The organism is Lysinibacillus sp. NPDC056959 (genome assembly GCF_042674095.1).
Classification (GTDB): Bacteria; Bacillota; Bacilli; order Bacillales_A; family Planococcaceae; genus Lysinibacillus; species Lysinibacillus zambalensis.
Genome location: NZ_JBHURE010000024.1, coordinates 1 through 57,671, shown reverse-complemented (window position 1 = coordinate 57,671; position 57,671 = coordinate 1). Strand labels below are relative to the sequence as shown.

Below are 57,671 nucleotides of genomic sequence, written 5' to 3'. Positions count from 1 at the left end.
TGAAAGATGAAATGGTGATGATTGGCGATAATTACGACACAGATATTATGTGTGGGATTCGTTTTGGCTGTGACACAATCCATGTAAATACAGGTGTTACACCTTCAAAGGTTGTACTTGAGAAGGAACAGCAACCTACTTATGTGGTAGAAGCATTAATTTAACTTCTTTCATTCGAAGTCTCACATTTTCTATAGGTGTGAGATGAATTCGGGTTTATAGTTACTTTTCAATTGCTGTCCAAATATCCGTATAAAAAGTTCAAACATAAAAAAAGGATGCTTATGTCGATTTTTTTGGCATAACATCCTTTTTATATGTTCAAATTGAATAGTAAGCGTTTCAACATTATATGAATGAGGTATTAAGCCTTCATTACCATAATGGATTTTCTTCGATAAATTGATAAATGGCATTCGTCAACTCTTCAGGAGAACCAGCTTCAACTAATTCACCATTAACGATTGCATAAAATGATTCTGAACATTTTGTACAGTAACTAAGGCAGCCATATTCCAAAACGTCGATGTTCGGATCGCGTTCTAGTATTTCATATGTTTTTTGAGAGCCATTCGCTAAATTACTTATACAAAATTCAACCATTGGATTCATACGTGTCACCTCACCAAGGTAATGCTACTCGCTTTTAAAACATTCGTCAATAATTTGAGTTGGCCGTGAGATAAAAGCCGATATTCAGTGTTAAAGCTGGATGCATACAAAATGATGACTCGCTACAGTGTTAAACTATCTTTGCAAAAGGGATGAAAGGGATGTAATCATTCAAAAGCTGTTCGAAAAAGGCAAGTTATCATTTATTTTGTGAAATCTTTCACAAAATTGCATTATGATATTGTGAAACTTCTCACAATCGGTTATACTCATTTGTGGATACTTTGTGAACAATTAATATAAGAGATATAAAAGGAGACTATTATGGGAAAATTAGTACTTTTAGGTGGCGGCTACGGCAATATGCGTGTCATGCTTCGACTATTACCAAACCTTCCATTAGATAAAGAAGTTGTAATAGTAGACAGAGCCCCTTTCCATAGTTTAAAAACAGAATTTTACGCATTAGCAGCAGGGACTGCAACAGATAAAGAAGTTCGTGTATGCTTCCCGGAGCATGAACGTTTAACAGCTGTATACGGAGAAGTTGTTGAAATTAATCGTGCGGAAAAAGTAGTCATTTTAGAAGATGGACAACGTATTGAATATGATGATTTAGTAGTTGGTCTTGGCTGTGAGGATAAATATCATGGTGTACCAGGTGCAGAGGAGTACACATATAGCATTCAGACAATGGCGAAATCACGTTCAACATTCCAAGCACTTTGTGGTTTACCAGCAGGCTCTTCAGTCGGAATTGTAGGAGCGGGTTTAAGTGGTATTGAGCTTGCAAGTGAGCTACGTGAAAGCCGTTCAGATTTAAAAATAAAGCTATTCGACCGCGGTCCACGTATTTTAAAGGACTTCCCAGAAAAGCTAAGTAAATATGTAAAAGACTGGTTCGTAAAGAATGATGTTGAAGTGATTGCCAATTCAAATATTACAAAAATCGAACAAGGTAAAATTTACAATCACGATGAAGAAATTGCACTCGATACTGTAGTATGGACTGCTGGTGTACAGCCAGTCAAAATTGTTCGTGATTTGGAAGTTGAGAAAGATAAACAAGGTCGTCCTCTTGTAACACAATATTTCAATCTTCTTGATGACGAGCATGTATATATTGTAGGTGACTGTGCTGCTTCAGAATTACCTCCAACTGCGCAGTTAGCAGAGGAACAAGCAGAACAAATCGTAAAAGTACTTCGCATGCGTTGGAAAGGCGAAAGCTTACCTGAAAAAATGCCTGATATCAAGTTAAAAGGTTTCATGGGAGCGCTTGGTAAAAAACAAGGCTTTGTTTATTTAGCAGATACAACAGTAACAGGACGTATCGCACGCTTAATGAAATCAGGACTATTATGGTATTACAAACGTCAAAATGATTAAATTAAAAAGGGATTGCTTCGAAATTTACTTCGAAACAATCCCTTATTTTTTTATCAATTATGCCTCGACGTAACTGCCGCTGTCGCTACGCTTGCGCGCACATAAACAATACGGCCAGAATCGGCTTTGTGCTTAGATTAAACAGTTTCATCTGGCGTGAAACCTAGCTTTTCAAGTGCAGTAAATACAGGCTTTAGTTGCACATAGCCCTCGCCCACTACTTCATTGTTTATAAGGACAAGCGGATAAAAAAATTCATCATCTTGAATGCGTGCAGCATAATCTTGATCGCGCTCATTCTCAATTGGTCCTTCAATATCGATATAGCGAATATCATATCCTTGATTTGGATATTTTCGATCTATTGCTGCTTGTAGCCATTCATATGTATCTTTTGAAGATGGTGCATTAACACAACTGGCGCAAATTACCTCTGTTCCGTAAATTTCAATCTGTGGTTTCGTTTGACTCATAGCAATTCCACTCCTCGTGATTCAATATTGGATTTTTTCTGTTGCTAACATTATAATCATTATAAGGAAAGGAGTCGAGACAAATGGCAGAAGCAACAATTAACGATCAAGTTCAAGAGGTATTAGATAAATTACGCCCATTCTTACTACGTGACGGTGGAGACTGTGAATTAGTAGATGTAGAAGACGGCATTGTAAAATTACGTTTACTAGGTGCATGTGGTAGTTGCCCAAGTTCAACAATCACACTTAAAGCTGGTATCGAACGCGCATTATTAGAAGAAGTACCAGGTATTATTGAAGTAGAGCAAGTATTCTAAAACGACTAAAAAAGTTCTAGCTGATTCATTCACGCTAGAACTTTTTTTCTTATACTTGGCGAGCTTGTTCTTTTTCTTCTCGAATAATCGCCCATTGTTCCTTAGCCATATCAATGATCTTCGCTTCTCCACCGATATTTTGCTTTTCAATGACCTTTGAGAAAAAGCGAGTAGCATTTTCTAAATCACCGATGCGTCGTGATAGTTCTGCGATCATATACATAATTCGTACATCTGACATTTGAGTAGAGCTGTAATCCTCAGTTGAATAAGAATCCATATAGTAATCTCGGGCCATTGTCATAAAACGCTGCTCTTGGCCTTCGTTTTTTAGTGAACGATATAGCCATGCAAGACGTAATGTAAGCCCGGCTATAGCAACAAATTTCTCTTTTTTAATCGTACCGCAAAGGAACGCTAATTTATAAGCTTGTATCGATTGGAATACAGTACGTTCTCCCTTAAAATCATGGTGTACCCATTTTTCTGTAATTTGTGTGCGAATTTCATCTTGCGTGCCAGGGGCAAAATATTTTGAAAAGTCTTCTGTAAATGAAAAGCCGCAATGTTCACAAACAAATACATTATAATAAAGGGCATTTACACCGTCTGCATAAATTGGTTGAAAATCTGTTTCTGTATGATCTACTTTAATGAATTTAGAGCGTACTTTTAATGTAGGAAATTCTTTTTTGCAATGAAGACATTGAGTTTTTTTTTCGTAATAAGGTGAAATCTCCATATTTGATACCTCTTTCATCGAGTCATTACTACTATTATACCAATGTTTATTTTATAAACATGAATATAAATTACTATTAATGTGAAAAATATTAGAATTTTTACTAATATCAGCTTTGTCATATTAATGTGAGGCTGATTTCTGTTCCGACTGTGCACTTTCCTGGGAGCGTCTTAGAAAAGTGATCGGGTAACCATGGAGTTATACAGCCACCACTCCAATCAAAGCTGAATATTTGTCATACAATAGTCAAAATTGATATGATAATAAGTAAGAAGGAAGGTGATTGGGATGACAAGTTTAAAGCAAGTAATTGAAATTACTGAAGCAGCTGTCTTTCATATTAATGAAATGATGGAGCACAATGAAGAGCAAGGTGCGTTTTTACGTGTAGTTGTTAATGGTGGCGGATGCAGTGGTCTATCATACGGCATGCATTTTGATCAAGAGAAAAAAGAAGAAGATTTTGAAGATGTACAACATGGTTTAACAATTCTTGTTTCCCGTGAAGATGCGCCAATTATAATGGGGACAAAAATTGACTATAAACAATCGCTAATGGGCGGTGGCTTCACGATCGATAATCCAAATGCTATCGCATCATGCGGCTGTGGCACGTCTTTCAAAACAGCAAAACGTGAAGGTACACCTGAAATTTGTGACTAAAAATAAATTGTCTAAGTGTTGAAGTAGGATTGTAAATAACGGTTAGAAATGATTCGTACACAATCCTTAAAATGTGTAAACACAACCTTAAAAAGACTGATTTAGGGTTAAAGATACCGAGCCTTTTTGATTTGTATGTTGCTAAAACATAACGAATTAAGGAGGCTTTTTTGTATGGTTTTGAAGAAGAAAAAACGAACAACTAAGGTAAAATGGCAATGGGCAAGGAATATCCAAAGGTCTTTCTTTTAGCCATCTTATTTAACCTTCTAAAATTAATTATTGTTACGGTTACTATATAAATAATGAATAAAACAAGAAAAATTAAATAATACAATATAAACTTAGCTGCAAATACACTTCCAATATCCTTATACGCAATAAATAAAGAACTGATCATACCTACAAAAACAACCATATATATAATGCTTGTAAAAATGCTTTTCTTCAATTAATTGATACCTCGAAATTCTTATGTATTACAACTATTTTCTCAAAAATTTGGAAGTCTGTTAACTGGTAAAATAATGTAATTGATATTACCTTATCATTTGCCACAGGCTATTCTATGTTCATTGATTCATATAAAAAAATTCATACAAATGAATGGTACAAGGGAAGCCAATACAATCAAGAAAGATAACGATTTTTTGATGGAGCTGAACCTTTTTATATTTCTTTTTAAATGAAAAATAAGGCCACGATATTTCTAATCGTGGCCCTATTAATGTACCAATATCTCACTGCTAATGAAGCTGTGTTAGTACATAATCATAAATTTCATCTGATGATTTATTAAGAGCTAAAGAGAACTCTGAAAAAATGTTCTCTTGTAAAGATTGCAGTAATTTCTCTTCTTGGTTAGGGAATTTTTTTTCGCTAGCACTATATTCAATCTTTTTTCGTAACAATGTGTTTAAAAGGTTTGCTTGTTTTTGGCGATTACCGGATTTAAATATTTCTAGATAAAATCTCGATCGATGAGTGTTTTGTTCAATCCATTCTACGCCAGGAGATGTGAATGAATGTAAAATATTGAGTGCTTCTTCTTTTTTAATAATGTCTCTAAGGTGTTTTTTTGAATTGTCAATAGGGGTACGAATGACTAATTGTGGTTCATTTAGTGGTTGTAAAACGTAATATGTTCTTGTAATGTCGTTAAAGGTTTGTTCACAAATATCTTCAATAGAACAAAGTCCATGTGATGAATAAATGACTACATCGCCAACATTGTACATGTATATTCCCTCCAACAAACTATATTGTCAACTTAGTTGACTAAATTAATTGTAAGCAATTATAAGAATTTTGTCAACTTGATTGACGATTGCGGTTGTTTTTTTGTATATTAGTAACGAAAAATAGGGAATGAAGGTGAACCAGTTGAAGGACGAATTGCAGAATCGAGATGTAATTGACTTGTTGAGCGAACGTCACGAACTACTTCGACGACTTGCTGAAGAGAAGTGGAATAAGCATCATAATATTTATATTTCTAACTCTGAATGGTGTATTTTAGGGATAATTTATAAAAAACAATTTATGATTTCAGACGTTGCTAAGGGTGTTGAATTTACAAGACAAGCAACCCATAAATTTATAAAAAGTTTGGAAGCAAAAGGATTAGTGAAGGTTACTGATGTCGAACATAGTAAAAAACATAAAGCAATTCGTATGACTGAATTTGGTCAAGAATGTTTTGAAAAGAACGAATGTTATAAAGCTGATATTGAACAGCAGCTAATTAATACTATAGGAGTAGACCAAGTAAACAATTTAAAAAATATATTAAAACTTAATTGGGATATGGAGCAGCTGGAAGCGTAAATATTCGTAGTTTAGGTATGGAAAATGTTTGGAACATATCTTATAACATAATAAGGTTAGGCGACTATTTAGCAGGTAGATGCATAGAAAAATTTCACAAGCCACTTTCGTTCTACTCGAAAGTGGCTTCTTTTTAACTTCTTTCAGCAGGTGTCCACACACCTGTACCTGTCGCTACGTTTTCGCGCAAAGGCATAATTGATAATGGTTACTTTACTTTCTCGCGTTCTATAGATGAAGCGCCATTGTCATTTGCTAAATTGTAAATGGCCTTTTCTTCTCCGCGTTAAATTGTCCATCTTCTTCAATGACAAACTTTTCGTTATTTTTCGTTTGGAAATAATAAGTCCCTACTGTACCTATTTCATACTCATAAATGACTTCCTTAATATCCTGCCATTCATATGTAGTTTTATGGAGATATTCTTTGAAAACAATTTGTGTATTCTGTATAGCGATATAACTTAAAAGAGAAAAATAGCCTAAAACCTAATCAAATAGGTATATTTTTTCTTTTGAAACCAAGTATGATCAACGTTAAAATGATTAGTGTAATTGCTAGGAAAAGCATAGTGAAGTTGCTTATTGGATTGATCAGCACGATAGTAACACTACTATAATAAAACGTTTGGGAAACAGTAAGTGGCAATATGAAAACAATGACGGGCGATAGTAAAAGCAACGCTATCGCAAAAATAAAAAGCTTTCCATTATGTGATAATTCATTTAACGTAAAACTCCCCCCTTTAAATAGAGTGAATATTCTACATTTTAACTAGTATAACATATTTACAAAATTGGCGTACATGTATACTTTATGTTTGAGAGTAAGTAGTAATCATAAAATTCTGAATTAATACTTCTATATATGGAAAATTGGCCGTTATAATAGTGATATAGAGGTGAAGATGATTATGAAAAAAGACAGAGGAAAAGTTTGGTTAGGTGTTGCAGGAGTTACAGTAAATGAGTTAGGCCAATGGCTAGTTGTTAAAAAGGCCTATAGCGGATTAAAGGGAAGATGGTCATTGCCGGCTGGTTTTGTCAATGCTGGTGAAACAGTAGATGAGGCTGTTGTTCGGGAATTAAAAGAAGAAACGGGTATTGATTGCTATGTATCAGGCTTAATTGGTTTTCGAACGGGTGTGATTCGTGGTGATATTAGTGATAATATGGCGATATTTTATTGTCGGATGAAAGATGAGCAACAGAAGATTTGTCTTCAGGAAAAAGAATTATTAGAAGCGAAATGGATGTTTCCAAAGGAGCTAGCTCAAGATGAGATGACATCAGTGATGTTAAAGGAAATGGCATCTAACCAATTTGAAAAGCACCAATTAGAGGGGATAGAAGGTATTAATCCAGGAGATGTCTTTGGTTATTCCTCTTATAAATTGTTCTTTAAAAAATAGAGCGATAGAGGAGGGGACCTATGATGGAGCTATTTTTGTTTATGTTAGAGCGAGTAGGGCTAATCATTGTGTTTGCCTTTTTAATGTCAAGGTGGCGCCTCTTTCGGGGCATGCTCTTTCAGGATCAAGGGATTCAGGAAAAGGTTTGGCTTATTATCATTTTTAGTGCTTTAAGTATAGTGAGCAGCTATACAGGGATAAAAATTGAAAGTGGTACTATTTACCCTTTAAATCAAATGATACATAGCACTATAAATGCAGAGGAGGCAATTGCGAATACGAGGCTAATTGGCGTAGCAATTGCGGGTATTTTTGGTGGGCCACTTGTTGGCGTTAGTGTGGGGATTATTGCGGGGATTCATCGTATTACCCTTGGCGGTTTTACAGCCGTTGCCTGTGGTGTTTCGACTATACTAGCAGGATTCATAACAGGTGGTTTAAGTAGGCAATTGAAAATACGTCAAACCTTCTCCTATAAAAAGGCTGTTATGATCGGAATTTGTGCAGAGACTTTACAAATGATTGTTATTTTAATAATAGCAAAGCCTTTTGAACAAGCTTTGCAATTAGTTTCTTTAATCGCGCTACCAATGATTATTATGAATGCCCTTGGGATTTTAATATTTTTCATTATTATTAAGACGTTTATTGATGAGGAAGAACGCACAAAAGCATTACAAACGCATCAAGCCTTTTCAATCGCGCAACAAACTATCGAACATTTTCGTAAAGGGTTAAATGAAGAATCATGCCGAACTGTTGCGGAGATTATTAAAAGAGAGATTAAGGTTGAAGCAGTCGCGATTACAGATACAAATGGAATTTTAGCACATGTAGGAGTAGGCGAGGATCATCACGTCATTCATCAAGAAATAATAACAGCTTTAACGAAGAGAGTATTAGTAGAAGGACGCATTATTACAGCGACGTCCGCAAAAGAAATCAATTGTCCATATGAAGATTGTCCGCTAAGTGCTGCGATTGTCTTACCATTAAAAGTACAGCATAAAACGGTAGGTACCTTAAAGCTATATTTTATCAATGTTTCTTCATTAACAGGAGCGAAAAAGGAGCTAGCTGAAGGACTCAGTCGACTATTTTCCTCGCAGCTTGAATATGCTGAAATTGAGCAGCAAAGAAAGTTATTAAAGGATGCCGAGATTAAAGCGCTACAGGCACAGGTTCATCCTCATTTCTTTTTTAATAGTCTCAATACTATTTCAAGTCTGATCCGAACGGATGCTGATGAGGCTAGAGCTTTATTGATAAAGCTTAGTACGTTTTTCAGAAGTAATTTGCAGGGAGCTCGCCAAATGCTGATTCCGTTAAAAAATGAAATTGACCATGTAGAGGCTTATTTGTCGATTGAACAAAAAAGATTTCTAAACCGCTATGATGTGAAGTTTCACTTGGATGAATCACTGTTTGACGTACAAATCCCCCCATTTACCTTACAGCCACTTGTTGAAAATGCCATTTATCATGCCTTTAAATATCGTAAGGAAGGCAAAATTGACGTTAAGGTGCAGCGAATCAATAATAAGTTAGTACTGTTAACAGAAGATAATGGCTGTGGGATGAGAAAAGAGCAGGTTAAACAGCTTGGCAAAACAATCATGCAATCCGAACAAGGAACCGGGACAGCTTTATGGAATATTTATCAGCGCATCCATGAAATTTATGGAACTGATGCAGATTTTCATATTTCAAGTACGTTGGATGTTGGCACGAAAATTATGATACAGCTGCCATTAAAAGCCACAAGATGGGAGTAGAGAAATGTTAAATGTCTATATTGTAGATGATGAACCGTTAGCAAGGGCTGAATTGCGATTTTTATTGGAGCAAACAAAGTTAGTGCAGATCATTGGTGAATCGGAGGATCTGGAGGAAATACTGTTGGATTCACAGTTTGAGCAGATTGATTGCGTGTTTTTAGATATACAGCTAGGCGTAAACAATGGCCTTGAATTGGCAAAACAGCTACAACTAAGCATTCGTAAACCTGAAATTATTTTTGCTACTGCTTATGATGAATATGCATTGCAGGCATTCGAAGTGAATGCCTTTGATTATATTTTGAAACCATTTGAGCCAGAGCGTGTACAAAGTGCTGTTGAAAAGCTGGTGGCTAAAAAAGAACAACACAGGTTAAGACGATGGAAAAATTAAAGGATATACAATTGGACAAGCTTGATAAATTAACAGTTTATGTGAATGATCGAATTTTACTTATTAAAATTCAGGAAATTTTATATTGTACATCTGAAGATAGTAAGACGATTGTTGTTACGGAGAAAGGGAGATATTTTGCTTCAGAGTCATTAGCAGCTTTGGAGAATAAACTTACTTTAAAAGGCTTTGTGCGGGTCCATCGGGCATTTATCGTCAATTTAGAGCATATTGAAGAGCTCGAGCCATGGAGCAGCTCAAAATACAATTTGATTTTGCATAATAGGCATTCGATTCCAGTCAGCAGGCTTTATATGAAGGATGTGCGAAAGATATTTCAGCTATCAAAATAACTGCATTTCAACAGTAGAAAACACCCTTTCAACTTAGAATTATTGCATTTTGGTGAATTTTGTGAATAATTGTTCAATTCATTTGCTATGATGTGGAAAAAGTAAAAGGAGTGATAAAATGAATGCTATTACAATTGTGATAGGTTCTATTTGTGTACTGATGATAAGCTATCGTTTGTATGGCATATTTTTCACAAAGAAGGTACTTAAGATAAAAGATGATACACCCACCCCAGCACACGCTATGGAGGATGGTAAAGACTATGTTCCGACGAATAAATGGGTGACATTTGGGCATCACTTTGCTGCAATCGCAGCAGCTGGACCGTTAGTCGGACCTATTTTAGCTGCACAATTTGGCTATTTGCCTGGGCTCCTTTGGCTGTTAATTGGTGCGGTAATCGGTGGTGCGGTGCATGATGCAGTAGTGTTATTCGCTTCAATGCGCCATGGTGGAAAGTCTTTATCTGAGGTCATGAAGAAGGAATTAGGACCTGTTGCAGGATTCTGTACAGGCCTTGCCATGCTTTTCATTATTACTATTACAATGGCTGGGCTATCGATGGTTGTCCTTGGTGCGTTAGAGCGAAATCCATGGGGAACTTTTGCAGTAGGGATTACTATTCCAATAGCGATGCTTGTTGGTATTGCTTATCGTAAAACGGGAAATTTAATTGTTACATCGACAGTTGGCTTTATTTTGTTGATGATCGGTGTATTTCTTGGACCGATGATTCAAGGAACAGCATTTGGCGATTTTTTAACGTTTGACCGTGATACTTTAGCTATTATTTTACCGATCTATGCATTTTTTGCAGCGGCATTACCTGTTTGGCTCTTATTAGCGCCGCGTGATTATTTAAGTAGTTTCATGAAAATTGGTGTATTTATTGCTTTAATCATCGGGGTCTTTTTCGTTAATCCAGTTATTCAATTCCCACCAATTACCGAGTTTATTCATGGTGGTGGTCCAGTAATTGCTGGTCCAGTATGGCCATTCGTCTCTATTACAATTGCTTGTGGGGCTATTTCTGGCTTCCATGCTTTTGTAGGCTCTGGTACAACGCCGAAAATGATTGATCGCTGGGAAGATATTCGCATCGTCGGTTTTGGTGCGATGCTCGTAGAATCTTTAGTAGGTGTAATGGCTTTAATTGCAGCAACAGCCCTTCATCCAGCAGATTATTTTGCGATTAATTCAGCCCCAGCAGTTTTTGCTACATTAGGAATGGAGCCTGTTCATTTACATGCTTTAGCTGAAAGTATTGGGATGGATTTAGAAGGACGTACAGGAGGAGCGGTAACGCTTGCAGTTGGGATGACTGATATTTTCACAGGAATTCCTTGGTTTGCTGAACTATCTTCTTATTTCTATCAATTCGTTATCATGTTTGAAGCGGTCTTTATTTTAACGGCTATTGATGCTGGGACACGCGTAGCGCGCTATTTAATACAAGATTTTGGCGGCAATGTATACAAGCCACTGAAGCGGACAAATTGGATTCCGGGTACAATCTTTGCAAGTGCACTTGCATGTTTCATGTGGGGCTACTTATTGTATTCAGGAGATATAAGTTCAATTTGGGTATTATTCGGCGTTTCGAATCAGTTGATGGCAACAATCGGTTTAGTATGTGGTGTAACAATCGTATTAAAAGTTGCAGATAAGCGAATCTACGCCTTAACATGCTTTATCCCATTAGCCTATTTATATGTCACTGTAAATGTAGCGGGCTTTTGGATGATTAAAAATGTGTATTGGAATACAGCGGCGGCTGGTTACAATATGTTAAATGGTATATTGTCTGTCATTATGTTAATGTTAGGCTTTATCATTGTTATTGCTGCCATTAAAAAATGGGCAGAGCTTTGGAAGTCACCAAAGTTTTTATTATCGCAAACAGCTTCATAATGAAAAGCGAGAAACTATTGAAAATTAGTTGTATACTAGTTTTCAATAGTTTTTTAATTTTCTATGTATGGTGGATGACCATAGCGTGTGGTTGATTTCCGTTCCAACTGGGTGTTTTGCCGCTGACGCTTCGCTTTCGCACAGAAAACATCCGTTTCGCTGCAGGGTCTCGGGCCAACAGATGTTTTTTGCGCGAAAGCGTAGTGCTAACGTAGCGGCAGTAGCAGGATGTTGGTCATGAAGGCGTTATCACAGGATGTGATGCTTTTAGTCTTCGTTCCTCTATATCGCTAATCCCCAAGGAGTCGCCCAGTCGGAACGAAGATCAATTTATATACATAGCAAACGTTAGTTACACCAAAATTTTGGCGATATTTTTGCTGCTTCGCTTTCGTATAAAAAACACACCTTGCCACGAGAGGCGTCTCTGTAATGGAATATACTTAGTGATTGTCCTAAATATGACGAACAAGCGAAATCAAGGATATGTTCATTGAAAGCGTTGTAGTAATCATGTAAACTAATGAGAGGAAAACGGAGGTTATACATACATGGATGGTCCAGTTTCATTAGTACAATTAATCATTTCAATTTTGTTATTTTTCGTTATGTTCTTTGGTATTGGATTTTTATTGAATATGCTTCTGCGAATGACATGGTTAATGGCAATCGTGTATCCAATTGTTGTTATTTTTATTGTCGATGATGTAAGCTTTTTAGATTATATTTTCAAGCCAGGTTCTGCATTTCCAGCACTTTTAGATAAGTTACAAGCATTGCACCTCGTTGATGTGTCCATCTTATCGGGTGGCTTTGCTGGTTCAATTGTTGCGGGAATTGTCATGATTTATTTACGTAAAAGCGGTTATCGAATGTTTTAACTTCTTTCAGAAGGTGTCTAAACACCAGCTGAAAGAAGTTAAAGCCTCCGGCGGATGTCACGGAATCGGAAATGAGTTCGCAAAGGATGTTAGCCTAAAATCATCGCATCCATGCGATAACGGCTAACTGACCTGCATCGGTAAAAACGCCACGTCCTGTGGCATTACCGAAATGACCGACATCGTGTCGGCCCTCGTGCAGGCCTAAGCACAAAGCCGATTCCGGACGCAATTATGCCGAGGCATAATTGATCTTCTTTCAGCAGATGCTTGGGCATCTGCTGATTTTTTTATTGAATTTTTCCGATAAATCTTGAAAAGTTTCCGATAAAATCACAAAGGCTTCCGATAAATCGTGAAATGTTTCCGATAAATCACAAAAATGTTCCGATAAATAAAAAAACACAGCCTCGGCATGAGGATGTGTCTATTTTTACAAAATAAACTGGTATGTGATGATGGCGATAAAGATTCCAGTTAATGCTCCAAAAAATACCTCGCTCCGTTTATGGCCTAGTAATGTTTTTAGCTCCTCCATTTTTTCTTGGCCATCCATTTGCGGCCATTTTTTTAAATCATGAAGCAGTGTTTCAAAGTCCTTTCGTAGTTGATTTAATACTGCTGCATGTTGACCTGCCTGGAAACGTACTCCACTCGCATCATACATGACGATAAATGAAAACATAGCGGCTACGGCAAAAATTGGGGAGTCTAATCCTGTTTCATAGGCTATAGAGGTTGTTAGTCCTGTTACGGAAGCGGAGTGTGAACTAGGCATACCCCCGGTGGAAGTAAATAATCCCCAGTCAATCTTTCGAGTCATTATAAAATGAATAGAGATTTTTACAAACTGTGCGAAGAGAACAGCAAAAAGGGCAACGAGTAAAGGGGTATTTTGAAGTAAACTCATGATCATCACAACCTTCACTTATAATTGCTTTTATTATAACATTCATTATTTTCTAAAAGCCAAATATTACGCGTTTTCTGAAATTTAGGTATAATAGAATACTGAATGGAGGAATGTACATGCATATTGTAAAAGAAGCAAAAACATTTGAAACGATTTCTACTGAAGTGTTAGTAGTAGGCGTCCCTAAACATCGTGAACAAATGCAGGAATGGGCAAGCTTTTCATCATTTTATGGAGAATCCATTGATGCGTGGATTAGTGCAGGGGATGTATCTACTGCGTTAAAAAAAATGACGAAATTGCCATTTTTGAAGAGCCACGCAAATCTTAAACGCATTTTATTTGTTGGTTTAGATGACCGTAAAGACTTAACAGAAGGCGATATTCGTGCAGCATTTGGGTTGCTTGGGAAGGAACTAAGGGACTTAAAGGTTAAAGAATATTCCATTTGGCTTGAATCGTTTACGACAGAGTCGATTACTGTAACAGATGTTGCATTTTTAGCTGGTGAAGGAACTGGTCTTGGTTATTATGCAATTCCTCATTATAAAACAACATCAAATGAAGTAGATAAACGTATTGACGCGATTCATCTTGTAACTACTGCTAATGATTTAGATGAAGTGGTGGCAAGCTTTGAGGTTGGCGCTATTTATGCAAATGCTGTAAATGAAGCACGTAGCTTAATTAATTTACCACCAAACTTACTGACAGCGACAGACTTAGCCAATTACGCAGAGTCTCTTGCGGTCGAGTACAATTTTGAAGTGGAAATTTTAGATAAAGCACAATTAGAGGAGCTTGGAATGGGCGGTATTTTATGTGTCAATCAAGGCTCCCATGAAGAACCTCGTTTAATAACATTAAAATATAAAGCGACTGAAGATTTTGATGATCCAATTGGTCTTGTCGGCAAAGGGGTTACGTATGATACAGGTGGCTATTCCTTAAAGCCAAAAGATTCAATGGTAGGCATGAAGGGCGATATGGGCGGTGCTGCAGCTGTGCTAGGTGCTATGAAAATTATTGGTGAACTACGTCCTAACAAAAATGTCTTAGCTGTTATTGGCTCTACCGATAATATGGTATCTGAAACAGCATTTAAGCCAGATGATGTCATCACGACGTATAGTGGTAAGACGGTCGAAGTGTTAAATACCGATGCGGAAGGACGCTTAGTATTGGCAGACGCTACTACATATGCTAAACAACAAGGAGCTACTTCCCTGATTGATGTTGCAACGTTAACAGGTGGAGTGATTACAGCACTTGGTATGGATAAAACAGGTGCACTTTCTAATGATGATGAATTCTGTGCAGCTTTCATGGAAGCTGCACAGGAGACAGATGAATTTGTGTGGCGTATGCCTTTAACAGAAAATGATAAGAAACGAATTCGTAAATCAGACGTCGCTGATTTAAATAATTCTCCTGGTCGTGATGGTCACATGATTTTTGGCGGAGGCTTTGTTGGTGAGTTTGTTGGTGATACACCATGGATTCACTTAGATATTGCAGGAACGTCCGATGCGATGGCTGTACATGACTTAGGTCCAAAAGGTGGTACAGGTGTAATGGTACGTACACTAGCAAACTTTGTGCAACGTTTAGGAGAAGAAAAATAGAATAGGCGATGGACGTGTGATATATGCATCCCCCTACATACGATAGAGTAAAAAAGGGAGGAAGCTTATGACATTCTTCGGAGGTTATCCAGGAGGTGGCTTTTGGCCAATCGGTGGGCCATTTTTGGGAGGTTTTTTAGGAAGTTTTCTTGGATCACAGTTTGGCCCATCTCCATTTTATCCGCCTTTCTATCGCCCATTTCCACCGTTTTACCGACCAGGTCCACCATTTTTCCGACCAGGTCCACCGTTTGGAGGGCATCGTAGATATTAATTCAAATAAAATAGATCTCAAAAAACCAGATGTCAGTAAGCGACACCTGGTTTTTTCTTTAATAGATTAAATAAGTATCATATTCTAGGTATTAAATAAAGTGTTGACAGAATATACTAAATTATTTATTATTCTTATTGTATTAGTAAGAATTAAATATGTAGCTGACTAGTAAACTAGAGGCTCTTATTATTCACAGGCATTGCTTTTGCCTATGGATAATTTGAGTCTTTTTTTTATCTCTAAGAAAAGAGGAAAGGGAGTGAAATCAAATGGGGAAAGTTTTTATAGTGGGTGCTGGACCTGGTGATGTTGATCTTATCACAGTAAAAGGATTAAGGTGTATCGAATGTGCTGATGTCATCCTGTATGACAGACTCATTAATAAGACCCTACTATCCTATGCTAAACAAGAGGCTAAGCTCATCTTTTGCGGTAAGCTACCTCAGCAGCACGCCATGATTCAAGAGCAAATTAATCAAGCACTTGTCAGCTATGCACAGCAAGGATTGATTGTGACGAGATTAAAGGGAGGAGATCCATTCGTTTTTGGAAGAGGAGCTGAGGAAGCAGAGGTGCTAGCACAGCATAATATTCCATTTGAAATAGTGCCTGGCATCACTTCAGGGATAGCGGCACCGGCATATGCGGGAATTCCTGTTACACATCGTGACCTAGGCTCAAGTTTTGCGATGGTCACTGGGCATATGAGAGAGGGCAAGGATGATGGAATCCAATGGGAAAGTCTTGTAAAAGGGATTGATACGATTGCTATTTATATGGGGGTCGGTAACCTTCCCTATATCCGTCAGCAGCTGCTCAAGTATGGGCGAGATAAGGAAACACCAATAGCACTCATCCATTGGGGTACATTTTCTCAACAAAAAACAGTCACGGGAACTTTAGCTAATATTGAAGAACTAGTCCAGCGAGAAAATATACAAAATCCAAGCATAATTGTAGTAGGAAAAGTTGTTACTTTGAGGGAAACAATTCAATGGTTTGAGCAAAACATTCCGCAGCCACAGTTAGCAGAAGTTTCTGTGTAAGGATGTGGGTTCATGCAAGCCGTTTTATATATCGCTCATGGAAGTAGAGTAAAGGCGGGAGTGGAGCAAGCCGTTACCTTTCTAAAGAGCGTACAACAAGAGATTGAAATACCGATTCAAGAAATTAGTTTTTTAGAACTCGCGACTCCGACAATTGCTGAAGGGATCGCAAGCTGTATTAACCAAGGGGCTACAGCTATAGCGATCGTGCCTATTTTATTGCTTGCCGCTCAGCATGCAAAGCACGATATTCCAAATGAGATTGATAAAGCAAAAGAACAGCATCCGCAAGTGCGATTTACATACGGTGAACCACTTGGTGTCCATGAATTATTAATTGATACATTACAGACTAGAATTTTAGAAGCAAGGTGCCCGTCTAACGATGCAAGTGTTTTACTTATAGGTCGTGGGAGTAGTGATCCTGCAGTACAGAGTGATTTAGCCAAAATTGCAACAAGATTACGTGATAAATACGCTTATGAAGCTGTAGACACGTGCTTTCTATATGGAATGGGTCCTACGTTTGAAGATTGGTTACAACAAGAGCAGAATAGGGACAATCAAGTATTTATAGTGCCGTATTTGTTGTTTACTGGGATTTTGCGCCAAAGCATAACAAGGCGATTACAAGATTATGGGAATCAGAACGTTATTTTATGTGAAAGTTTAGGCTATGACGACAATGTAAGGGCAGTTTTAGTGGAACGTATTTATCAATTATTAAAATTTACTAAGAAAGGTGTTTTGTAATGGTAGATAAAAGGACTGAAAATGTAAATCTAGCATTAGATAATGTACGCCAAATTTTAAATACTGTGAACCATGGATCGATTACATTGATTGTGCAAAATTTCTATGTGGTTCAAATTGAAAAGAAGGAAAAAATACGACTTCGATAATTTTAACAGGTGTGTTGATTAGGGGAAAATAGGTTTATTATTGAGCAATAAAAGAATTTTTTGTTGCTATTTTGCTCATATATGCCCATTTTTAACTGATTGTAGCGTAGGGCTACTCGACTCCCGCGGGAAAGCGAGACAGACGAGACCCTGCATGGAGCGCAGCGGAGGAAGCGACTCGACGCTCGCCCGCAGGAAGCCTTGCTCTGTGCGAAAGCGAAGCGGCAGCAACAAAGCGAGTAGCCCGTAGCGGAAATCAGAGCCCTCTAATTAATAAGGGTGGATAAAAATGGTTAATCAATACACATGTAATTTTAACTTCTTTCAGCAATCGTTTTGTCAGACAAATTATCAACAGAAGAAAATGATACGAATACGTGAGGTGGCAAGGTTGAAACTGCAAGTAGTAAATAGTCCATTTAATGAGGAGCAGGTAAAGCTGTTAAATGAGCTGCTCCCAAAACTAACAGCAGAACAGAGGATATGGTTAAACGGTTTTTTAAGTGCACCACTAGTAACTATCGATCCTGTTGTCGAAGAAGTAACGCCGATAGTAAAAACAATCACCAAAACAGTAACGATTTTATATGGTTCACAAACTGGAAATAGTCAGGGGTTAGCTGAAAAATATGCCTCAGCTTTGAAAGATAATGATGTGGACGTAACAATTTCGTCGTTAGCAACATTTAAACCAAATAATTTAAAAAAGGTAACAAATCTTTTACTCATTGTTAGCACACATGGAGAAGGGGATCCACCTGACCAAGCGATACAGTTCTACGAATTTTTGCATAGCAAACGAGCTCCTAAGTTAGAGCAGCTTTATTATTCAGTGCTAGCCTTAGGCGATAGCTCCTATGAATTTTTCTGTAAAACAGGAAAGGATTTTGATGAACAGTTTGCAAAGTTAGGAGCAACTCGAATCGTACCTCGCACAGATTGTGATGTAGATTATGATGTCGAGGCAGCACGTTGGTTCTCAGCTGTTCAGCGGGAGTTGCTGCAACAGACGGATGTAGCTGATATAACGACCACACAAAATAAAACAGCACAAGGAGACACTACATATTCTCGTAAAAATCCGTTTTATGCTGAAGTACTTGAAAACATTAATTTAAATGGCAGAGGATCAAATAAAGAAACACGTCATATTGAATTATCCATCGAAGGTGCAAATTTTTATTTTGAACCAGGAGATAGTATCGGTATTCAACCGGAAAATGATGAAAGGCTAGTCGATGCTTTAATCACAGCATTACAGTTTGATCCACAAACTGAGGTAAACGTCTTTGAAGAAACACTGCCATTAAAGGATGTATTGCAAACAAAACTAGAAATTACAGTGTTATCTAAGCCATTGTTAAAAAAAATTGGTGCCTATACGGTCCATCAGGAATTTACAAAGCTATTAGAGGACTCTAATTCTTGGAAGGACTATGCAAAAGGAAGAGATTTACTTGACGTTGTGGAAGACTTTGCACCATTTACATGGGATGCGCAGCAATTTGTAGATTTACTACGTAAAATTCCAGCACGTCTATATTCCATTGCTAGTAGTCAAAAAGCAAATAGTGAAGAGGTACATTTAACAATTGGGAAAGTAAGCTATAAGACGAATGGACGTCAACGTCTTGGCGTTTGCTCCGGAAGCGTAGCAGAACGTATTCAAATTGGTGACACATTACCGGTATATGTTCATAAAAATCCGAACTTTAAACTACCAGAGCATGAGGATACACCGATTATTATGATTGGTGCTGGAACAGGTGTTGCCCCGTACCGTGCATTTTTAGAGGAGCGTGAGGAATTAGGAATCGGAGGGAAAGCTTGGCTAATTTTTGGTGATCAACACTTTGTCACAGACTTTCTTTATCAAACAGATTGGCAAGGTTGGCTTTCTTCAGGCACACTAAGTCAATTGCATGTCGCTTTCTCACGTGATACAGATAGAAAAATATATGTTCAACATAAAATTGAGGAAAATGCTGTTGCTTTTTATGAATGGCTAGAGCAAGGAGCTGTCATTTACGTCTGTGGCGATAAAGAGTCGATGGCGGCTGATGTTGATGCAACAATTCGTCGCGTTATTGAACAACAGGGACAAAAAACGCCAGAGGAAGCTAAAGCCTTTGTCAATGAGCTAAAACAGCAGAAACGCTATCAACGTGACGTTTATTAACTTCTTTCGGCAAGTGTTTTATGTATCGACAGCTACAAGTGTTTTCTGCGCGAAAGCGAAGCGACAGCGGCAAAATGTTTTCTGCGCGAAAGCAAAGCGTCAGCGGCAAAATGTTTTCTGCGCGAAAGCAAAGCGTCAGCGGCAATTATGCCGAGGCATAATTGATTAAAGGAGCGATAACAAATGACAGGGAAAATTATTTTACCTCCACAACCGGGGAAGCCTAGTGATGTAGAGCGTATTAAAAACGATAGTAATTATCTACGCGGAACATTAGAGCGTACGATGAACAATCCATTAAGTTCAGGTATTCCAGAGGATGATAACCGTCTAATGAAATTCCATGGTAGTTACTTACAAGACGACCGTGATCTTCGGAATGAACGCCAGCGTCAAAAGCTTGAGCCTGCCTATCAATTTATGGTGCGTGTCCGTACACCGGGCGGAGCAGCAACTTCAGCACAATGGCTAGTAATGGATGAAATGGCGAGAAAGTATGGTAATGGCTCTTTAAAATTAACGACACGTCAGGCATTTCAAGTGCATGGCATTTTAAAATGGAATGTTAAAAAATATATGCAGGAAATTAATGAGGTGTTATTAGATTCTCTTGCAGCCTGTGGAGATGTCAATCGTAATGTGATGTGTAATGTGAATCCAAATCAATCCGCATTACATGAGGAAATCTATAATTGGTCTGCCAAATTAAGTGAGCATTTACTACCTAGAACACGAGCTTACCATGAACTATGGCTAGATGGAGAAAAGGTAGTTGATAGTCAGGAAGAAGAAGTTGAACCTATTTACGGTGCGCAATATTTGCCACGGAAATTTAAAATTGGTATTGCGATTCCGCCAAGTAATGATGTGGACGTATTCTCACAAGATATAGGGCTGATTGCAATTGTGGAGGAGGGTAGGCTAGTAGGCTTTAACGTAGCTGTTGGTGGAGGAATGGGCATGACACATGGCGATCATGAAACATACCCACAGCTTGCTCGCATAATTGGCTTTATCACACCTGATAAACTACTGGAAACAGCGGAGAAAATTATTACGATTCAGCGCGATTATGGGAATCGTTCGGTTCGTAAAAATGCACGTTTTAAATATACAATTGATGCAAGAGGACTTGAGTGGTTTAACGAAGAACTAATTCGTCGTCTAGGTTGGACTATTCAAGAGGCCCGTCCATTTACGTTTAATCGCACGGGTGATGAGTTTGGTTGGATTAAAGGGGCAGAAGGTCAATGGCATTATACATTATTTATTCAAAATGGTCGTATTAAGGACTTTGAAAATTATGAGCTGTTAACAGGATTACGTGAAATTGCGAAAGTGCATACAGGTGATTTTCGCTTAACGCCAAACCAAAATTTAATGATTAGTAATGTGACGCCGCAAAAGAAGAAAAAAATTACTGCTATTATTGAGCAATATAACCTTACAGATGGAGCGCACTATTCTGCATTGCGCCGAAATTCGATTGCTTGCGTATCATTACCAACATGTGGTTTAGCTATGGCAGAAGCCGAGCGTTACCTGCCTTCTCTAATTACAAAAATAGAAACAATTATTGAAGAAGCGGGCTTAAACGATACAGAAATCGTTATTCGCATGTCAGGCTGTCCGAATGGTTGCTCGCGTGCAGCAATGGCTGAGATTGGGTTTATCGGTAAAGGTCCAGGGAAATATAATATGTATTTAGGAGCAAGTTTTACTGGTGAGCGTCTCAATAAAATATATCGTGAAAATATAGGTGAGGAGGAGATATTAGCGGAGCTTCGTCCAATCCTGCTCCACTATACGAAGGAACGTCTAGATGGCGAGCATTTCGGTGATTTTGTTATTCGTGCGGGTTATGTAACAGCTGTTCACGACGGACGAGATTTTCATCATAAATAAAATAATAGCCCTGTAGCATATTTTCTCTGCTCCAGGGCTTGTGTTGTTGTGTCTTATTAAATAAAGTCTGGGTCTTCGGCAAAACAAGTGGTTGATTTCCGTTCCGACTGGGCGCTTTGTTGCTGTCGCTTCGCTTTCGCACAGTTAAAACATTTGTTGCTGTCGCTTCGCTTTCGCGCAGAGCAGAGCTTCCTGGGGGCGTCTGATGAGCCGCTTTTGGTGTTGCTGACGCTACGCTTTCGCACAGAAAACACCCGCTACGCTGCAGGGTCTCGGGCCAATAGGATGTTGGTCACGAAGGCGTTATCACAGGACGTGATGTTTTTAGCCTTCGTTCCTCTATATCGCTGATCCCCAAGGAGTCGCCCAGTCTCCACTCCAATCAACCACTTAACATAGTGTGTATCTTCTGGCATGTCACTCTAATTTATAGTGATAAAACGGAACTTCAGTAAGGTGTTTCAAAAGCGAAGCGTCAACAACAAGATGTTTGTTGTGCGAATAGTAGTCTAGAACGGAAATCATCATCATTTAAAGCGGCAGAACATTTCACAATATTTCCTTGATCATTTTTTTTCAACATTATGAGACGTGTAGCAAGATATTTGCTACACGTCTTTTTTAAATGGAAAAATCTTCAGGGATAAAGACTTTTAATTGCTTTGGTTTAACAAATACATGGTCACCAACCTTAAGCTGAAGATTAGTAAATTGTTCTTTAGTCAGTTCTGCCTCTAAAAATTCATCCATATCTTCACGACGTAGCTCAACCTGCACGATAGGTCCGAGTAAATGAATATGGTTTACTTTGACGGGGACAGTACCAGATACATTTGTTTTCTCAATATGAATATCATGGGGACGTACATAGCCTACCGCATGATCCTCTGTGTGTACCTGTACGTCAGGTACATCAATCGCAAATTCACCATGTAGGAGCTTCCCATTATGTAACCGTCCTTTAAAGAGATTCACATTACCTAAAAAATCATAAACAAAAGGGCTATTTGGATTTGTGTATACGTCGTCTGGGCTACCAATTTGCTCTATCTTGCCGTTGTTCATCACGACAATTCGGTCTGCAACATCAAGTGCCTCTTCCTGATCGTGTGTGACAAAAATACTTGTAATATGAAAATCATCGTGAAGCTTTCGAAGCCAACGACGCAATTCCTTGCGCACTTTAGCATCCAGTGCTCCAAAAGGTTCATCTAATAAGAGCACCTTGGGCTCCACGGCCAGAGCTCTAGCAAGTGCGACTCGCTGACGTTGCCCACCCGAAAGCTGTGTTGGATAACGATCAGAAAAATTTTCTAGTTTGACGAGTCTTAGAAGCTCCATTACTTTGTTCTTTATTTCTAATTTAGATGGTCTTGTTTTACGAGGACGTACTTTAAGACCGTAAGCGACATTATCAAAAACTGTCATATGGCGAAAAAGTGCATAATGCTGGAACACAAAGCCAACATTGCGCTCCTTTGGATGGCGATCGATCATCGATTGGCCGTCAAATAAAATCTCTCCAACATCTGACGTTTCAAGCCCAGCAATAACGCGTAGTAAAGAAGTTTTGCCAGAACCAGATGGGCCGAGAAGGGCAACCAGTTCACCTGATTGAATATGAAGAGAAACATCTTTTAAAGCTTGAAAGGAACCGAATTTTTTCGATACATTTTTAATGTGAATGCTCATGCTGACAATACCTCCTATCAATTATGCCTCGGCATAATTGCGTCCGGAATCGGTTTTGTGCATGCACAAAGAACTCCTTTCCGATTTCCGTGACATCCGCCGAGGCTTTGGGCCAACAAGATGTTGGTCACTCAGTCGTTGCCACAGGACGTGGCGTTTTTAGACTGAGTTCCTCTATGTCAGCAGGTGTCTTTTGTACCGAAAGCGTAGCGACAGGTACAGATGTTTATACACCCGCTAGAAAGTAATTTAAACCCGCATTCATCTCACCACCTATAGGGGTGGATGACATCTGTAACTGCCGTTGCACTTTCATTACAGAAAATAATTGCTGAAAGAAGTTAAGCAGATTTTGATTTCCAAGCAACAATATCTTTAACGATAAGTGTAATAATAGCGATCACGCTCATCAGTGAAGCAACGGCAAAAGCTGCTGCAAATTGATACTCATTGTATAAAATTTCAATATGAAGAGGCATTGTATTTGTCATTCCACGAATATGCCCTGATACAACAGAAACGGCGCCAAATTCACCGATTGCCCGAGCATTACAAAGTATAAGGCCGTACAATAAGCCCCATTTGATATTTGGCAATGTCACATACCAAAATGTTTTAAAACCATTAGCACCAAGTGAAATGGACGCCTCTTCTTCGGAAGTACCTTGTGTCTGCATAAGAGGAATGAGCTCCCGCGCAACAAAGGGCAACGTGACAAAGATGGTAGCTAGGGCAATACCAGGTAGTGCAAAAACAATTTTTATGTCATGCTCAAATAGCCAATCCCCAAATAGCCCCTGTGAGCCAAATAACAAAATAAACACTAAACCTGCAATAACGGGAGATACTGCAAAAGGAAGATCGACGATTGTAAGTAATAGATTTTTCCCTTTAAAGTTGAACTTTGTTAAAGCCCAAGCAGCCATAACGCCAAAGATTGCGTTTAATGGTACGGCAATCGCGACGACAGTTAAGGTTAACTTAATAGCTGCCAATGCATCTGGATGTGTGATAGCTGCTACATATACGTCGACTCCTTTTTGAAAGGCAGTGAAAAAAATTGATACTAGTGGAAGCACAATGAAAAATGCTAAAAAAGCTAGCGCAATAAATGTTAGCGTATATCGGACAAAACGTGGCTCTTGTAAGGCAGCAGACTTTGTCACTGCATTATTTTTTTCAGGAGCAACTTGCTGAATAAATGTAGACTGTTCCATAAATACCTCCTAATGTACAAAGCGACGATTTGCCAACCATTGTATTAAATTAATGCTAAATAATAGGATGAAGGACGTGACAAGCATGACCACTGCAATAGCAGTTGCACCAGCATAGTCATATTGCTCGAGCTTAGTCATAATTATTAATGGTGTAATTTCAGTCTTCATCGGCATATTACCTGCGATAAAAACAACAGAGCCATACTCTCCTAGTGCACGTGCAAAGGCTAATGAAAATCCTGTTAAAATGGCAGGAGCAAGCTCTGGAAAAATCACTTTACGAAAGGTTTGTAGACGAGTCGCTCCAAGGCTTGCAGAGGCTTCCTCAACCTCAACGCTAATATTTTGTAAGACAGGCTGCACAGTACGAACGACAAATGGTAGCCCGATAAATGTAAGGGCAATAATAATGCCGAGTGGCGTAAAGGCAATTTTAAAATTAAAAAATTGACCAATCCAACCATTTGGCGCATAGAGTGACGTTAAGGCAATTCCAGCTACAGCAGTTGGCAAAGCAAATGGTAAATCGACAAGTCCATCGATGATTCGTTTAAACGGAAAGCGGTAGCGTACAAGCACCCATGCAATGATTGTGCCAAAAATAACATTTAATAAACCAGCAGCGAGTGCAGTACTGAAACTTACCTTATAGGAAGCGACTGCACGAGGAGCGGTCACAATATGAACAAACTCTGCCCAGCTTAAGGACATTGTATGAATAAAAATCATCGATAGCGGCAATAAGACTAGCAAGCTAACATATAGCATCGTATAGCCCAAAGAAAGGTGGAAACCTGGAATAATGCGGCGTGTTTTTTTATTAACAGTTAAACTACTCATCACATGCCTCCTTATTGAGGTACATAAATTTCATCGAATGTACCACCATCTTTAAAATGCTTCGCTTGGGCTTCTGTCCAACCACCGAAATCATCGATTGAAACGAGTTCAAGTTTTGGGAATTGCTCTTGATAATTTGCTAGAATTTTTTCATTTCGTGGTCGATAGTAATTTTTTGCAGCAATTTCTTGGCCACGCTCACTATATAAATGCTTTAAATAAGCCTCTGCTACTTCGCGTGTACCTTTTTTATCAACGATTTTGTCAACGATTGCCACAGGTGGCTCAGCTAAAATACTTAAAGAAGGTGTAATGATATCAAACTCGTCACCCAATTCATGGAGCGATAAATATGCTTCATTTTCCCATGCAATTAAGACGTCACCAATTTTACGTTCAACAAATGTTGTTGTAGCACCGCGTGCACCAGAATCCAGTACTTCTACATTGCTATATAGAACTTTCATAAATTCTTTTATTTTTGCCTCATCATTTTTATATAATTTCCCTGCATAGGCCCAAGCGGCTAAATAATTCCACCGTGCACCACCAGATGTTTTAGGATTTGGTGTAATGACAGATACATCGTCTTTTGTTAAATCACCCCAGTCTTTAATGCCCTTTGGATTGCCTTTGCGTACTAAAAAGACAATAGTAGATATATAAGGAGTAGAGTTATTTTCAAATTCTGTTTGCCAATCTTTATTTAATAGGTCTCGAGCTTGTGCAATCTCATCAATATCGTAAGCTAGTGCTAGTGTAACAACATCTGCCTCTAGACCATCAATTACAGCTCGCCCTTGTTTACCAGAGCCCCCATGTGATTGTTTTATCGTTACATCTTGACCGGTTTCATCCTTCCATTTTTTTATAAAATCTTTGTTGAATTCCTCGTAAAGCTCACGTGTTGGATCATAGGATACATTTAATAGTTCTACAGATTTTTTTGTATCCTGAGCACCTATATCTTTTTCAGAAGAGCTGCTACCACAACCTGTTAATGTTAGAGCTAATGCAGAGATAAGTACTAACAATTGGAAAAGATGTTTCCTTTTTTTCATAAAATTACGCTCCTTTTTGATTTAGGAAATACAAAAGACCATCTACCAGAACGAATAGTAATCGTCTTAAGTAGATGGCCTTCAGATCCTCTGATCAGCATTTTTATATTGGTTTGATTCAAAGCTTAGTTATACATTAAACATATATTTCCTATTAGTCAACAAGGAATTAAAAATACTTCTTTTGATTATCATCATATGCAAGAATACAGTATAAAAATTTGGGCTCATTGAAATGAATTATTTGTAAAAAACCTAGTTGACTACTAGGTGTGCTTTAGTATATATTTGGTAATAAGAAAAATGATTGTAGAACGTGGTAGCCAATACTAGTGAACAATCAATCAATTATGCCTCGGCATAATTGCGTCCGGAATCGGCTTTGTGCTTAGGCCTGCACGAGGGCCGACACGATGTCGGTCATTTCGGTAATGCCACAGGACGTGGCGTTTTTACCGATGCAGGTCAGTTAGCCGTTATCGCATGGATGCGATGATTTTAGGCTAACATCCTTTGCGAACTCCTTTCCGATTCCGTGACATCCGCCGGAGGCTTTAACTTCTTTCAGCGGATTTTTGGATACCGCTGAAAAGTGACTTAAAACTGCATTCATCTCACCACCTATATAGGTGGGAAACTTCTGCTGAAAGAAGTTAAATAGCTGGCTAGTCAAACTAGAGGCGTTTTAACGAAGACATGTCTATATATGTCTTTCGTTAGAACGCCTTTTTTCGTTAAGAGGGGGATTATATGTTAACATATGCAACTTGGCATGAGCCAACATTGAATTTTCAGGTAGACGAAACCTATAAGGCTGCACTAGAGGTTTTACAGTGGAGTTACGCTGAATATGGCGAGGATATCGTCTATGCATGTAGCTTTGGGATTGAGGGAATTGTCTTAATTGACCTTATTTCAAAGGTGAAGCCCGATGCTACGATTATCTTTTTAGATACAGATGTTCATTTTAAGGAAACATATGAAACGATTGATAAAGTAAAAGAAAAATATCCGAAGCTGAACATTATTATGCAAAAACCAGCACTTACTCTCGAACAACAAGCAGCTCAATATGGTGATGAATTATGGAGTTCCAATCCAAATAAATGCTGCGAAATTCGCAAGATTGTGCCGTTACATGGAGCGTTGGCGGGCGCAAAGGCTTGGATATCAGGGTTACGTCGTGAGCAATCACCAACCCGGCAAAATACGAACTTTATCAATCGTGACGATAAATTTCAGTCCATTAAAATTTGTCCACTTATTCATTGGACTTGGAAGGATGTCTGGCGCTATGTCTCAAAGCATAGTTTACCGTACAATCCATTGCATGATAGAGGCTATCCAAGCGTCGGCTGCGAGCACTGTACAAAACCGGCATTTACAATGGATGATTTGCGTTCAGGCAGATGGCAAGGGTCTGGTAAAACGGAGTGTGGATTACATGAATAAAGGGGTTTTGCCATGCTTGAATATGTAGCAATAGCGATTAGTTTATTTTTTGCGATGAACATAGGTGCTAGTGGAGCGGCAGCCTCAATGGGAGTTGCTTACGGAGCAGGTGCCATCAAAAAAGCTTGGCAAGCATTGCTCATTTGCTCAGTTGGTGTTTTTTTGGGGGCAGTCCTTGGAGGTGGAGAAGTAGTAAAAACAATCAGCTCCGGCATAATGCCGCAGGAGTACATTACAGTAAAGATTGTCATTATTATTTTGATTTCTGCGACAAGCTCACTATTTCTCGCCAATCTTTTAGGCATCCCATTATCGACAAGTGAAGTGACAGTAGGAGCAGTTGTAGGTGTAGGGATTGCCTACAAAGTGTTATATATTAAATCATTGCTCGTTATCATATCATTTTGGGTAATAGTGCCAATCATAGCGTTTATCATTGCATTTGTCTTTGGGAAGTGGCTGTATAAATTACGAGTCAAGGGTTGGTTAAAAGATCATTTAATATTAACGATTCTCCTTGTGTTCGCTGGATTTTTTGAAGCGTTTTCAGCAGGGATGAATAACGTAGCAAATGCAGTTGGACCTCTCGTTGGTGCAGGAATGATGAGTGTAACAACAGGAATATTGCTTGGTGGGGCATTTGTAGCGCTTGGCGCAATGCTACTTGGAAAACGAGTGCTTGAAACAAACGGGAAAAAAATTATGCGCTTTGAGAAAGCCGAAGGGATACTAATATCGAGTACAGGTGCATTACTAGTCGGTATAAGCTCTATCTTTGGACTTCCCGTGCCGTTAACACAAGTAACATCCTCTTCAATTATCGGAATGGGGATGGCCAAAAACGGGAAACAAATTTTTCATAAGCATATTGTGAAAAAAATAATCCGTATTTGGATTGTTTCTCCAATCCTTTCTTTAGCCATCTCCTATTTTTTAGTACAGCTATTCTTAGAGAAAGATTTCTATATCATCGTACTAATTGGCAGTGTTATTGTTGGAACGCTTGGTGTTATTAGCTTAATGCGAACAATGCGTGAAGAAGAGCGCTCAATATACGATGCGGGTGAAGGAATTTAAATACCCGAATTACTTTTGGATTAACTGGGGCCAAGACCACTTTTAAAGAGGAGTTGATAAATCAGAGGTGACCCTGACCACTTGTAAGGAAGCCGGTCAATTCAGAAGAATTCCCGATCATTTCTGTAAGGAAGGAATTAATCGAAGAAGCCCAATTTGCCTAAGATGAAAAATCAATGTAAATAAACTTAAATATTAGGCGTGTGGATTAGGAAAATATAGGGTTATTATGGGCTAATAAAATGATTTTTTTGTTGATATTTTACTAATGTATGTCCATTTTAACTGATTGTAGCGCAGGGCTACTCGACTCCCGTGGGAAAGCCAGAGCCTTCTAATTAATTATAGTGGATAAAAATGGTCAATCAACACGCTTGATTAAATATAAAACTGATTAATTCAATAAAATTAGGAGGAGATTTTTATGAGTTTACAACCACATGGTGGACTATTAGTGCAAGCCTTTAATCCAGCAAAGGATATAACGCATATAAATAAAGTTATTGAGCTTGATGCCATTTCACTTAGTGATTTAGAGCTAATTGCTATCGGTGGTTATAGTCCGATTGAAGGCTTTTTAACGCAGGAGGATTATGAATCGGTTGTTGAACATACACGTTTAGCGTCTGGCGTTGTATGGAGTATCCCGATTACATTACCTGTAGCAAAAGATGTAGCGGCAACATTGCAACCCGGTGATGAGGCAAAATTAGTATATGGTGATGTTGTTTATGGCGTTATTGAAGTCACTGACATTTTTGAGCCAAATAAACGGAAAGAGGCATTGTTAATATACGGCACGGAGGATTTGGAGCATCCTGGTGTTAAAAAGTTGCATGAACGTCCAAGTATTTATGTGGGCGGAAAAATTACATTAGTAAAACGTCTAGAGCAAAAGTTCCCAGCCTATTCATTTGATCCGTTTGAAACACGCCAGCTTTTTGCAGAAAGGGGCTGGAAAACAATTGTTGGCTTCCAAACACGGAATCCTGTACATCGAGCACATGAATATATTCAAAAGGCTGCACTTGAAACAATTGATGGGTTATTTTTAAATCCGCTAGTTGGGGAAACGAAATCAGATGATGTTTCAGCAGCAATTCGCATGGAAAGCTACGAAGTTTTACTGAAAAATTATTATCCTGAAAATCGTGTGCAATTAGGGGTGTTTCCAGCTGCCATGCGTTATGCAGGACCAAGGGAAGCTATTTTCCATGCACTTGTACGAAAAAATTATGGCTGTACACACTTTATCGTTGGGCGTGACCATGCAGGTGTTGGCGATTACTATGGTACATACGATGCACAAAAAATCTTTGAACAATTTACGGAAGATGAATTAGGAATTATTCCATTAAAATTTGAGCATAGCTTCTATTGCAATAAATGTGAGGGGATGGCAACGACAAAAACTTGTCCACATGAAAGCTCAGCGCATGTCATTTTATCGGGTACTAAGGTTCGTGAAATGTTGCGTAATGGCGAAGTGCCTCCAGGTACATTTAGTCGTCAAGAGGTTGTGGATGTATTAATTAAAGGAATGCGTCAGGAGGTTATAAAGTGAGTTCAAACATCGTTTGGCACGAAGCGTCTATTACGAAAGAGGAGCGTCGTACACAAAACAAGCATAAAAGCTTTATTTTATGGTTTACAGGTTTGTCAGCATCCGGAAAATCCTCTGTGGCGAATGCATTTGCACGCCGACTCTTTGAACGTGGCAATCAAGCATTTGTCTTAGATGGTGATAATGTTCGCCATGGCTTAAATAAGGATTTAGGATTTGATGAAGCTGGTCGAAAGGAAAATATAAGACGTATTGGAGAGGTATCTAAGCTTTTTGTGGAAAATGGACAAATTGTTCTAACTGCTTTTATTTCACCTTACCGAGAAGATCGTCAAGTTGTCCGTGAGCTTGTGGAAGCTGGGGAATTTATAGAGGTGTATGTGAAGTGTTCTGTTGAAACGTGTGAAAAGCGTGATCCAAAAGGTCTTTATAAAAAAGCACGTAATGCGGAAATTCCTAATTTTACTGGGATTAGTGCTCCCTATGAAGAACCGGAAATTCCAGAAATTATTTTAGACACAGAACTCCATTCTATCGAAGAATGCGTAGAACAGCTCACAGACATATTAACTTCAAAAGGATATATTTAGGCTTACAACCATACGTTATGGTGATGAGTTTATATTTAATAAATTTCTTTTCATAAAGAATCTGCTTACTTTTGAGGTGGCAGATTTTTTATATGAGAAATTCTCCTGTTTTAATCGAATTATTCCATATATTGTGAGATGATTAAATCATCAAACGTTATAGGAGCTGAAAGAAATGAGCATACATATTCAACTATTAACTGAGGATGTTGTAAACCAGAAATTATTAAATGAAATATTGGAACTATGGAATGAAAATGCCATAGAAACGGCAGATTGTGAATTAGGGGAGAGTGAAAGGAAGGGAATTCAAGAACAGCTAGAACAATATATAGAATCAAAATATGGGGCCATTTATATAGCAACGAATGAAAACAATGAAATGATTGGTTTTGGAATGGCTTCGATTAAAAGGGATTTTATTTACGATATGAATTATGGTCAAATAGACGAAGTTTATGTAGTACCAGTATATAGAAGACAGAAGATTGCTAAACGTCTAGTAGATGATTTAGTGAATTGGTTTAATGACGAGCATGATACTACTGTAGTAAATGTTTATGTAGATTTAGAAAATGACTTAGCACTAAACTTTTGGGAAGGTATTGGTTTAGAAAAGGAATTTTTTATGCTATCAAACAATTAAAAAAGTGGCCAATGAAGTCTATTCATTGCCACTTTTTTTGTAAAGTTATTTAATGCCTTGTTCCTTTTTCATTCGATCAATTTCAGGACCAAGCTCGTCGTGTACTGTGCCTTTCCAAGGCTTTACACCAGCGATGTATGAGGAGCGAGTCATAATATGTCCTCCAACAGGACCTGTGATGAACAGGAACAGTATACCAAGCAAAATGCGGGGGTTAAAGTGATCTTCAATGAGCCAGAAGTGAAAGAATACGCCAATAAGTACGCACATGACACCGAGCGTTGCGCTTTTTGAAGCAGCGTGAGCACGTGTGTACAAATCAGGTAAACGGACAAGACCAATGGCAGTCACGACAATAAATAGCACCCCGATAGAAATGAAAAAGATAACTAAACTATTAGCGAGTATTGTCACGTTTAATGATATCTCCTTTCTCTATGAATTTAGAGAAAGCAACCGTACCGATAAACGATAAGATCGCTAACAATAATATAATCTCCAGAAAGAAGCTTGTTTCAACCAATATTGAAAACAGTCCAATTAGCGAGATGACTGATACACCTAATGAATCCAATGCTACCACACGGTCGGATGCAGAAGGTCCTTTAACCATTCGATAAATAACTGCAACCATCGATAAGCAAATCACCACAATTGCAGTAATAATAAACGTTGTCATGATTTACTCACCTCCAAAATCGCTTTCTCAAATGAATCCCGAATTGCAGTAATTGCTTCATCGACATCACTCATGTCGATAGCATGTACATACAACGTTTTTGCATCATCTGATACGTGCACTACTACAGTACCGGGTGTTAACGTAATGAGACTCGATAATAATGTAATTTCCCATTCTTGTGTTAAAACAGTAGGATAGGCAAAGAACGCAGGCTGCATATCCAACTTTGGCTTTAAGACCACTCGAAGCACTTGTATATTCGCTAACACTAACTCTTTTAAAAAGAGTAAAGTCAGTTTAATGATTGCCCATATGCGGTAGACGTAAAGACGGGTTGTAAAAAATCTACGCATAATCATGAGTAATACAATACCGAGAATGAACCCAATGATAAAGCCTGTTGCTGTGTAATTAGAAGAAAGGAACATCCAAACGAAGGCAAGCATAACATTTAAAATAATTTGAAATGCCATATCACTAATCCTCCTTCAATACAGCATCTATATAAATAGATGGATCACTTAATAGTTTTGCTGCATCGTCCATAAATGGGGTAATCCATTCAGAACCAACACCATAGGCTACGGTAATGAGCACTAGAATAACAGTAGGCACGAATAATGTATGATAGACTTTTTTATCGACAGTACCTGTCGTTTATTTTTACTCACCCCAAAAGGCATAAAGGAAAATACGAATAACTGACAATAACACGAGAAGTGACGAAGCTAAAATAAAAATACTGCTCCATTTACTGCCTGCTTCAAAGCCTCCCTGAGCAATTAAAAGCTTTCCGACGAAGCCGCTAAGTGGGGGAATCCCTGCTAAACCAAATGCTGCAATTAAATAGAACCAACCGAGGGCAGGATATTTATTCATAAGACCGCCCATTTTTCGTAAATCAGATGTGCCCGTAATGTAAATCACTATACCTATCAACATAAAGAGCGCTGCTTTTATAAGCATGTCATGAATTAAATAGAACATGGCACCTTTTAGGGCGATTTCATTCATTTGAGATACACCGAATAAAATAACACCTACAGCAATGACGATATTATAGATAATGATAAGCTTCACATCGTAATAGGCAAGAGCACCGATACAGCCCGCAATAATTGTTGCAACTGCTAATGCCATTAGTAGATCATGCGTATATGATAAATCATGAACGAAGAACAATGTATATGTTCGAGTAATCGCGTAAATGCCAACCTTTGTTAATAGTGCACCAAATAGCGTTAGCACTGGTATTGGAGCTGCCGCATAAGAAGTTGGAAGCCAGAAGTATAGAGGGAAAATAGCCGCTTTTAACCCAAATACCATTAAAAATAGTACAGCTATAACCGTAACAATACCTGGCTGATTAATGTCAGCAATTTTTACTGCAATATCTGCCATGTTTAATGTACCTACTACTGAGTATAGGAAGGCAACTGTTATAACAAATAATGCAGATGAAATAACATTAATTAAAATATATTTAATGGAACCTTTAAGCTGTCCTTTTTCGCCCCCAAGAACGATGAGCAAATAAGAGGCCATTAACAATACCTCGAAGAATACGAAAAGGTTAAAAATATCGCCTGTCGTAAATGCCCCGTTAACCCCAGTTAAAATAAACATGATTCCAGGATAATAGAAGAAGCGTTCACGTTCCTTAGTGATGGAACCAAAGCCATACCAAACAACAAAGATGGCTATCAGTAGCGTTGTTGTGACAAGTAGTGCGGACACCATATCTGAAACCATCGTTATACCATACGGCACAGGCCAGTCACCGAACGTCACCTTTTGAATACCATCATTTTTCACCTTTATAAGCAGTGAAATGGCTGATATAAGTGCAAGTCCTATTCCTAGTAATGCGAATGAACGTTGGTATTTTAAATTTTTTTGCCCAAACATTAAAATCATGCCGAAGAAAAACGGAATGATGATGGGCAGTAGAAGGAAGTTATTCATCCTCATCACTTCCTCTCATTAAGCTTATATCATCTGTCTCGAGTTCTTGGTAAGAACGGTAAGCAAGTACAAGGAAGAAAGCAGTTACCCCAAAGCTAATAACAATCGCAGTTAAAATAAGCGCTTGTGGTAATGGGTCTGCAAAAGTTTTTGCCCCTTCCTTTAAAACAGGTGGTGCTTCTCCACCAAGCCCGCCCATCGTTAAAATGAGAAGATGAGCACCATGACTTAAAAGACCTGTCCCGATAATAATACGCAATAAGCTTTTGGATAAGATTAAATAAACCGCTGCCATAAACAAAAAGCCTATGACAAACGCCATAATTATTTCCATTATTCATCCTCCCCAATCGTTTGAATAATGGTCATCGTAACGCCGACAACAACCAGATAGACACCGCTATCAAAAAGCATAGCCGTGTGTAATGACTGTTTGCCTAGAAGCGGTAAATCGAAATAATCAAAGAAATGTGTGAAAAACGGTTTACCTACAAACATTGGGAAAGCGGCTGTTGCTAGGGCTAGAAGTAAGCCAATTGCAGTTAAATACGTATAATTTATTGGTAAAACTTTACGAACCGTATTTAAATCAAAGGCAAGGACTAAAAGTACGATAGCACTCGATGTTAAAAGTCCGCCGACGAAGCCGCCCCCAGGTGTGTAATGACCAGCAAGGAAGATATGAATGGAGAAGAAGAAAATAATGAAGAATACAATTTTTGTTGTAAATTGTATAATGACATCATTTGTTTTCATGCGATTTCTCCTTTCTATTCATGCGTAGCTTAATCATTGCTAAAATGGCCATTCCGGCAATTCCTAGCACTGTAATTTCAAATAATGTATCAAAGCCACGGTAGTCTACTAAAATTACATTGACAATGTTTCCACCGCCAGCTTCTGAATAAACTGTTTCCTCATAATACTTCGAAATCGTTGGAATCAATTTTTGTGAATGTGCAGACAGTGCTATAAGCGTAACCATAACACCGACAGCAATGGAAACAATTGCCCGATTCAATTGGAATCTCATGCGCTCTTCTCGTTTTCCAAGCTTCGGCAGATGATAAAACGCTAGTAAAAATAGCGCTACAGAAATCGTTTCAATGACAAGTTGTGTTAATGCTAAATCAGGAGCATTAAAAATAACGAAGAACAATGCTACTGTGTAGCCGACAGCACCAAGGCCTATAATCGCTGTTAAGCGTGACTTTGCCAGAATTGTAATAGCTGTTCCAATGACTAATACTACGACTAAAATGATTTCGTAAGGACGAATAGGTGCAGTATCTTGGAAGGAGACTGTAAAGGCCTTCTTCACAAATAAAGAACCTATGACAATCGCTGCAATACTACTAAACATATATAGCAGGTAATGACGCATAGAGCCCGTCATATATAGACGTGATACACGATTTAACCCTACGTCTAGTCCAAGCATTATTTTGTCGTATGCATTATTCAATGTTAAAGATCGTGGGAATTTTTGATAAATACCCTGCCATTTCGGTAATGATACAAACAATAGAACCCCAATAATTACTATGCCAAATGTCATGATTAATTCAGGTGTAATTTCACCATGCCAAGCCGCCACGTGAATATTAATATCCTTTGGTGAATCATATAAGAATGGCTGAATAGCTTGTACTGCTGGCTTTACAAAAGTATCCCCTACTAGGTTCGGAATAAAGAATATTGTTACCACTAATGCTGCTAAAATCATCGGTGAAATCAGCATGCCAATCGGTGCCTCATGTGGTTTATGAGGTAATTTCTCTGGTGTATATTTACCAGTAAATGTTCTAAAAACAAAATAGAAGCTGTAGACAAATGTGAAAATACTAGCAATCCAAGCGACAATCGGGAAGAGTGCTCCCCATGTGTCAAAGCCGAAAAATTCAAAATTTTGCAGTGCAAGCATTGCTGTTAAAAACATTTCCTTACTTAAGAAGCCGTTAAATGGCGGTAGACCGGCCATTGATAAGCTTCCGATTGCCGCAACTGTAAAGCTAAGCGGCATAATACTCATTAAGCCACCAAGCTTACGAATATCACGTGTACCTGTTTCATGATCGACAATACCTGCAATCATGAATAAGCTTCCTTTAAATGTTGCATGGTTGATCAGGTGGAAGATCGCCGCAAAAGCAGCAAATTTAATCGTATCTGTTGCCCCATTGCCATGAAATGCTAAGGCACTAGCTCCGAGCAATGACATAATAAGGCCAAGCTGACTCACTGTAGAGAACGCAAGGATTCCTTTTAAGTCTGTTTGTTTCACAGCAAAGAACGAACCCCAGAATAGCGTTAAAATACCTACGCCTGTAACGAGCCATACCCAAAGCTCAGAAACTGCGAAAATTGGTGTAAAGCGTGCAACTAAATAAATACCTGCCTTTACCATTGTTGCAGAGTGAAGGTATGCACTTACTGGTGTTGGCGCTTCCATTGCATCTGGTAACCAAATGTAGAATGGGAATTGTGCAGATTTTGTAAATGCGCCTAAAAGTATTAAAACGAGTGACCAAGTGAACATTGGATGCTGCACTAAATTAGGTGCCATGACAATAAGTTCACGGATTGAATACGTTCCGCCCATTAAATACAGAAGGATGAATCCCCCTAACATCATTAAGCCGCCGCCGACTGTAATCATCATTGATTTAAGTGCACCAAAGCGAGATGCATCACGAGAATACCAGTAGCCAATTAGTAAAAATGACGAAATGGATGTTAGCTCCCAAAAGAAGTACAAAGAAATTAAATGATCTGACTGTACTACTCCTAGCATTGCGGTCATAAATAGTAATAAGTAAACATAAAAATTATGTAATCTTTCTTTATGTTTGTCTAAGTAAAAAATAGAGTAAAGTACGACTAACGAGCCAATTCCGGTAATTAGTAATGAGAATAGCAAGCTAAGTCCGTCTAAATAAGAAACGACGGAAATATCAAGCGATGGAATCCAAGGAAGCTCTTCAAGAAAAACTTTACCATCTGCTACTTTTGCGATATATGAGGCGTAAATAATAGCGAGTGTAGCAGGGACTGCAAGAACAAACCAGCCTGTGTGAATATTTTTAATGCGTTTATATAAAAATGGCACAAATATTGCAGCAAGCATTGGAATGAAAATATAAAGTACTTGTAACAAAAAAATCCTCCTTTATGCAAGTAAGTAGGTTAATTATAACGCACTTTTTGTATGAATGCATATGCACCCATAGGATTTAGCTTGCGATAGTGGAAGAATTTTGGATATATTATAAATAAGAAGTTATCAATAAAAATAGAGGAAAAAATTTTTTATGAAAAACCCTTATATTTATGGTTATCTACCATTAATCACGATTTTGTTATTTAGTTTGACGTTTGGTATGTATGCTGTAAGTGAATCATTGCAAGTTTTTCATGCAATTGGTGTATACTCTGGCATGCGGGAGTTTTTATCCGATTTCGAGCTCCGTGTTTTTTTACTAATTGTCTTTGCGGGAATCTTTTTTATGTTATTTTCAGCATTAAAATTAGTAGGGGAAACTATTCATGAGCTTGGAATGTTATTTTTTTCAAAAGATAATGATGGTGCGACAGTTCATCAAGCGCGAGGCGGATACATCATATTATTAGTTGGTGCAATATGTTCAGCTTTCGCTATTCAATTTATTTACGTTTTAGTAGGTATTTTTGTCTTAACCGTTTTTATCTACTTTATTTACCTTATCTATAAAATGAGTCATTTTATGTCGATGGGTGGAACGATTGGCTTACTAGTATTTGAGCTATTTATGTGGACAATACTATTATCGCTAATAATTTATGTTGTTTTAAAATTGTATAATGGCATCTTGGCAAGCTTACCGTTTGCACATTAAATGGGATCATCACTAAAACGTGTGGTTGATTTCCGTTCCGACTGGGCGCTTTGTTGCTGTCGCTACGCTTTCGCACAGTTAAAACATTTGCCGCTGTCGCTACGCTTTCGCACAGTTAAAACATTTGCCGCTGACGCTTCGCTTTCGCGCAGAGCAGAGCTTCCTGGGGGCGTCCGATGAGCCGCTTCACTCGCGATGCTCGCTCCAGGGGCTCGGGCCAACAGATGTTTTTTGCGCGAAAGCGTAGTGCTAACGTAGCGACAGCGGCACGAGGTTGGTCACGAAGGCGTTATCACAGGATGTGATGGTTTAGCCTTCGTTCCTCTATCGCTAATCCCCAAGGAGTCGCCCAGCCTCCACTACAATCAACTTATTTACACAGTAGAGGTTTTAACAAAAGTCATCCATAACTTTTGGTGATGAACCATTAAATTTTAAATTACATAGAAACGTTAAAGCAATGAAAGGAGCGGCCCTAGAGTGATGAATTTCACTTAGGGCTGCTCCTTTTCATTGAGGATTTATGACTATTTACTGTAGTAAAACATTAAATAGTTGATGGTGAATCTTATAGTCTTCTAATCTTTCCATAGATTGTGGCTTATCATAACCCAGCCAAACCGCTGCTGTGTATTCATCGTTTAATCCTGCAAGCCAGTAGTCGCGATAGTTGTTAGTTGTTCCTGTTTTCGCACCGATATAGTTACTTCTACTATAAACGCCTTGTCCTGTACCTCGAGTAACAACATCTGAAAGGATTGAACGCATATTCTTAACAGTTTTCGGTGACCAAATTTGATCGCGTGCTGAATCCCAGCTGTAAAGCTCCGTTCCATCAGCCGCTGTTACTTTACGGATGCTATGGGCCTGCACGTATGAGCCGTCTATAAAGCTTGTGTAAGCGTCTGCTAGCTCAAGTGCTGTAACACCATACGTTAAGCCTCCCAAGGAGACAGCATAATTATGGTCTTTTGCCACGATGGAGCGGAAGTTAAAGCGATCTAAATAACTAAATGCTGTATCAATTCCGACTGTGTTCAACAGACGGAGAGCCGATGTATTGTAGCTATATTGAAATGCTACTCGAATGGGTACATCACCGTATTTAAAGCCGCCATAGTTTTGTGGACAAAATGAACCGACACAATAACTGCCACCACTCACTATAGAATCAGGTGTATGTGCTGTCGTTTCAAAGAAAGGTGCATATACCGCTAATGGCTTAAAGGCAGAGCCTGGCTGACGCGTTCCTTGAAAGGCTCGATGATAACCAAACTTTTCATAGTTTTTCCCTGCATAAAGACTAACTACTTCACGGGTTTTATTATCAATAACTGCTCCGGCTGCTTGTAATTTGCCTGAGCCTAGAATGGCAGTCATCTTTTTCTCATCATTTGCTTGTTTGTCTGGATTAAGCGCGGTATAAATCGTTAATCCATTTTGAAATAATGTTTTGAGTCGATTGTCTAGCTGCGCTTTGATTTTTTTCTTTTCTTCCTCGCTTTGTGTTTTTGCAAGACGATCCGCATAGCCTTCTTTTTCTGCAACTAACCATTTAAGCTCTTGTAGGACGTAAGTGCTGTACATAGGGTAGCTTTGCGCTTTATTCTTTACATTTAATGTTATCGTTTCAGCTTTATGTGTATTAGCATCTTCTTTTGTAATAGCGCCGCTCGTTGCGAGTGTATCTAATAACCGCTCTTGTCTCGCTTTTGTTTTATCAAAATTTTTTAAAGGATTATAAAGTGAGGGATTATTTGGAATGGCCGCAATAAATGCAATTTCAGCTATAGATAATTCTTGGAGTGGTTTTTGAAAATAATAGGTAGCTGCTCCGCCAATTCCATAAACTTGATTGCTAAAATAGGCTTCATTTAGATACATCGTTAAAATCGCGTCTTTATCAAATTCTTTCTCAAGCTCATAGGAGTAAAATACTTCTGTTAATTTTCGCTCATATGTTTTTTCATCGGATAAATAACGCATACGAACGAGTTGTTGTGTAATAGTGCTGGCACCTTGAGACGTTGAATTTGTGCTTGAGTTAGCAACAACTGCACGAACGATAGCACTGAGGTCAAAGCCGATATGCTCATAAAAATGAGCGTCCTCACTAGCAATGAAAATTTCCTGGGCAATTTTTGGGATTTCTTGTAGTGTTAGAGGTTGCCTCCATTCGACATATTCCTCGCTAAATGTATTACCGTTTTGATCAATAAGTGTTACTGGAAGCTGTGGCTGAACTTCCGGTAAGTGAATAGCGCTAGCAATTTGCTTCTCATGCGCTTCTGCCGCATGGATTTCCGTCCTAATATTTGTACTAATCCACCAAAGGACAGGTAAGGATAGTAAAATGATAATAAAACCAAAAGCCTTTTTCATGTGTGCCTCCACTCTAAATATGAGTCACTCAAAAGAATAACATATTTTGGATGGTTTCCAAATACTCGTTCCGACCTATTTGCACTTTATCAAAAACCTTGGCTAGCAGTATGAACAACTCTTGGTATGTTTAAATACGATAATAAATTTTCATAAAGTAAGTTCGTCATCATAACGTGGGGGTGATTTCCGTTCGGCTGGGCGCTTTGCTTTCGCTACAGAAAACATTTGTTGTTGCTGTCGCTACGCTTTCGCACAGAGCAAAGCTTCCTGGGGGCGTCCGATGAGCCGCTTTGGGTGTTGCTGACGCTACGCTTTCGCACAGAAAACACCCGCTACGCTGCAGGGTCTCGGGCCAATAGGATGTTGGTCGCGAAGGCGTTATCACAGGACGTGATGTTTTTAGCCTTCGTTCCTCAACTTGCTCGCTCTAGAGTCTCACCTATTACACCGTCCATAAGGAGGCGCCCAGTCGGAACGGAAAATCAACCCCACACTTTGCTTATTTGCCAAAAAATTAAAAGTGCAAAAAATCGTCAATACTTTGGTGAAGAAAACCATTAAGAAGTATGTTAGACTGAAATGAGGTCAGAAATGATAGTATTATCATTTTTATTGAAACTGAAATTTTACTTTTAAAGGAGAGACTTCAATGTTTCCACAATTAACAACAGAAGTACTTGAAGGCGAAGTACTTGTAGAAATGAAAACAACATTAGGTGCCATCAAAATTAAATTATTCCCTGAGCATGCACCAAAAACGGTTGAAAACTTCTTAGGCCATGCAAAATCTGGTTACTACGACGGCATCATTTTCCACCGTGTAATCCAAGACTTCATGATTCAAGGTGGTGACCCAACTGGTACAGGTATGGGCGGTGAATCAATCTGGGGTAACTCTTTCGAGGATGAATTCTCTGATAGCGTATTTAATCTTCGCGGTGCACTTTCAATGGCAAATGCGGGTCCAAACACAAATGGTTCACAATTCTTTATCGTACAAATGAAGCACCTTCCAAGTGATATGCTTCGTCAATTACAAGGTGCTGGCTTCCCAGAAGAGATTATTGAAGCATATGCTCAAAATGGTGGTACTCCTTGGTTAGACCATAAACATACAGTGTTTGGTCATATTGTTGAAGGTATGGACATCGTTGACAAAATTGCAGACGTAGAAAAAGACATGCGCGATAAACCAGTAGAAGATGTGAAAATCGAGTCAATTACAGTTTTTGAATAATAATTGTAAGGACGTGTAAAACATGAAACATTTAATGTATCAATTTTTATATTTCCCAGAAGATAAATCAGGCTATGTTCCTGCAGCTTTTGAATTTTTAATAATGCTTATATTATGTATTGTTGTCTTTACCGTTTTCCGTAAGATTTCTAAGAAACAAGAAATGAAATCAAAGGAACTCGAAGCACGTATTCTTTCAGAGAAAAATAATACAAACAATCAGCAAAATATTTAACTTCTTTCATTGGGTGTCCAAACACCCAATGAAAGAAGTTAAGCCTCCAGACGCAATTATGCCGAGGCATAATTGATTGTACCAGATGCCTCGCAGCCATTAAGGATTGCGAGGCATCATATTTTCTCATAAATCTCATGTTAAAATTTTGTCTTCGCTCCATTCTTCAAATACTTAAACTCCATATGAGATATAATTTCTAAACAAAAAAGGATACCTCAAAAAAACCTTGAGATATCCTTCGCTATTTATTTCCTATTACTGAAGTACTTGCTTAAAGCGCTGAACACCGTCTTTCACTGTCTCAAATGAGCAAGCAACGTTCATACGCAGGAAGCCGCGACCCTCTTCGCCATATTTTGTCCCTGGCTCTAATGCTAGTTTGCCATATTCAAGCAAGCGTTGCATGAATTCATTTTCATCAAGTTCCAATTCTCGATAATCAATCCAAAGTAAATAAGTGCCTTGAGGTTTTGTAATATGGATTCCAGGTAATTGTTCTAATTCGGCAATCACATAGTCCATATTAGCTGAAATGTAAGGAAGCATTTCGTTTAACCATGGCGAACCTTCTGTATAAGCGGCTTGAAGTGCCACAGCGGCAAAAGTATTTAATGAGCCTTGCCCGCTAGCCATATGAACTGCTTCTAGTAACATTCGCTTTTTCTTATCTGTCACGATCATATAGGCAACTTGAATCCCTGCTAGGTTAAATGTTTTTGTCGGTGCCATACATGTAATAATGCGATCAATTTCATCGCCAGCGATTTTTGCTAATGGCGTATGTTTTGAGCCATCTATCATTAAATCAGAATGAATTTCATCGGAAATAATTACTACATCATATTTTGCACATAGTCGTACAATTTCCTTTAATGTAGCTTCATCCCATACATAGCCACCGGGATTATGTGGATTACACAATATGTAGGCTTTCACATTTTGAGCAAGTGCTTGCTCAAAGGCTACAAAGTCATAGACATATGTTCCATCTTTTTCTACTAAAGGACAATTAACAACCTCTCTGCCATTGCTTTTTGGGATGTTATAGAATGGAGGGTAAACAGGTGATGAAATAAGTACTTTATCCCCTGGATTAGTAAATGCCATAATACTATCGGCTAAAGCAGCGACAACACCATTACAGAAAACAATGGATTCTTTCTCAATGTGCCAATCATGTTGAGTATTTTGCCAGTCTACGATTGCCTGTACGGCTTCATCGCTAACAAAGCTATAGCCGAAAACAGTCTTTTCAGCATGCTCTTGCAGCGCCTTTGATACAGCTACTGGCGCAGCAAAATCCATATCAGCTACCCACATTGGGAGTATGCCTGAAGCATCTTGTAGCCCATATACGTTTTCCATGGCGTCCCATTTTACAGAGTTTGTACAACGACGGTTAATAGTTTGATCAAAAATAGACAAGCAAATCACTCTTTTCTTTTTTATTTACTATGGTATCATACGAGTATGATAAAAGGATAATAGGTGAGTATTTTGGAAAATATAAAAATGAATCAAGCAGCCGTACATCTGCTAGAGGAGTGGGATCCATTCCACTTAGGTCCAGATCATTATGATACTGAAACCGCAGATGTTGTAGCAGCATTGCAAGGTATCGACGATCCATCTGTTCTTGCAAAGGTTATTCAAGAAACATATGAGCATTCGTTTGAAGAATGGATTCCGTATGAAGATTGTGTAGCCATTTCATACAAACTTATTGCGATAAAATTTGAAGCAAAATGCATTATTTAACTTCTTCAAAAGGTGTAAATACCTGAGTGACCAATATTGTATTGGCTGCACTTCTGGTAGATGCACAATTATGTTTTTGCTTTTCTATAGAAAACGAGGTTGTCTGTTAATTATAAGACAACCTCGTTTTTTTTAGCTATAAAAATAAAGCTTTTTTAAACAATAGTAAAATCCCCTGGATGAAGATAATTATTATCGCTATTGTTAGAAGTCTACAAAGTCGAAAATAAAGCGATCTAAAATTTTTACATCAGGATAAAATGCCGAATGATAGTGCACTTGGATTTTCTACCCGCGAAGTACAAGGGAATCAACCACACGGTATGGTGGGAATCCAAAATATATTTAAATATGTAACAATTAGGAGAAATGGTTCGTTACATATGCAAAGGGGGGATGACTGTGACAGAAACCGAATTAATAGAACGAGCTCAGCAAGGAGACAAAGGCGCCTATATAGAGCTAATCCGAATACATCAACGAACAGTTGAAAAGTTTGCTTTTCAATGCGGCGTACATAGTAATGATTTAGCAGATGTTTCACAGGAGGTATTTGTAAAGCTATATCGTTTTTTACATCAATTTAAGCAGGATCGTTTTACGACGTGGCTCTATAAAATCACATTGAATGCAACGCGTGATTATTATCGCAAAGAACAACGAGAGCAAGCAAAGGAAGAAAGACTAAGTGCACAGCAACAAATACCCGCATCTTCAGCAGAAAAGCATGTCCTTAATTTTGAAGAGGATAGGCTATTACATAATGCTATTAATGAACTCGATGAAAAATATCGTTATCCACTTATATTATTTTACTTCCATGAATTAAAGTATGAGGAGATAGCAGAGGTACTAAATATTTCGTTATCAACAGTCAAAGTTCGTATATTACGTGCAAAGGAAAAGCTCAAAGCGGTGATCATGCAGGAGGGGAGTGTTGAAAATGGATGATAAACAGTTTGAAAAACGAATGGAGCTTCTAAAAAAATCCTATGATCGCATGGAACCACAGTTAGATCCAGAAACCGTTTTCGCACAAATTGAGGCAGAAGATGCAACACAACAATCGCAAGAAACAGTAATAACAAAAAAGCCCCCTTCAAAATGGCAAAAGCCAGCTGTCTGGATAGCATGCATTGCAAGTGTACTTTTAGTAGGTGTTCTCGTTTCGTCGTATGTGATTAATCCTTCGACATTTGTTCAAACAGCTGAACAAGAACAAGATCAAGGAAAAGCATATGACGAATGGCTTTCAAACTTTACAAAAGAATATAAAGAAAAACGTGAACAAATGCGTCAGGAGCTCGACATTCCGGAGAAAGAGTTTAGTATAATATCAAAGGTTCAAATGGCAGATAATGAAATTAATTCTTTACCTGAAAGAAAAGAGCTGTTTCTAGAGATGTTGAACACCAATAATAATGGCTTTTTCAAAAGTTTAGAAAAAGATACATTGGATAATCTACAAACGCCACGAGAGTTCATACAACTTCTAGAAACTTACGGAGATCAGATGACATTTGAAGAATCTTATTACTTTTATAGTAGATATTCTAATTCAGCAGAAGAGTTTGCAGGCTATTATTCTAATAAGCTTGCTCAGTATGAAAAAGTATTATCTCAAAAACCGAAAAGTCTCCCTGCAGACCTAAATAAATTAATTGCTACAGCTAATAAGCAATATTTTGAATTGCAATATAATGGACAAAGTTATAATTTTCGGCCAAATCCTGTATTTGGGAAAGACGCGCCCGAATATATTGAACGGCTTCACCCGAATGTATTAGGATATTTTAAATACTTGAATACAGGCTCATTGCTTGTTGGTGAAGATTTACTTTATTCTATAGAGGATTCTGCAACTGTTCTACGACTTTATGAAAAAACACTTATTGGGGATGATAACCCTAATGAGTATAGTGATTTCAACGTATTAAAGGGAGAGTTTGAGAATACATGGCTTGCAATTTTTAAAGGATCTGAAACCAACCCAATTCGTACAAAAACTGGACAATACAAGCTCGAATACATCGATCTATTAACGATCATTGCGAATGGCGGATATGGTGAGGCAATGCGCAATACAGCACAATTAATACTAGATGAAATAAAGTTAACTGGACAATCTAAAACGCTAGAACAGTTAACAACATACGATATTTGGATGGGGATTTTACATTTACGAGAAGACACATTTATGCAAACGGAGGATGGAACAACAAGTATAGAGATTAATGAAGGTTGGATTGAGCAAACTAAATCTCTTTACAATGAGTATGTTAAAACGAAGAATGATACAATTATCGATACATTAAATCCAATTAATATCGTTAGTTTATTTTTATATGCTCATGGGGTTGGTGATCGTGACATAGCTCAGAGACTATTAACTGATAACTTGGATATAAATACAGTTATTCAGTTTGATGGGATGGGAAATTTTAAAGCTCTTCATGAAATGGGAGGTTCGTCGTTATCTATTAGAGCCACTATAAAAAGTAAGGCACATGGAGTAATTGGACAGCAATTATCCTTTGAATTAACCTCTGTAGTAACCGAAAATGGTGAACAACATTACCGAATTAGTGCTATTAACGAATAAGGAGATTTTTTGCTCCACTTATTTACGTATGTTATAATTTATGGTGATATATACGTAGCAAACAAAAAGAAAGTGGGCAAAGTTTATGGAAAAAAAATATGAATTAGGAGACGTGTTGACCGGAAAAGTTACAGGTATACAGCCGTACGGTGCATTTGTTGCGCTTGATGAAGATACACAAGGCCTTGTACATATTTCCGAAATTACGTACGGCTTTGTAAAGGACGTAAGTGAATTTTTGTCAGTTGGGCAAGAGGTAGAAGTGAAGATACTTGAAATCGATGAAGATGCTGAAAAAATTAGTTTATCGATTCGTGCTTTGCAGGAGCGCCCGGCTACATTGCGTAAAAAAGATGCGCCACCACGTAAATCATTGCAGGACCGTGTAGATGAATCGGATGCGAATGGTTTTAATTCCTTAAAAGATAAATTACAAGACTGGATCGAGCAGTCAGGACAATAACTGCCTATTAATGCGAGATAAAAAAACGAGGATGCTTTCAAATATGAAGGTATCCTCGTTTTTTAGTATTTAATTATAGCGAATTTTTTATTTTTCGAATTCGGTACTGTAGGTTTTGACGACTCATGCCAAGTGCAGTAGCGGCCTTTGTAATATTGCCTTCATATAAATTTAAGACGTTTTGCACATAATAGGATTCGGCTTCACGTAAATAAGCATCGAGCGGCATAACATCATTCTGTTGCTGGAACATAAAAAATTCCGGCTCGTGATTAGATACGCCTTTCTGCTGTACTTTGAAGCGGAAATGCATTGGTAATAAATCTGAGGTAACTGTTGATTCAGTAGTCATAAATGACACCGTTTCATCTAGTAATAGCTCAAGCTCCTTTAAATTTCCTGGCCAATCATATTGCAAAAATAAATCCTGTACATCAGGTGATAATTCCGTGACATTTGAAGCAAATCGTTCTTGATGGCGGTTAAAGTAATCATCTACGAATGGAAGAATATCTTCTTTTCGATCTGTTAAATTAGGAATGGAAATGGCCATTGTTGCAAAGAAATAATACAGTGATTTTGACAGTTTATTTTCTGCAATTAATGTAATGGGATCACTTCCTACACTGCCAATGAGCATGTATTTTGACTGTGGAAGAGACTGTAATACCTCTAATAGTTGCTCTTGAATATCTAGACTTAAAAAATCAATGCGTTCAAAGAAAAAAGTGTATGGCTTGTCATCCTGTAAGAGCTCCTGTAATTTATCTAAAACAGATTGAGCAGAGCGACGACTCACTAGAGTTACAAATGCTTCAGGGTCAGTCGAAGCTGCATGATGTATACCTTCTGCTACTAAATCTTTTCCTGTACCTGATTCACCAATTAATAATACTGGCAATTTCACAGCTGCTGCTTTCTGGGCATTTGCGATAACTTGTCGCATCGAATCAGAAACAGCTGTGATCATATCGAATGTTAAAGGTTCACCATATCGACGAAGAGGCTGATAAACTAGCTTTTCGAGTGATGTAATGTCCCGAGCAAACTCGATAGCTCCAATTAGTTTATTTTCAACATATAGTGGAAAAGTATCGTTAATCGTTGTTATTTCATGACCATTTTTATTCCAGTATGTTTGTTTTACATTAACTTCTTTTTTACCTGTTTGTAACACACGCATTAAAGTACTTTCATGCTGGCGGAAAGAAAACATCTCAATAACAGAACGATCGGCTAATTCATCAAAATGAAATCCCTCAATTTCTTTCATCTTCGTATTATAAATAATTGTTTTTCCAGAAAGGTCTACAGCATGAATACCAACAGTTACATTTGTTGCGATAAACTCATAAAAAGGGAGTAAAGGTTCGGAATTTTTCATAAAATGTGCACCTCAAAAATTTTTTACTTGAAATATGCAACAAAATTTTGCATTATAATAAGTGTAAGAATATTCTAAACGCAAAGATATTTTGCGTCAACGTTTTTTGCACACTTATAACACATCTCACGAGGGAGGATTTAGTATGATTTCATACAAACACGAACCATTCACAGATTTTACTCAAGAGGCAAATTACAACGCATATTTAGAAGCATTAAATAAAGTCGAAAGTTATTTAGGTCAAGACTACCCACTTATTATCGGTGGCGAACGTATTACGACAGAAGATAAAATCGTTTCATATAACCCTGCAAAGAAAACAGAAGTAATTGGTCGCGTATCAAAAGCAAACAAAGAACTAGCTGAAAAAGCGATGCAAGCAGCAGACGAAACTTTTAAAACTTGGAAAAAAGTAGATCCAGCTATTCGTGCAGACGTACTATTCAAAGCAGCGGCAATTATCCGTCGTCGTAAACATGAATTCTCTGCACTTTTAACAAAAGAAGCGGGTAAACCGTGGGCTGAAGCTGATGCAGATACTGCAGAAGCAATTGATTTCTTAGAATACTATGGCCGTCAAATGCTACGTATTAAAGAAGGGCAACCTGTAGAGAGCCGTCCTGGTGAATATAACCGTTATGACTATATTCCACTAGGTATTGGTATTGTTATTTCACCATGGAACTTCCCATTCGCAATTATGGCAGGGACTACAGTTGCTGCTTTAGTAACAGGTAACACTGTATTATTAAAACCAGCTTCAACAACTCCTGTAGTTGCTTATAAATTTATCGAAGTGTTAGAGCAAGCTGGACTTCCAGCAGGTGCTGTGAACTTTGTACCAGGTTCTGGTGCAGAAGTAGGTGACTACTTAGTTGATCATCCGAAAACGCGCTTCATTAGCTTCACTGGATCTCGTGATGTAGGCTTACGTATTAACCAACGTGCATCTGTTTTAAATGATGGTCAAATTTGGATTAAACGTGTTATCGCTGAAATGGGCGGTAAAGACACAATCGTTGTTGATAAAGAAGCAGATTTAGAGCTTGCAGCACAATCTATCGTAAAATCAGCATTCGGCTTCTCTGGTCAAAAATGTTCAGCATGTTCTCGTGCTATTATCGTTGAAGATGTATATGACACAGTTGTTAATCGTGTAATTGAGCTTACTAACACGTTAACAGTTGGTGATCCAACAGACTTCAAAAACTTCATGGCAACAGTAATTGACCAAGCGGCATTCAATAAAGTGACAGAATACATTGAAATTGGTAAAGGAGAAGGTCGCCTTGTTGCAGGTGGTACAGCTGATGATTCAGTTGGTTACTTCATCCAACCAACAGTATTTGCAGACGTAGATCCTTCTGCACGTGTTATGAAAGAAGAAATTTTTGGTCCTGTTGTAGCAATCGCAAAGGCTAAAGATTTCGATCAAGCAATCGATATTGCAAACGATACTGAATACGGTTTAACTGGTGCGGTTATTACAAATAATCGTATGAACTTAGAAAAGGCTCGTGAAGATTTCCATGTAGGTAACTTATACTTCAACCGTGGTTGTACAGGTGCAATCGTAGGTTACCAACCATTTGGTGGCTTCAACATGTCAGGTACAGACTCAAAAGCAGGTGGCCCTGACTATCTACAACTTCACATGCAAGCAAAAACAACTTCAGAAATGCTATAACTTCTTTAGCAAACTGAAGAAGTATAGCCCTCGGTGTATGTCACGGATTCGGTTTTGTGTAAGCGCAAAACTGAATCTGACCGGGGCTAATAAGAGAACCTGCGAAACTCCTCCTATTAAAGTAGGCTGAGCAAGAACCGCAGACGCTAATGGTATAGCGGCTTACCTAGGAGTAGCTAGGCAGATTCTTGTTTTTTATATTCAGAAAATGCGGAATTGTCCTATTAAATTTACTTATAGAAAAACATAGTCTTCCATAGATTTTTCATCATGAAAGTAAGGAGAGAATACTATATGACAAAAACAAAACTAGTTATTGAACAAACTCAAAATTTTGGTGCTGCAAACTATCACCCGCTACCGATCGTTATCTCAGAGGCTGAGGGTGCTTGGGTAAAAGATCCGGAAGGTAATAAATACTTAGATATGCTATCCGCATACTCTGCTGTAAACCAGGGTCATCGTCATCCGAAAATTATCGCTGCGTTAAAGGAACAAGCTGATAAAGTAACATTAACTTCTCGTGCGTTTTATAGTGAAAACCTTGGTGAATGGTATGAGCTTGTTGGTAAATTAACGAATAAACAGATGGTATTACCGATGAATACAGGTGCAGAAGCGGTAGAAACTGCATTTAAAGCGGCTCGTCGTTGGGCATATGATATAAAAGGTGTAGAAGATGGAAAAGCTGAAATTATTGCATGTAATGGTAACTTCCATGGTCGTACAATGCTTGCTGTATCTCTATCATCTGACGAAGAATATCGTCGTGGCTTCGGTCCAATGTTACCGAATGTTAAGTTAGTCGATTACGGTAATCTAGAAGCATTAAAAGCTGCCATTACTCCTAACACAGCGGCGTTTTTAATTGAACCAATCCAAGGTGAAGCAGGAATCGTTATTCCTCCAGAAGGTTTCTTAAAAGCTGCTCGTGAGCTATGCCGTGAAAACAATGTTTTATTCATTGCAGATGAAATCCAAGCTGGTTTAGCACGTACAGGTAAAATGTTCGCATGTGATTGGGAAGAAGTAGAGCCTGATATGTACATTCTAGGGAAAGCTTTAGGTGGCGGTGTATTCCCAATTTCTTGTGTAGCTGCAAATCGGGAAATTTTAGGAGTTTTCAATCCAGGATCACACGGTTCAACTTTCGGCGGTAATCCTTTAGCATGTGCTGTATCTATTGCTTCAATTAAAGTATTACTAGATGAAAAATTAGCAGAGCGTTCACACCAACTTGGTGAATACTTTAAAGGGAAATTAAGAGAAATTAATAACCCAGTTATTAAAGATGTTCGTGGTCGTGGTTTATTTATCGGAATGGAATTAACAGAGGCAGCACGTCCATATTGTGAAAAGCTTAAAGAATTAGGTCTATTATGTAAAGAAACACATGATACTGTTATTCGATTTGCGCCACCACTTGTTATTTCTCAAGAAGATTTAGATTGGTCAATCGAACAAATTGAAAAAGTTTTTAATCTTTAACAAAATGTTCACATTTCAATTCGGAAGTATGTTACAATGATGCCGATATACTATCATTATAAAAACAAAGAGGCGATTTAATAATGTCTGAAAACTTAAATCTGTTCACATCAACTCAAGAAGTCATTCAAGAGGCTCTAAATAGACTTGGCTATGACGAAGCAATGTATGAATTGTTAAAAGAACCGCTTCGCATGCTACAAGTGCGTATTCCTGTGAAAATGGATGATGGTACAACAAAAGTATTTACTGGTTACCGTGCACAACATAATGATGCTGTAGGACCAACTAAAGGTGGGGTTCGTTTCCATCCGGCCGTATCTGAGGAAGAAGTTAAAGCGCTTTCAATGTGGATGACATTGAAATGTGGTATCGTGGATCTGCCTTATGGCGGCGGTAAGGGCGGTGTCATCTGTGACCCTCGTCAAATGTCTATGGATGAAATTGAAAAATTAAGCCGTGGATATGTTCGTGCAGTTAGTCAAATCGTAGGACCAACAAAAGATATTCCTGCGCCAGACGTATTTACAAATGCACAAATTATGGCTTGGATGATGGATGAATACAGCCGTATGGATGAATTCAACTCACCAGGTTTCATTACAGGTAAGCCACTAGTACTTGGTGGTTCTCAAGGTCGTGACCGTGCAACTGCACAAGGCGTAACAATCGTTATTCAAGAAGCAGCGAAAAAACGTGGCATTGATATTAAAGGCGCACGCGTTGTTATTCAAGGCTTCGGTAACGCGGGTAGCTTCCTTGCGAAATTCATGCATGATTTAGGTGCAAAAGTAATCGGTATTTCTGATGCTTATGGTGCACTTCATGATCCAGAAGGTTTAGATATCGACTATTTATTAGATCGTCGTGATAGCTTCGGTACTGTGACAACATTATTTGAAAACACAATTTCAAACAAAGAATTATTAGAGCTTGATTGTGATATTCTAGTGCCAGCTGCTATCGAAAACCAAATTACTGCGGACAATGCAAACAACATTAAAGCAAACATCGTAGTAGAAGCAGCGAACGGTCCAACAACAGCTGAAGCAACTAGAATTTTAACTGATCGTGGTATTCTACTTGTACCAGACGTATTAGCATCTGCTGGTGGTGTAACAGTTTCTTACTTCGAATGGGTACAAAATAACCAAGGTTATTACTGGACTGAAGAAGAAGTTGAAGAACGTCTATACAAAAAAATGGTTGATGCGTTTGAAAACGTTTATACAACAGCGACAACACGTAACATTAACATGCGTTTAGCAGCTTATATGGTAGGTGTTCGCCGCACTGCAGAAGCTTCACGCTTCCGTGGATGGGTTTAATCAATATAATATGAAAGTCGAGTCATTCTTAATTGGATGACTCGTTTTTTTGTATGCGTTCCTTTTTTGCATGAGGAAGAGGTTCTGCTTAGGTCGTATTTGGAGAACGTACATATTATGAAACCTTCGACATCTTATATGAAGTCATTTGATAAGTTAGCTTGAGAGGCTAATAGGGGGACAGACAGTTAGAACGTTTGAAGTGACAAATTGGAGCTAATATTTTGGTTTTAAATCTTTGCGTTCATTAACAGAAATATGAGAAAATCCAACTAGAAAGGGGCGAATTGAATGGATTCATTTACATTTTATAATCCGGTGAAGTTGCATTTTGGTGAAAATGCACTTGAAAAGCTATCAAAAGAGTTAACGCAGCAAGGTAAAAAGGTATTGGTTGTCTATGGTGGAGGTAGCATTAAGAAAAATGGTGTTTACAATGCTGTCATCGAGAAGTTACAAGAAGCAGATAAAACAATATTTGAACTAAGTGGTGTTGAGCCAAATCCACGTGTGGAAACAGCGAGACTTGGTATTGATCTTTGTAAAAAAGAAGGAATTGATCTAGTTCTAGCTGTTGGTGGCGGTTCCGTTATTGACTGTTCTAAGTTAATCGTCGCTGGGGCAAAATATGATGGCGATGCTTGGGACATTGTAAAGCGTAAAGTATTTGTGCAGGACGCTTTGCCGCTTGGAACGGTATTAACGCTAGCAGCAACAGGTTCTGAAATGAACTCAGGCTCTGTCATTACAAATGCGGAGACAGAAGAAAAACTAAGCTGGGGCAGCCCTGCAGTTTTCCCGGAATTTTCAATTTTAAATCCAGCGTATACAGTGTCAGTACCAAAAAATCATACAGTTTACGGTATCGTTGATATGATGTCGCATGTTATTGAGCAATATTTCCATAACACGACGAATACCCCGATTACAGATGAAATGTGCGAAGGAGTATTACGAACAGTTATTACAACAGCTCCTAAATTAATAGAAGATTTAGAGAATGTCCAGTTGCGTGAAACGATTTTATTAGCTGGAACAATTGGATTAAATGGATTCTTATCAATTGGTTCTCGAGGTGATTGGGCGTCACATAATATTGAGCACGCTGTATCTGCAGTATACGATATTCCGCACGCTGGCGGTTTAGCAATATTACAACCACATTGGATGCGTCTAAGTGTACCTGTGAATCCAGAACGTTTTGCGGGTATTGCAACACGCGTTTTCGGTGTCGACGCTACAGGGAAGACTCCAGAAGAAGTAGCATACGAAGGAATTGATCGTTTATCGGCATTCTGGACTTCAATAGGAGCTCCGAGTCACCTTGCAGATTATGAAATCGATGATTCAAAATTCCATCAAATCGTAGAACATGCAATGCAAAATGGGCCATTTGGAAACTTCAATAAATTACAGGAAAAAGATGTGCGAGCTATTTTGCAAAACTCACTTTAATTGAAAACGGATAGGAGGCAACGTAGTCTTGATGTTCAGGCTTCCTTATAAAAAACTTGATGTCGCATTGCGTTGCTTAGAGACATCGTTCATTTGTATAAAAAATAGCCAACTGCCTGAAACATGGCAATTGGCTATTTATCTTATTTAGAAAAATTATGCTGGATAATGATATTATTGTTTGGGTGTTGAGTGATCTGGTCTTTCACCAATATGCACCCAATTTTGTTCTCCATCATCCTCATCATATAGAATGGCCACTTTTGATACGCCCTTCTGACTTAAAATGACCTCTGTTAAATGGTCGCGGACATCATCTAGAAAAGCAAGTGATAAGTTAGGGTCAGCTTCAGCAACTAATTCCACGTGTAAAAATTCACCTTCTTTAACGACCTCTAAACGAACAATATCTTTGATATTTGGGTCATCCATAACAAGATGAGCTATATGATTTAGCATTTCTTCGTCTGTTTCGCCAATAACGCCTCGTGCATTATCAAGGAAAACTTTTGCTACTACATAGAACATCATAAAGCCGATAATCATCGAAACGAGCCCTTCTATATTTGCCCAACCTGTAAAGTGCGCTATTAAAATAGCAGCGAAGGCTAACACGTTACCACCTGTAGCGACTAAGTCTTCCATAAACACTAATTTTGTTGCTGGTTTTGCGCGATTTAAATAAGGAAAAGCTTTAGGGATAGCTGTTAGTATTCCCACTTTTTCTTGCCCGGTCTCATGTAGTATTTCAACAGCAGCTTTCGCAAGAACTGATCCTTCTAAAACAATACCGATCAATAATACGCCAAGTGCAATGAGCATTCCTTTAGATTCTCCAGCTGGGTGTATAAAATGATGCCAGCCTTCTTTTACAGTTTCATAAGAAAGGATTGCCACGATTATAACAGCAAAAAGACAAACTAAATTTACGATTCGGCCAAAGCCTCCAGGAAATTGTTTTGTCGGTGCTTTTTTCGAAAGTGCTGAGCCGATATAAACAAATAATTGGTTTGCTGCATCCCCTAGTGAGTGCATCATTTCTGCAAACATGGCAACATTACCTGTAAAGAAGAAGGCGATGCCTTTAATAATTCCTAAAAAGGCATTGACAACTGCTGCCAACAAAGATGGTTTATTCCCGTTTTTTAATAGTTTTAATAGTTCTCCCACGAAAGAATCCTCCAACTAGTTTAAAATTTCCATTTCGATTTTTTCTATATAGGGTAGTGCTCGTAATGAACGATAAAATGACAGTAAGTTATCAGATACTATTAATGATAAACGTAAATCTAATTCGTGAAAAATATTATTATTATTTGGAACATCTTGAATGCGTATGTTTTCGATAATAATATTATTTTCCTTTAGAAATTCTAGAAAGGACTCACTTTTTTCATCATTTTTAATCTGAACTTTCAATGATATCTCTCGCATACGAATTCTTTTTGGCCCTATTTTCATTAGAAACGGCGATAAAACCTCAATGCCGAAAACAATGATAATAACAGCTAAAGTAGCATCCATATAAAATCCTGCACCGACTGCAATCCCTATCCCAGCAGCTCCCCAAATCATTGCAGCGGTTGTTAAACCTGAGATACTATCATTCCCGCGCCTTAAAATAACACCTGCTCCAAGAAATCCAATTCCACTAACAACTTGGGCAGCCAAGCGTAGAGGATCCATTGTAATATTGATATCTGACCTTGGGGGTGTTGAGTAGGCGGTCTCAATCGAAATTATAGTTAATAAACAGCTAAAAGTGGCGATGACTAAGCTCGTTTTTAATCCTACAGGCTTCTTTTTTAATTCCCTTTCGATGCCGATTACTAAACTTAATGTGGCTGCAATTACTAATTTTATGCCAACTTCATATGTAATCATATTTCCAAATAAGGTTTCCATACGCAACCCTCCACAGATATTTCGTATTGCTAAGAGATATGCAAGGTGTCATTATTATATGTACATTACTTTTTTGTATTGTACATCACGATAGGAATGATGTATAAGTATTTTTTGTTTCTTTCAGCAATTGTTTTATGTGGCGAAAGTGAAACGTCAGCTACAAACGGTCTCGGTATCGAAAGTAGCTACAGAAAGTCTCCGACGTTATAGGTGATTAAATAGATGCTGGTATAAGTTAAAGTCTCAAGTAGATATCATGGATAGCACAAAGTCGTATCCAGACGTATTTATGTCCGGTAAAAATGATTGGAGGTTGGATTTAATGGAGAAACCAAAAATTCACCCATACATTCCTATATTTATAGGTGTTATTTCTGTATCCTTATCTGCGATATTTGTAAAGTTAGCAAATGCAGAGGCAGGGGTTATTGCGTTTTACCGGATGTTGTTTTCGGTATTAATAATGGCTCCTCTGTTTTTTTGGAAGTACACTAATGAAGTAAAACAATTAAGAAGACGGGATTGGCTATTTTCTTCAGTTGCAGGCATATTTTTAGCGTTCCATTTTATTTTGTGGTTTGAATCACTCAATTACACTTCTGTAGCAAGTTCTACAGTTTTGGTTACACTACAGCCGTTGTTTGCATTTGTAGGTACATATTTTTTCTTCAAAGAGAGCATTACTCTAAAAACAATACTTGCAGGCACGATTGCTATTGTTGGTAGTATTTTAATAAGTTGGGGAGATTTTAAACTTAGCGGTACTGCATTTTATGGAGACATGCTTGCACTTATTGCGTGTGCACTCGTTACTGCTTACTTTTTATTTGGACAAGATGTACGTAAGCGGTTATCTCTTGTGACATATACCATGCTTGTTTATGCTGTTAGTACAATTACGTTATTTATCTATGTTCTTATTAAAGGTGAATCGTTTGGTCCTTATCCAACTATGGACTGGATATGGTTTATTTTATTAGCGATCGTGCCTAATTTATTGGGTCATACTCTATTTAATTGGTCTATTAAATACGTTAGTACAAATGTAGTCTCTATTGCGATATTATTTGAACCAATTGGTGCGGCCATTTTAGCTCTTTTCATTTTTAAAGAGTATTTAATAGCTACACAAATTATTGGTGGATTAATTGTTATAGTAGGAATTCTATTGTTTGTGGTCGATGAGAAAAAGATTTTTAAACTTTTTTCAAAAAAAGCTTGATTTTTAAATTGCTATATTATATATTATTACTTGTCCTTAACAAGAAGGATGACTTAAAAAAAGATTTGAAAAAAGATTTTAAAAAAAGTTGTTGACTTCTTGTTGGAGATGAGTTACGATGATAAAGTTGCTGAAAACAACGGCGACAAAATGAACCTTGAAAACTGAACAAGCAAAACGTAATCAATAAAGTTTTTAGTAGCTAACCTTGAGTTGGTGAACGAAACAAAATTTTGGACATCA

The 57,671-nt window shown here is 38.1% G+C and carries 57 protein-coding genes (1 of these 57 running past the window's edge); 35 read left to right on the top strand and 22 right to left on the bottom strand.

Annotation, left to right across the window (positions count from 1 at the left end; translation table 11 throughout):
* Positions 1-164 carry the final stretch of a TIGR01457 family HAD-type hydrolase gene (locus ACFTQ7_RS20485; RefSeq protein WP_386830651.1) on the top strand. It extends 589 nt beyond the left edge of the window, so the window shows 164 of its 753 coding nt (coding positions 590-753); its start codon lies off the left edge, out of view; its stop codon occupies positions 162-164.
* Between the two features lie 211 nt (positions 165-375).
* Here ACFTQ7_RS20485 and ACFTQ7_RS20480 read toward each other — a convergent pair whose 3' ends face one another.
* Positions 376-612 carry a YuzB family protein gene (locus ACFTQ7_RS20480; protein WP_386830649.1) on the bottom strand — a complete coding sequence of 79 codons (237 nt, stop codon included), beginning with the start codon at positions 610-612 and terminating at the stop codon, positions 376-378.
* A 324-nt stretch (positions 613-936) separates the two neighbouring features.
* Here ACFTQ7_RS20480 and ACFTQ7_RS20475 point away from each other — a divergent pair, with 324 nt between their 5' ends.
* On the top strand, positions 937-2,001 hold the full coding sequence (locus tag ACFTQ7_RS20475) for an NAD(P)/FAD-dependent oxidoreductase (RefSeq protein ID WP_386830647.1): 1,065 nt from the start codon (positions 937-939) through the stop codon (positions 1,999-2,001).
* A 137-nt stretch (positions 2,002-2,138) separates the two neighbouring features.
* Here ACFTQ7_RS20475 and ACFTQ7_RS20470 read toward each other — a convergent pair whose 3' ends face one another.
* Positions 2,139-2,474 (bottom strand): YuzD family protein, encoded by a 336-nt coding sequence (locus tag ACFTQ7_RS20470; RefSeq protein WP_197144251.1) that lies wholly within the window; start codon positions 2,472-2,474, stop codon positions 2,139-2,141.
* An 83-nt stretch (positions 2,475-2,557) separates the two neighbouring features.
* Here ACFTQ7_RS20470 and ACFTQ7_RS20465 point away from each other — a divergent pair, with 83 nt between their 5' ends.
* Positions 2,558-2,794, top strand: a complete 237-nt coding sequence (locus ACFTQ7_RS20465; RefSeq protein ID WP_010857481.1) for a NifU family protein — start codon at positions 2,558-2,560, stop codon at positions 2,792-2,794.
* 49 nt (positions 2,795-2,843) lie between these two features.
* On the opposite strand, the gene ACFTQ7_RS20460 is transcribed toward ACFTQ7_RS20465, so the two are convergent.
* On the bottom strand, positions 2,844-3,536 hold the full coding sequence (locus tag ACFTQ7_RS20460; protein WP_386830644.1) for a DUF2225 domain-containing protein: 693 nt from the start codon (positions 3,534-3,536) through the stop codon (positions 2,844-2,846).
* A gap of 291 nt (positions 3,537-3,827) precedes the next feature.
* Here ACFTQ7_RS20460 and ACFTQ7_RS20455 point away from each other — a divergent pair, with 291 nt between their 5' ends.
* Positions 3,828-4,202 carry a HesB/IscA family protein gene (locus tag ACFTQ7_RS20455; protein WP_349661334.1) on the top strand — a complete coding sequence of 125 codons (375 nt, stop codon included), beginning with the start codon at positions 3,828-3,830 and terminating at the stop codon, positions 4,200-4,202.
* Between the two features lie 746 nt (positions 4,203-4,948).
* On the opposite strand, the gene ACFTQ7_RS20450 is transcribed toward ACFTQ7_RS20455, so the two are convergent.
* The gene (locus ACFTQ7_RS20450; protein WP_386830642.1) at positions 4,949-5,440 is read right to left on the bottom strand and encodes a CarD family transcriptional regulator; all 492 of its coding nucleotides are present in this window, start codon (positions 5,438-5,440) and stop codon (positions 4,949-4,951) included.
* A 136-nt stretch (positions 5,441-5,576) separates the two neighbouring features.
* On the opposite strand from ACFTQ7_RS20450, the gene ACFTQ7_RS20445 reads away from it, so the two are divergent.
* The 7 genes from ACFTQ7_RS20445 (at position 5,577) to ACFTQ7_RS20415 (ending at position 12,759) form a co-directional block, all read left to right on the top strand.
* Positions 5,577-6,029: a MarR family winged helix-turn-helix transcriptional regulator gene (locus ACFTQ7_RS20445; protein WP_386830640.1), complete on the top strand. Its 453-nt coding sequence runs from the start codon at positions 5,577-5,579 to the stop codon at positions 6,027-6,029.
* A 914-nt stretch (positions 6,030-6,943) separates the two neighbouring features.
* Positions 6,944-7,441, top strand: a complete 498-nt coding sequence (locus ACFTQ7_RS20440; protein ID WP_349661330.1) for an NUDIX hydrolase — start codon at positions 6,944-6,946, stop codon at positions 7,439-7,441.
* A 23-nt stretch (positions 7,442-7,464) separates the two neighbouring features.
* Entirely contained in the window at positions 7,465-9,216 is a 1,752-nt protein-coding gene (locus tag ACFTQ7_RS20435; protein WP_386830675.1) for a LytS/YhcK type 5TM receptor domain-containing protein, read from the top strand.
* A gap of 4 nt (positions 9,217-9,220) precedes the next feature.
* Positions 9,221-9,613 carry a LytR/AlgR family response regulator transcription factor gene (locus tag ACFTQ7_RS20430; protein ID WP_386830638.1) on the top strand — a complete coding sequence of 131 codons (393 nt, stop codon included), beginning with the start codon at positions 9,221-9,223 and terminating at the stop codon, positions 9,611-9,613.
* Positions 9,601-9,966, top strand: coding sequence for a LytTR family DNA-binding domain-containing protein (locus ACFTQ7_RS20425; protein WP_386830636.1), 366 nt, complete (start codon positions 9,601-9,603; stop codon positions 9,964-9,966). The genes ACFTQ7_RS20430 and ACFTQ7_RS20425 overlap by 13 nt, the downstream gene beginning before the upstream one ends.
* Positions 9,967-10,084: 118 nt before the next feature.
* Positions 10,085-11,878 carry a carbon starvation protein CstA gene (cstA, locus tag ACFTQ7_RS20420; protein ID WP_349661328.1) on the top strand — a complete coding sequence of 598 codons (1,794 nt, stop codon included), beginning with the start codon at positions 10,085-10,087 and terminating at the stop codon, positions 11,876-11,878.
* A 551-nt stretch (positions 11,879-12,429) separates the two neighbouring features.
* Positions 12,430-12,759, top strand: coding sequence for a YuiB family protein (locus ACFTQ7_RS20415; RefSeq protein ID WP_079561513.1), 330 nt, complete (start codon positions 12,430-12,432; stop codon positions 12,757-12,759).
* A gap of 433 nt (positions 12,760-13,192) precedes the next feature.
* Here the strand turns inward: ACFTQ7_RS20415 and ACFTQ7_RS20410 are convergent, their stop codons facing one another.
* A complete protein-coding gene (locus tag ACFTQ7_RS20410) occupies positions 13,193-13,675 on the bottom strand; it encodes a divergent PAP2 family protein (RefSeq protein WP_386830633.1) in 483 nt (160 codons plus the stop codon).
* Between the two features lie 113 nt (positions 13,676-13,788).
* Here ACFTQ7_RS20410 and ACFTQ7_RS20405 point away from each other — a divergent pair, with 113 nt between their 5' ends.
* The 7 genes from ACFTQ7_RS20405 to cysI all read left to right on the top strand — a co-directional run bounded on the left by ACFTQ7_RS20405 (position 13,789) and on the right by cysI (position 21,606).
* Positions 13,789-15,297: a leucyl aminopeptidase gene (locus ACFTQ7_RS20405; protein ID WP_386830631.1), complete on the top strand. Its 1,509-nt coding sequence runs from the start codon at positions 13,789-13,791 to the stop codon at positions 15,295-15,297.
* Between the two features lie 67 nt (positions 15,298-15,364).
* The gene (locus tag ACFTQ7_RS20400; protein ID WP_197144264.1) at positions 15,365-15,571 is read left to right on the top strand and encodes a uroporphyrin-III methyltransferase; all 207 of its coding nucleotides are present in this window, start codon (positions 15,365-15,367) and stop codon (positions 15,569-15,571) included.
* A 272-nt stretch (positions 15,572-15,843) separates the two neighbouring features.
* A complete protein-coding gene (gene cobA / locus ACFTQ7_RS20395) occupies positions 15,844-16,620 on the top strand; it encodes a uroporphyrinogen-III C-methyltransferase (RefSeq protein WP_386830629.1) in 777 nt (258 codons plus the stop codon).
* Positions 16,621-16,632: 12 nt separating this feature from the next.
* Positions 16,633-17,373 (top strand): sirohydrochlorin chelatase, encoded by a 741-nt coding sequence (locus ACFTQ7_RS20390; protein ID WP_386830627.1) that lies wholly within the window; start codon positions 16,633-16,635, stop codon positions 17,371-17,373.
* The gene (locus ACFTQ7_RS20385; RefSeq protein ID WP_134022417.1) at positions 17,373-17,522 is read left to right on the top strand and encodes a YezD family protein; all 150 of its coding nucleotides are present in this window, start codon (positions 17,373-17,375) and stop codon (positions 17,520-17,522) included. The genes ACFTQ7_RS20390 and ACFTQ7_RS20385 overlap by 1 nt, the downstream gene beginning before the upstream one ends.
* A 391-nt stretch (positions 17,523-17,913) precedes the next feature.
* Positions 17,914-19,701 carry an assimilatory sulfite reductase (NADPH) flavoprotein subunit gene (locus ACFTQ7_RS20380; RefSeq protein WP_386830673.1) on the top strand — a complete coding sequence of 596 codons (1,788 nt, stop codon included), beginning with the start codon at positions 17,914-17,916 and terminating at the stop codon, positions 19,699-19,701.
* Between the two features lie 183 nt (positions 19,702-19,884).
* Positions 19,885-21,606 carry an assimilatory sulfite reductase (NADPH) hemoprotein subunit gene (cysI, locus tag ACFTQ7_RS20375; protein ID WP_386830625.1) on the top strand — a complete coding sequence of 574 codons (1,722 nt, stop codon included), beginning with the start codon at positions 19,885-19,887 and terminating at the stop codon, positions 21,604-21,606.
* A gap of 621 nt (positions 21,607-22,227) precedes the next feature.
* Here cysI and ACFTQ7_RS20370 read toward each other — a convergent pair.
* The 4 genes from ACFTQ7_RS20370 to ACFTQ7_RS20355 form a co-directional block, all read right to left on the bottom strand.
* Entirely contained in the window at positions 22,228-23,298 is a 1,071-nt protein-coding gene (locus ACFTQ7_RS20370; RefSeq protein ID WP_386830623.1) for a sulfate/molybdate ABC transporter ATP-binding protein, read from the bottom strand.
* A 341-nt stretch (positions 23,299-23,639) separates the two neighbouring features.
* On the bottom strand, positions 23,640-24,515 hold the full coding sequence (cysW, locus tag ACFTQ7_RS20365; protein WP_386830621.1) for a sulfate ABC transporter permease subunit CysW: 876 nt from the start codon (positions 24,513-24,515) through the stop codon (positions 23,640-23,642).
* 9 nt (positions 24,516-24,524) lie between these two features.
* Positions 24,525-25,358 carry a sulfate ABC transporter permease subunit CysT gene (gene cysT / locus ACFTQ7_RS20360; protein ID WP_386830618.1) on the bottom strand — a complete coding sequence of 278 codons (834 nt, stop codon included), beginning with the start codon at positions 25,356-25,358 and terminating at the stop codon, positions 24,525-24,527.
* Positions 25,359-25,369: 11 nt separating this feature from the next.
* Positions 25,370-26,419: a sulfate ABC transporter substrate-binding protein gene (locus tag ACFTQ7_RS20355; RefSeq protein ID WP_386830616.1), complete on the bottom strand. Its 1,050-nt coding sequence runs from the start codon at positions 26,417-26,419 to the stop codon at positions 25,370-25,372.
* A gap of 750 nt (positions 26,420-27,169) precedes the next feature.
* On the opposite strand from ACFTQ7_RS20355, the gene ACFTQ7_RS20350 reads away from it, so the two are divergent.
* The 5 genes from ACFTQ7_RS20350 (at position 27,170) to ACFTQ7_RS20330 (ending at position 31,748) form a co-directional block, all read left to right on the top strand.
* A complete protein-coding gene (locus tag ACFTQ7_RS20350) occupies positions 27,170-27,871 on the top strand; it encodes a phosphoadenylyl-sulfate reductase (protein ID WP_349661317.1) in 702 nt (233 codons plus the stop codon).
* A gap of 12 nt (positions 27,872-27,883) precedes the next feature.
* On the top strand, positions 27,884-28,948 hold the full coding sequence (locus tag ACFTQ7_RS20345) for a sulfate permease (protein WP_386830614.1): 1,065 nt from the start codon (positions 27,884-27,886) through the stop codon (positions 28,946-28,948).
* Positions 28,949-29,372: 424 nt separating this feature from the next.
* The gene (sat, locus tag ACFTQ7_RS20340; RefSeq protein ID WP_386830612.1) at positions 29,373-30,512 is read left to right on the top strand and encodes a sulfate adenylyltransferase; all 1,140 of its coding nucleotides are present in this window, start codon (positions 29,373-29,375) and stop codon (positions 30,510-30,512) included.
* A complete protein-coding gene (gene cysC, locus ACFTQ7_RS20335; RefSeq protein ID WP_349661314.1) occupies positions 30,509-31,102 on the top strand; it encodes an adenylyl-sulfate kinase in 594 nt (197 codons plus the stop codon). Before sat ends, cysC begins: the two co-directional genes overlap by 4 nt.
* Before the next feature lie 175 nt (positions 31,103-31,277).
* Complete coding sequence (locus ACFTQ7_RS20330; protein ID WP_386830610.1) at positions 31,278-31,748, top strand: GNAT family N-acetyltransferase; 471 nt, start codon at positions 31,278-31,280, stop codon at positions 31,746-31,748.
* A gap of 45 nt (positions 31,749-31,793) precedes the next feature.
* On the opposite strand, the gene mnhG is transcribed toward ACFTQ7_RS20330, so the two are convergent.
* From mnhG to ACFTQ7_RS20290, 8 genes are read right to left on the bottom strand one after another with little or no spacing between them, the layout of a single operon-like run.
* Positions 31,794-32,162: a monovalent cation/H(+) antiporter subunit G gene (gene mnhG / locus ACFTQ7_RS20325; protein WP_386830608.1), complete on the bottom strand. Its 369-nt coding sequence runs from the start codon at positions 32,160-32,162 to the stop codon at positions 31,794-31,796.
* Positions 32,146-32,427, bottom strand: coding sequence for a Na(+)/H(+) antiporter subunit F1 (locus tag ACFTQ7_RS20320; protein ID WP_386830606.1), 282 nt, complete (start codon positions 32,425-32,427; stop codon positions 32,146-32,148). Before ACFTQ7_RS20320 ends, mnhG begins: the two co-directional genes overlap by 17 nt.
* Positions 32,424-32,903, bottom strand: a complete 480-nt coding sequence (locus ACFTQ7_RS20315; protein ID WP_386830604.1) for a Na+/H+ antiporter subunit E — start codon at positions 32,901-32,903, stop codon at positions 32,424-32,426. The genes ACFTQ7_RS20320 and ACFTQ7_RS20315 overlap by 4 nt, the downstream gene beginning before the upstream one ends.
* Positions 32,904-32,907: 4 nt before the next feature.
* Positions 32,908-33,045: a hypothetical protein gene (locus tag ACFTQ7_RS20310; protein WP_386830602.1), complete on the bottom strand. Its 138-nt coding sequence runs from the start codon at positions 33,043-33,045 to the stop codon at positions 32,908-32,910.
* 48 nt (positions 33,046-33,093) lie between these two features.
* A complete protein-coding gene (locus ACFTQ7_RS20305) occupies positions 33,094-34,395 on the bottom strand; it encodes a Na+/H+ antiporter subunit D (RefSeq protein WP_386830600.1) in 1,302 nt (433 codons plus the stop codon).
* Positions 34,388-34,729, bottom strand: a complete 342-nt coding sequence (locus ACFTQ7_RS20300; RefSeq protein ID WP_053593262.1) for a Na(+)/H(+) antiporter subunit C — start codon at positions 34,727-34,729, stop codon at positions 34,388-34,390. The genes ACFTQ7_RS20305 and ACFTQ7_RS20300 overlap by 8 nt, the downstream gene beginning before the upstream one ends.
* Positions 34,729-35,151 (bottom strand): Na(+)/H(+) antiporter subunit B, encoded by a 423-nt coding sequence (locus tag ACFTQ7_RS20295; RefSeq protein WP_049669152.1) that lies wholly within the window; start codon positions 35,149-35,151, stop codon positions 34,729-34,731. The genes ACFTQ7_RS20300 and ACFTQ7_RS20295 overlap by 1 nt, the downstream gene beginning before the upstream one ends.
* Positions 35,138-37,552, bottom strand: a complete 2,415-nt coding sequence (locus ACFTQ7_RS20290; RefSeq protein WP_386830597.1) for a Na+/H+ antiporter subunit A — start codon at positions 37,550-37,552, stop codon at positions 35,138-35,140. The genes ACFTQ7_RS20295 and ACFTQ7_RS20290 overlap by 14 nt, the downstream gene beginning before the upstream one ends.
* A 154-nt stretch (positions 37,553-37,706) precedes the next feature.
* Here ACFTQ7_RS20290 and ACFTQ7_RS20285 point away from each other — a divergent pair, with 154 nt between their 5' ends.
* On the top strand, positions 37,707-38,270 hold the full coding sequence (locus ACFTQ7_RS20285; protein WP_376074880.1) for a DUF5366 family protein: 564 nt from the start codon (positions 37,707-37,709) through the stop codon (positions 38,268-38,270).
* Between the two features lie 531 nt (positions 38,271-38,801).
* Here the strand turns inward: ACFTQ7_RS20285 and ACFTQ7_RS20280 are convergent.
* Entirely contained in the window at positions 38,802-40,652 is a 1,851-nt protein-coding gene (locus ACFTQ7_RS20280; RefSeq protein ID WP_386830595.1) for a transglycosylase domain-containing protein, read from the bottom strand.
* A 652-nt stretch (positions 40,653-41,304) separates the two neighbouring features.
* Here ACFTQ7_RS20280 and ACFTQ7_RS20275 point away from each other — a divergent pair.
* On the top strand, positions 41,305-41,892 hold the full coding sequence (locus ACFTQ7_RS20275; protein WP_386830593.1) for a peptidylprolyl isomerase: 588 nt from the start codon (positions 41,305-41,307) through the stop codon (positions 41,890-41,892).
* A 22-nt stretch (positions 41,893-41,914) separates the two neighbouring features.
* Complete coding sequence (locus ACFTQ7_RS20270) at positions 41,915-42,127, top strand: hypothetical protein (RefSeq protein ID WP_049669158.1); 213 nt, start codon at positions 41,915-41,917, stop codon at positions 42,125-42,127.
* Positions 42,128-42,385: 258 nt separating this feature from the next.
* On the opposite strand, the gene ACFTQ7_RS20265 is transcribed toward ACFTQ7_RS20270, so the two are convergent.
* Positions 42,386-43,555 (bottom strand): MalY/PatB family protein, encoded by a 1,170-nt coding sequence (locus ACFTQ7_RS20265; protein ID WP_386830591.1) that lies wholly within the window; start codon positions 43,553-43,555, stop codon positions 42,386-42,388.
* Positions 43,556-43,627: 72 nt separating this feature from the next.
* Between ACFTQ7_RS20265 and ACFTQ7_RS20260 the strand changes: the two genes are divergently transcribed.
* The 4 genes from ACFTQ7_RS20260 (at position 43,628) to yugI (ending at position 46,953) form a co-directional block, all read left to right on the top strand.
* A complete protein-coding gene (locus tag ACFTQ7_RS20260; protein WP_079561543.1) occupies positions 43,628-43,888 on the top strand; it encodes a DUF1871 family protein in 261 nt (86 codons plus the stop codon).
* Between the two features lie 402 nt (positions 43,889-44,290).
* On the top strand, positions 44,291-44,839 hold the full coding sequence (locus ACFTQ7_RS20255; RefSeq protein ID WP_349661302.1) for an RNA polymerase sigma factor: 549 nt from the start codon (positions 44,291-44,293) through the stop codon (positions 44,837-44,839).
* Complete coding sequence (locus ACFTQ7_RS20250; protein ID WP_386830588.1) at positions 44,832-46,490, top strand: hypothetical protein; 1,659 nt, start codon at positions 44,832-44,834, stop codon at positions 46,488-46,490. Before ACFTQ7_RS20255 ends, ACFTQ7_RS20250 begins: the two co-directional genes overlap by 8 nt.
* 85 nt (positions 46,491-46,575) lie before the next feature.
* On the top strand, positions 46,576-46,953 hold the full coding sequence (gene yugI / locus ACFTQ7_RS20245; RefSeq protein ID WP_079561545.1) for a S1 domain-containing post-transcriptional regulator GSP13: 378 nt from the start codon (positions 46,576-46,578) through the stop codon (positions 46,951-46,953).
* A gap of 73 nt (positions 46,954-47,026) precedes the next feature.
* On the opposite strand, the gene ACFTQ7_RS20240 is transcribed toward yugI, so the two are convergent.
* Positions 47,027-48,337 carry an AAA-type ATPase lid domain-containing protein gene (locus tag ACFTQ7_RS20240; RefSeq protein WP_386830586.1) on the bottom strand — a complete coding sequence of 437 codons (1,311 nt, stop codon included), beginning with the start codon at positions 48,335-48,337 and terminating at the stop codon, positions 47,027-47,029.
* Positions 48,338-48,482: 145 nt separating this feature from the next.
* Here ACFTQ7_RS20240 and pruA point away from each other — a divergent pair, with 145 nt between their 5' ends.
* The 4 genes from pruA (at position 48,483) to ACFTQ7_RS20220 (ending at position 54,298) form a co-directional block, all read left to right on the top strand.
* The gene (gene pruA, locus ACFTQ7_RS20235) at positions 48,483-50,027 is read left to right on the top strand and encodes an L-glutamate gamma-semialdehyde dehydrogenase (protein ID WP_349661298.1); all 1,545 of its coding nucleotides are present in this window, start codon (positions 48,483-48,485) and stop codon (positions 50,025-50,027) included.
* A 294-nt stretch (positions 50,028-50,321) separates the two neighbouring features.
* Positions 50,322-51,515 carry an ornithine--oxo-acid transaminase gene (locus ACFTQ7_RS20230; protein ID WP_197144308.1) on the top strand — a complete coding sequence of 398 codons (1,194 nt, stop codon included), beginning with the start codon at positions 50,322-50,324 and terminating at the stop codon, positions 51,513-51,515.
* Between the two features lie 83 nt (positions 51,516-51,598).
* Entirely contained in the window at positions 51,599-52,843 is a 1,245-nt protein-coding gene (locus ACFTQ7_RS20225) for a Glu/Leu/Phe/Val family dehydrogenase (RefSeq protein ID WP_197144309.1), read from the top strand.
* A 291-nt stretch (positions 52,844-53,134) separates the two neighbouring features.
* The gene (locus ACFTQ7_RS20220) at positions 53,135-54,298 is read left to right on the top strand and encodes an iron-containing alcohol dehydrogenase (protein WP_386830585.1); all 1,164 of its coding nucleotides are present in this window, start codon (positions 53,135-53,137) and stop codon (positions 54,296-54,298) included.
* Positions 54,299-54,472: 174 nt separating this feature from the next.
* Here the strand turns inward: ACFTQ7_RS20220 and ACFTQ7_RS20215 are convergent, their stop codons facing one another.
* Positions 54,473-55,468 (bottom strand): cation diffusion facilitator family transporter, encoded by a 996-nt coding sequence (locus tag ACFTQ7_RS20215; protein WP_386830584.1) that lies wholly within the window; start codon positions 55,466-55,468, stop codon positions 54,473-54,475.
* A gap of 15 nt (positions 55,469-55,483) precedes the next feature.
* Positions 55,484-56,203, bottom strand: coding sequence for an MgtC/SapB family protein (locus ACFTQ7_RS20210; protein ID WP_349661294.1), 720 nt, complete (start codon positions 56,201-56,203; stop codon positions 55,484-55,486).
* A gap of 325 nt (positions 56,204-56,528) precedes the next feature.
* Here ACFTQ7_RS20210 and ACFTQ7_RS20205 point away from each other — a divergent pair, with 325 nt between their 5' ends.
* The gene (locus ACFTQ7_RS20205; protein WP_386830583.1) at positions 56,529-57,428 is read left to right on the top strand and encodes a DMT family transporter; all 900 of its coding nucleotides are present in this window, start codon (positions 56,529-56,531) and stop codon (positions 57,426-57,428) included.
* Positions 57,429-57,671 lie beyond the last annotated feature (243 nt).

Bases quoted from the DNA above. Each gene is read 5' to 3' on its own strand.
- ACFTQ7_RS20430 (WP_386830638.1), top strand. From the start codon at position 9,221: ATGTTAAATGTCTATATTGTAGATGATGAACCGTTAGCAAGGGCTGAA.
- ACFTQ7_RS20440 (WP_349661330.1), top strand. From the start codon at position 6,944: ATGAAAAAAGACAGAGGAAAAGTTTGGTTAGGTGTTGCAGGAGTTACA.
- ACFTQ7_RS20475 (WP_386830647.1), top strand. From the start codon at position 937: ATGGGAAAATTAGTACTTTTAGGTGGCGGCTACGGCAATATGCGTGTC.
- ACFTQ7_RS20210 (WP_349661294.1), bottom strand. From the start codon at position 56,203: ATGGAAACCTTATTTGGAAATATGATTACATATGAAGTTGGCATAAAA.
- ACFTQ7_RS20405 (WP_386830631.1), top strand. From the start codon at position 13,789: ATGCATATTGTAAAAGAAGCAAAAACATTTGAAACGATTTCTACTGAA.
- ACFTQ7_RS20410 (WP_386830633.1), bottom strand. From the start codon at position 13,675: ATGATCATGAGTTTACTTCAAAATACCCCTTTACTCGTTGCCCTTTTT.
- ACFTQ7_RS20345 (WP_386830614.1), top strand. From the start codon at position 27,884: ATGCTTGAATATGTAGCAATAGCGATTAGTTTATTTTTTGCGATGAAC.
- ACFTQ7_RS20390 (WP_386830627.1), top strand. From the start codon at position 16,633: ATGCAAGCCGTTTTATATATCGCTCATGGAAGTAGAGTAAAGGCGGGA.
- ACFTQ7_RS20280 (WP_386830595.1), bottom strand. From the start codon at position 40,652: ATGAAAAAGGCTTTTGGTTTTATTATCATTTTACTATCCTTACCTGTC.
- ACFTQ7_RS20250 (WP_386830588.1), top strand. From the start codon at position 44,832: ATGGATGATAAACAGTTTGAAAAACGAATGGAGCTTCTAAAAAAATCC.
- ACFTQ7_RS20270 (WP_049669158.1), top strand. From the start codon at position 41,915: ATGAAACATTTAATGTATCAATTTTTATATTTCCCAGAAGATAAATCA.
- yugI (WP_079561545.1), top strand. From the start codon at position 46,576: ATGGAAAAAAAATATGAATTAGGAGACGTGTTGACCGGAAAAGTTACA.
- ACFTQ7_RS20350 (WP_349661317.1), top strand. From the start codon at position 27,170: ATGTTAACATATGCAACTTGGCATGAGCCAACATTGAATTTTCAGGTA.
- cstA (WP_349661328.1), top strand. From the start codon at position 10,085: ATGAATGCTATTACAATTGTGATAGGTTCTATTTGTGTACTGATGATA.
- ACFTQ7_RS20275 (WP_386830593.1), top strand. From the start codon at position 41,305: ATGTTTCCACAATTAACAACAGAAGTACTTGAAGGCGAAGTACTTGTA.
- ACFTQ7_RS20300 (WP_053593262.1), bottom strand. From the start codon at position 34,729: ATGGAAATAATTATGGCGTTTGTCATAGGCTTTTTGTTTATGGCAGCG.
- pruA (WP_349661298.1), top strand. From the start codon at position 48,483: ATGATTTCATACAAACACGAACCATTCACAGATTTTACTCAAGAGGCA.
- ACFTQ7_RS20305 (WP_386830600.1), bottom strand. From the start codon at position 34,395: ATGAATAACTTCCTTCTACTGCCCATCATCATTCCGTTTTTCTTCGGC.
- ACFTQ7_RS20315 (WP_386830604.1), bottom strand. From the start codon at position 32,903: ATGGCATTTCAAATTATTTTAAATGTTATGCTTGCCTTCGTTTGGATG.
- cysW (WP_386830621.1), bottom strand. From the start codon at position 24,515: ATGGAACAGTCTACATTTATTCAGCAAGTTGCTCCTGAAAAAAATAAT.
- ACFTQ7_RS20330 (WP_386830610.1), top strand. From the start codon at position 31,278: ATGAGCATACATATTCAACTATTAACTGAGGATGTTGTAAACCAGAAA.
- ACFTQ7_RS20415 (WP_079561513.1), top strand. From the start codon at position 12,430: ATGGATGGTCCAGTTTCATTAGTACAATTAATCATTTCAATTTTGTTA.
- ACFTQ7_RS20320 (WP_386830606.1), bottom strand. From the start codon at position 32,427: ATGACAACGTTTATTATTACTGCAATTGTGGTGATTTGCTTATCGATG.
- cysI (WP_386830625.1), top strand. From the start codon at position 19,885: ATGACAGGGAAAATTATTTTACCTCCACAACCGGGGAAGCCTAGTGAT.
- cysT (WP_386830618.1), bottom strand. From the start codon at position 25,358: ATGAGTAGTTTAACTGTTAATAAAAAAACACGCCGCATTATTCCAGGT.
- ACFTQ7_RS20295 (WP_049669152.1), bottom strand. From the start codon at position 35,151: ATGAAAACAAATGATGTCATTATACAATTTACAACAAAAATTGTATTC.
- ACFTQ7_RS20205 (WP_386830583.1), top strand. From the start codon at position 56,529: ATGGAGAAACCAAAAATTCACCCATACATTCCTATATTTATAGGTGTT.
- sat (WP_386830612.1), top strand. From the start codon at position 29,373: ATGAGTTTACAACCACATGGTGGACTATTAGTGCAAGCCTTTAATCCA.
- ACFTQ7_RS20385 (WP_134022417.1), top strand. From the start codon at position 17,373: ATGGTAGATAAAAGGACTGAAAATGTAAATCTAGCATTAGATAATGTA.
- ACFTQ7_RS20355 (WP_386830616.1), bottom strand. From the start codon at position 26,419: ATGAAAAAAAGGAAACATCTTTTCCAATTGTTAGTACTTATCTCTGCA.
- ACFTQ7_RS20465 (WP_010857481.1), top strand. From the start codon at position 2,558: ATGGCAGAAGCAACAATTAACGATCAAGTTCAAGAGGTATTAGATAAA.
- ACFTQ7_RS20400 (WP_197144264.1), top strand. From the start codon at position 15,365: ATGACATTCTTCGGAGGTTATCCAGGAGGTGGCTTTTGGCCAATCGGT.
- ACFTQ7_RS20425 (WP_386830636.1), top strand. From the start codon at position 9,601: ATGGAAAAATTAAAGGATATACAATTGGACAAGCTTGATAAATTAACA.
- ACFTQ7_RS20480 (WP_386830649.1), bottom strand. From the start codon at position 612: ATGAATCCAATGGTTGAATTTTGTATAAGTAATTTAGCGAATGGCTCT.
- ACFTQ7_RS20455 (WP_349661334.1), top strand. From the start codon at position 3,828: ATGACAAGTTTAAAGCAAGTAATTGAAATTACTGAAGCAGCTGTCTTT.
- ACFTQ7_RS20470 (WP_197144251.1), bottom strand. From the start codon at position 2,474: ATGAGTCAAACGAAACCACAGATTGAAATTTACGGAACAGAGGTAATT.
- cobA (WP_386830629.1), top strand. From the start codon at position 15,844: ATGGGGAAAGTTTTTATAGTGGGTGCTGGACCTGGTGATGTTGATCTT.
- ACFTQ7_RS20240 (WP_386830586.1), bottom strand. From the start codon at position 48,337: ATGAAAAATTCCGAACCTTTACTCCCTTTTTATGAGTTTATCGCAACA.
- ACFTQ7_RS20450 (WP_386830642.1), bottom strand. From the start codon at position 5,440: ATGTACAATGTTGGCGATGTAGTCATTTATTCATCACATGGACTTTGT.
- ACFTQ7_RS20285 (WP_376074880.1), top strand. From the start codon at position 37,707: ATGAAAAACCCTTATATTTATGGTTATCTACCATTAATCACGATTTTG.
- ACFTQ7_RS20435 (WP_386830675.1), top strand. From the start codon at position 7,465: ATGGAGCTATTTTTGTTTATGTTAGAGCGAGTAGGGCTAATCATTGTG.
- ACFTQ7_RS20370 (WP_386830623.1), bottom strand. From the start codon at position 23,298: ATGAGCATTCACATTAAAAATGTATCGAAAAAATTCGGTTCCTTTCAA.
- ACFTQ7_RS20220 (WP_386830585.1), top strand. From the start codon at position 53,135: ATGGATTCATTTACATTTTATAATCCGGTGAAGTTGCATTTTGGTGAA.
- ACFTQ7_RS20225 (WP_197144309.1), top strand. From the start codon at position 51,599: ATGTCTGAAAACTTAAATCTGTTCACATCAACTCAAGAAGTCATTCAA.
- ACFTQ7_RS20460 (WP_386830644.1), bottom strand. From the start codon at position 3,536: ATGGAGATTTCACCTTATTACGAAAAAAAAACTCAATGTCTTCATTGC.
- ACFTQ7_RS20230 (WP_197144308.1), top strand. From the start codon at position 50,322: ATGACAAAAACAAAACTAGTTATTGAACAAACTCAAAATTTTGGTGCT.